The organism is Aquimarina aquimarini, from assembly GCF_900299535.1.
Taxonomy (GTDB): domain Bacteria; phylum Bacteroidota; class Bacteroidia; order Flavobacteriales; family Flavobacteriaceae; genus Aquimarina; species Aquimarina aquimarini.
In genome coordinates this window covers 7,501-65,171 of sequence record NZ_OMKE01000007.1, presented here as the reverse complement: position 1 = coordinate 65,171, position 57,671 = coordinate 7,501, and the positions used below count along the sequence as shown (strand labels likewise).

Annotated in this window: 54 protein-coding genes and 2 tRNA genes (1 of these 56 running past the window's edge); 25 read left to right on the top strand and 31 right to left on the bottom strand. The window is 32.7% G+C overall.

The features are described from left to right. Positions 1-240 precede the first annotated feature (240 nt). The gene (locus tag DG508_RS02580) at positions 241-2,262 is read left to right on the top strand and encodes a M3 family metallopeptidase (protein ID WP_108866649.1); all 2,022 of its coding nucleotides are present in this window, start codon (positions 241-243) and stop codon (positions 2,260-2,262) included. 75 nt (positions 2,263-2,337) lie between these two features. Here the strand turns inward: DG508_RS02580 and DG508_RS02575 are convergent, their stop codons facing one another. After that, positions 2,338-4,446 (bottom strand): M20/M25/M40 family metallo-hydrolase, encoded by a 2,109-nt coding sequence (locus DG508_RS02575; RefSeq protein WP_159090622.1) that lies wholly within the window; start codon positions 4,444-4,446, stop codon positions 2,338-2,340. Between the two features lie 201 nt (positions 4,447-4,647). Here DG508_RS02575 and DG508_RS02570 point away from each other — a divergent pair, with 201 nt between their 5' ends. The 9 genes from DG508_RS02570 (at position 4,648) to DG508_RS02530 (ending at position 9,479) form a co-directional block, all read left to right on the top strand. After that, positions 4,648-5,151: a GbsR/MarR family transcriptional regulator gene (locus tag DG508_RS02570; protein ID WP_108866647.1), complete on the top strand. Its 504-nt coding sequence runs from the start codon at positions 4,648-4,650 to the stop codon at positions 5,149-5,151. A gap of 92 nt (positions 5,152-5,243) precedes the next feature. Beyond that, positions 5,244-5,594 (top strand): hypothetical protein, encoded by a 351-nt coding sequence (locus DG508_RS02565; RefSeq protein ID WP_108866646.1) that lies wholly within the window; start codon positions 5,244-5,246, stop codon positions 5,592-5,594. Beyond that, positions 5,569-5,916, top strand: coding sequence for a hypothetical protein (locus DG508_RS02560; protein WP_108866645.1), 348 nt, complete (start codon positions 5,569-5,571; stop codon positions 5,914-5,916). Before DG508_RS02565 ends, DG508_RS02560 begins: the two co-directional genes overlap by 26 nt. A 14-nt stretch (positions 5,917-5,930) precedes the next feature. Next, complete coding sequence (locus tag DG508_RS02555) at positions 5,931-6,338, top strand: hypothetical protein (protein WP_108866761.1); 408 nt, start codon at positions 5,931-5,933, stop codon at positions 6,336-6,338. Positions 6,339-6,382: 44 nt separating this feature from the next. Next, entirely contained in the window at positions 6,383-7,264 is an 882-nt protein-coding gene (locus tag DG508_RS02550; RefSeq protein WP_108866644.1) for a methyltransferase domain-containing protein, read from the top strand. A gap of 13 nt (positions 7,265-7,277) precedes the next feature. Beyond that, on the top strand, positions 7,278-8,195 hold the full coding sequence (locus tag DG508_RS02545) for a TIGR01777 family oxidoreductase (protein ID WP_108866643.1): 918 nt from the start codon (positions 7,278-7,280) through the stop codon (positions 8,193-8,195). A gap of 171 nt (positions 8,196-8,366) precedes the next feature. Continuing rightward, positions 8,367-8,921, top strand: coding sequence for a sigma-70 family RNA polymerase sigma factor (locus DG508_RS02540; protein ID WP_108866642.1), 555 nt, complete (start codon positions 8,367-8,369; stop codon positions 8,919-8,921). A gap of 2 nt (positions 8,922-8,923) precedes the next feature. Further along, a complete protein-coding gene (locus tag DG508_RS02535) occupies positions 8,924-9,178 on the top strand; it encodes a hypothetical protein (protein WP_108866760.1) in 255 nt (84 codons plus the stop codon). Between the two features lie 46 nt (positions 9,179-9,224). Beyond that, on the top strand, positions 9,225-9,479 hold the full coding sequence (locus tag DG508_RS02530) for a hypothetical protein (RefSeq protein ID WP_108866641.1): 255 nt from the start codon (positions 9,225-9,227) through the stop codon (positions 9,477-9,479). On the opposite strand, the gene DG508_RS20935 is transcribed toward DG508_RS02530, so the two are convergent. After that, positions 9,468-10,298 (bottom strand): UbiA prenyltransferase family protein, encoded by an 831-nt coding sequence (locus tag DG508_RS20935; RefSeq protein WP_159090620.1) that lies wholly within the window; start codon positions 10,296-10,298, stop codon positions 9,468-9,470. The two genes, DG508_RS02530 and DG508_RS20935, sit on opposite strands and share 12 nt — an antisense overlap. A 135-nt stretch (positions 10,299-10,433) precedes the next feature. Here DG508_RS20935 and gcvP point away from each other — a divergent pair, with 135 nt between their 5' ends. The 6 genes from gcvP (at position 10,434) to DG508_RS02495 (ending at position 17,647) form a co-directional block, all read left to right on the top strand. Further along, complete coding sequence (gene gcvP, locus DG508_RS02520; RefSeq protein WP_108866639.1) at positions 10,434-13,289, top strand: aminomethyl-transferring glycine dehydrogenase; 2,856 nt, start codon at positions 10,434-10,436, stop codon at positions 13,287-13,289. A gap of 85 nt (positions 13,290-13,374) precedes the next feature. Next, positions 13,375-13,749, top strand: coding sequence for a group III truncated hemoglobin (locus DG508_RS02515; protein ID WP_108866638.1), 375 nt, complete (start codon positions 13,375-13,377; stop codon positions 13,747-13,749). A 157-nt stretch (positions 13,750-13,906) separates the two neighbouring features. Then, positions 13,907-14,620 (top strand): hypothetical protein, encoded by a 714-nt coding sequence (locus DG508_RS02510; protein WP_108866637.1) that lies wholly within the window; start codon positions 13,907-13,909, stop codon positions 14,618-14,620. 106 nt (positions 14,621-14,726) lie between these two features. Continuing rightward, positions 14,727-15,257: a methyltransferase gene (locus tag DG508_RS02505; RefSeq protein WP_108866636.1), complete on the top strand. Its 531-nt coding sequence runs from the start codon at positions 14,727-14,729 to the stop codon at positions 15,255-15,257. A gap of 33 nt (positions 15,258-15,290) precedes the next feature. Beyond that, the gene (locus tag DG508_RS02500; protein ID WP_108866635.1) at positions 15,291-16,139 is read left to right on the top strand and encodes a glycosyltransferase family 2 protein; all 849 of its coding nucleotides are present in this window, start codon (positions 15,291-15,293) and stop codon (positions 16,137-16,139) included. 104 nt (positions 16,140-16,243) lie between these two features. Continuing rightward, positions 16,244-17,647: a TlpA family protein disulfide reductase gene (locus tag DG508_RS02495; protein WP_108866634.1), complete on the top strand. Its 1,404-nt coding sequence runs from the start codon at positions 16,244-16,246 to the stop codon at positions 17,645-17,647. A gap of 73 nt (positions 17,648-17,720) precedes the next feature. Here DG508_RS02495 and pafA read toward each other — a convergent pair whose 3' ends face one another. Beyond that, complete coding sequence (gene pafA, locus DG508_RS02490) at positions 17,721-19,361, bottom strand: alkaline phosphatase PafA (RefSeq protein ID WP_108866633.1); 1,641 nt, start codon at positions 19,359-19,361, stop codon at positions 17,721-17,723. A 113-nt stretch (positions 19,362-19,474) separates the two neighbouring features. Between pafA and DG508_RS02485 the strand changes: the two genes are divergently transcribed. The 4 genes from DG508_RS02485 to DG508_RS02470 all read left to right on the top strand — a co-directional run bounded on the left by DG508_RS02485 (position 19,475) and on the right by DG508_RS02470 (position 22,922). Then, positions 19,475-20,212, top strand: a complete 738-nt coding sequence (locus DG508_RS02485) for an MlaE family ABC transporter permease (RefSeq protein WP_108866632.1) — start codon at positions 19,475-19,477, stop codon at positions 20,210-20,212. Next, positions 20,212-20,976: an ABC transporter ATP-binding protein gene (locus DG508_RS02480; RefSeq protein ID WP_108866631.1), complete on the top strand. Its 765-nt coding sequence runs from the start codon at positions 20,212-20,214 to the stop codon at positions 20,974-20,976. Before DG508_RS02485 ends, DG508_RS02480 begins: the two co-directional genes overlap by 1 nt. A gap of 299 nt (positions 20,977-21,275) precedes the next feature. Beyond that, positions 21,276-22,388, top strand: coding sequence for a helix-turn-helix domain-containing protein (locus DG508_RS02475; protein ID WP_108866630.1), 1,113 nt, complete (start codon positions 21,276-21,278; stop codon positions 22,386-22,388). Positions 22,389-22,511: 123 nt separating this feature from the next. Next, positions 22,512-22,922, top strand: coding sequence for a lipocalin-like domain-containing protein (locus DG508_RS02470; protein ID WP_108866629.1), 411 nt, complete (start codon positions 22,512-22,514; stop codon positions 22,920-22,922). 1,443 nt (positions 22,923-24,365) lie between these two features. On the opposite strand, the gene DG508_RS02460 is transcribed toward DG508_RS02470, so the two are convergent. The 8 genes from DG508_RS02460 to DG508_RS02425 form a co-directional block, all read right to left on the bottom strand. Next, on the bottom strand, positions 24,366-24,722 hold the full coding sequence (locus DG508_RS02460; RefSeq protein WP_159090618.1) for a hypothetical protein: 357 nt from the start codon (positions 24,720-24,722) through the stop codon (positions 24,366-24,368). Positions 24,723-24,734: 12 nt separating this feature from the next. Further along, positions 24,735-25,511, bottom strand: coding sequence for a hypothetical protein (locus tag DG508_RS02455; protein ID WP_234418159.1), 777 nt, complete (start codon positions 25,509-25,511; stop codon positions 24,735-24,737). Between the two features lie 28 nt (positions 25,512-25,539). Beyond that, a complete protein-coding gene (locus tag DG508_RS02450) occupies positions 25,540-26,376 on the bottom strand; it encodes an alpha/beta hydrolase (RefSeq protein ID WP_108866625.1) in 837 nt (278 codons plus the stop codon). A gap of 147 nt (positions 26,377-26,523) precedes the next feature. After that, complete coding sequence (locus DG508_RS02445) at positions 26,524-27,972, bottom strand: DUF389 domain-containing protein (protein ID WP_108866624.1); 1,449 nt, start codon at positions 27,970-27,972, stop codon at positions 26,524-26,526. Between the two features lie 6 nt (positions 27,973-27,978). Then, on the bottom strand, positions 27,979-29,058 hold the full coding sequence (locus tag DG508_RS02440; RefSeq protein ID WP_108866623.1) for a mannose-1-phosphate guanylyltransferase: 1,080 nt from the start codon (positions 29,056-29,058) through the stop codon (positions 27,979-27,981). A gap of 2 nt (positions 29,059-29,060) precedes the next feature. Further along, complete coding sequence (locus DG508_RS02435) at positions 29,061-29,657, bottom strand: SprT-like domain-containing protein (RefSeq protein ID WP_108866622.1); 597 nt, start codon at positions 29,655-29,657, stop codon at positions 29,061-29,063. Between the two features lie 48 nt (positions 29,658-29,705). After that, positions 29,706-30,590 carry a DUF4349 domain-containing protein gene (locus DG508_RS02430; RefSeq protein ID WP_108866621.1) on the bottom strand — a complete coding sequence of 295 codons (885 nt, stop codon included), beginning with the start codon at positions 30,588-30,590 and terminating at the stop codon, positions 29,706-29,708. Position 30,591: 1 nt separating this feature from the next. After that, positions 30,592-32,133, bottom strand: a complete 1,542-nt coding sequence (locus DG508_RS02425; RefSeq protein ID WP_108866620.1) for a vWA domain-containing protein — start codon at positions 32,131-32,133, stop codon at positions 30,592-30,594. A 256-nt stretch (positions 32,134-32,389) separates the two neighbouring features. On the opposite strand from DG508_RS02425, the gene DG508_RS02420 reads away from it, so the two are divergent. Continuing rightward, positions 32,390-33,175 (top strand): hypothetical protein, encoded by a 786-nt coding sequence (locus tag DG508_RS02420; protein ID WP_108866619.1) that lies wholly within the window; start codon positions 32,390-32,392, stop codon positions 33,173-33,175. Then, entirely contained in the window at positions 33,172-33,621 is a 450-nt protein-coding gene (locus tag DG508_RS02415; protein WP_108866618.1) for a hypothetical protein, read from the top strand. The genes DG508_RS02420 and DG508_RS02415 overlap by 4 nt, the downstream gene beginning before the upstream one ends. A 67-nt stretch (positions 33,622-33,688) precedes the next feature. Here DG508_RS02415 and DG508_RS02410 read toward each other — a convergent pair whose 3' ends face one another. The 6 genes from DG508_RS02410 to porV form a co-directional block, all read right to left on the bottom strand. Then, positions 33,689-34,372 carry an SDR family NAD(P)-dependent oxidoreductase gene (locus DG508_RS02410; RefSeq protein ID WP_108866617.1) on the bottom strand — a complete coding sequence of 228 codons (684 nt, stop codon included), beginning with the start codon at positions 34,370-34,372 and terminating at the stop codon, positions 33,689-33,691. A gap of 16 nt (positions 34,373-34,388) precedes the next feature. Next, on the bottom strand, positions 34,389-35,363 hold the full coding sequence (locus DG508_RS02405; protein ID WP_108866616.1) for a M20/M25/M40 family metallo-hydrolase: 975 nt from the start codon (positions 35,361-35,363) through the stop codon (positions 34,389-34,391). Positions 35,364-35,451: 88 nt separating this feature from the next. Continuing rightward, complete coding sequence (locus DG508_RS02400) at positions 35,452-37,059, bottom strand: pyruvate dehydrogenase complex dihydrolipoamide acetyltransferase (protein ID WP_108866615.1); 1,608 nt, start codon at positions 37,057-37,059, stop codon at positions 35,452-35,454. Between the two features lie 3 nt (positions 37,060-37,062). Continuing rightward, positions 37,063-38,064 carry a pyruvate dehydrogenase (acetyl-transferring) E1 component subunit alpha gene (gene pdhA, locus DG508_RS02395; protein WP_103866550.1) on the bottom strand — a complete coding sequence of 334 codons (1,002 nt, stop codon included), beginning with the start codon at positions 38,062-38,064 and terminating at the stop codon, positions 37,063-37,065. A gap of 166 nt (positions 38,065-38,230) precedes the next feature. Next, positions 38,231-38,713 carry a cytidine deaminase gene (locus tag DG508_RS02390; protein ID WP_108866614.1) on the bottom strand — a complete coding sequence of 161 codons (483 nt, stop codon included), beginning with the start codon at positions 38,711-38,713 and terminating at the stop codon, positions 38,231-38,233. 188 nt (positions 38,714-38,901) lie between these two features. Then, positions 38,902-40,077 (bottom strand): type IX secretion system outer membrane channel protein PorV, encoded by a 1,176-nt coding sequence (gene porV / locus DG508_RS02385; RefSeq protein ID WP_108866613.1) that lies wholly within the window; start codon positions 40,075-40,077, stop codon positions 38,902-38,904. A 474-nt stretch (positions 40,078-40,551) separates the two neighbouring features. Here porV and gldJ point away from each other — a divergent pair, with 474 nt between their 5' ends. Both gldJ and DG508_RS02375 read left to right on the top strand, forming a co-directional pair. Beyond that, positions 40,552-42,228, top strand: coding sequence for a gliding motility lipoprotein GldJ (gldJ, locus tag DG508_RS02380; protein WP_103866547.1), 1,677 nt, complete (start codon positions 40,552-40,554; stop codon positions 42,226-42,228). Positions 42,229-42,305: 77 nt separating this feature from the next. Continuing rightward, on the top strand, positions 42,306-43,586 hold the full coding sequence (locus DG508_RS02375) for a UDP-N-acetylmuramoyl-tripeptide--D-alanyl-D-alanine ligase (protein WP_108866612.1): 1,281 nt from the start codon (positions 42,306-42,308) through the stop codon (positions 43,584-43,586). A 12-nt stretch (positions 43,587-43,598) separates the two neighbouring features. Here the strand turns inward: DG508_RS02375 and DG508_RS02370 are convergent, their stop codons facing one another. From DG508_RS02370 to DG508_RS02325, 10 genes are all read right to left on the bottom strand, one after another. Beyond that, on the bottom strand, positions 43,599-44,669 hold the full coding sequence (locus DG508_RS02370; protein ID WP_108866611.1) for a DUF2652 domain-containing protein: 1,071 nt from the start codon (positions 44,667-44,669) through the stop codon (positions 43,599-43,601). Positions 44,670-44,820: 151 nt separating this feature from the next. Next, on the bottom strand, positions 44,821-45,471 hold the full coding sequence (locus tag DG508_RS02365) for a 4'-phosphopantetheinyl transferase family protein (RefSeq protein ID WP_108866610.1): 651 nt from the start codon (positions 45,469-45,471) through the stop codon (positions 44,821-44,823). Between the two features lie 219 nt (positions 45,472-45,690). Continuing rightward, positions 45,691-45,765, bottom strand: a tRNA-Val gene (locus DG508_RS02360). Between the two features lie 76 nt (positions 45,766-45,841). Continuing rightward, positions 45,842-45,916: transfer RNA gene (locus DG508_RS02355), tRNA-Val, on the bottom strand. Between the two features lie 79 nt (positions 45,917-45,995). Beyond that, complete coding sequence (locus DG508_RS02350; RefSeq protein WP_108866609.1) at positions 45,996-47,213, bottom strand: bifunctional folylpolyglutamate synthase/dihydrofolate synthase; 1,218 nt, start codon at positions 47,211-47,213, stop codon at positions 45,996-45,998. A gap of 9 nt (positions 47,214-47,222) precedes the next feature. Continuing rightward, on the bottom strand, positions 47,223-48,116 hold the full coding sequence (locus DG508_RS02345) for an energy transducer TonB (protein WP_108866608.1): 894 nt from the start codon (positions 48,114-48,116) through the stop codon (positions 47,223-47,225). A 2-nt stretch (positions 48,117-48,118) separates the two neighbouring features. Next, complete coding sequence (locus DG508_RS02340; RefSeq protein ID WP_108866607.1) at positions 48,119-48,511, bottom strand: ExbD/TolR family protein; 393 nt, start codon at positions 48,509-48,511, stop codon at positions 48,119-48,121. Position 48,512: 1 nt separating this feature from the next. After that, on the bottom strand, positions 48,513-49,199 hold the full coding sequence (locus DG508_RS02335) for a MotA/TolQ/ExbB proton channel family protein (RefSeq protein ID WP_108866606.1): 687 nt from the start codon (positions 49,197-49,199) through the stop codon (positions 48,513-48,515). Positions 49,200-49,279: 80 nt separating this feature from the next. After that, complete coding sequence (gene nhaB / locus DG508_RS02330; RefSeq protein ID WP_108866605.1) at positions 49,280-50,749, bottom strand: sodium/proton antiporter NhaB; 1,470 nt, start codon at positions 50,747-50,749, stop codon at positions 49,280-49,282. 28 nt (positions 50,750-50,777) lie between these two features. Beyond that, positions 50,778-52,004 carry a Glu/Leu/Phe/Val dehydrogenase dimerization domain-containing protein gene (locus tag DG508_RS02325; protein WP_108866604.1) on the bottom strand — a complete coding sequence of 409 codons (1,227 nt, stop codon included), beginning with the start codon at positions 52,002-52,004 and terminating at the stop codon, positions 50,778-50,780. Positions 52,005-52,471: 467 nt separating this feature from the next. On the opposite strand from DG508_RS02325, the gene DG508_RS02320 reads away from it, so the two are divergent. Beyond that, positions 52,472-53,614 carry an acyl-CoA dehydrogenase gene (locus DG508_RS02320; protein WP_108866603.1) on the top strand — a complete coding sequence of 381 codons (1,143 nt, stop codon included), beginning with the start codon at positions 52,472-52,474 and terminating at the stop codon, positions 53,612-53,614. A gap of 179 nt (positions 53,615-53,793) precedes the next feature. On the opposite strand, the gene DG508_RS20930 is transcribed toward DG508_RS02320, so the two are convergent. The 4 genes from DG508_RS20930 to DG508_RS02305 form a co-directional block, all read right to left on the bottom strand. After that, a complete protein-coding gene (locus DG508_RS20930; protein ID WP_158250479.1) occupies positions 53,794-53,958 on the bottom strand; it encodes a hypothetical protein in 165 nt (54 codons plus the stop codon). A 133-nt stretch (positions 53,959-54,091) separates the two neighbouring features. Next, positions 54,092-55,735 carry a helix-turn-helix domain-containing protein gene (locus tag DG508_RS02315; RefSeq protein ID WP_159090616.1) on the bottom strand — a complete coding sequence of 548 codons (1,644 nt, stop codon included), beginning with the start codon at positions 55,733-55,735 and terminating at the stop codon, positions 54,092-54,094. A 387-nt stretch (positions 55,736-56,122) separates the two neighbouring features. After that, positions 56,123-56,992: a sugar phosphate nucleotidyltransferase gene (locus DG508_RS02310; protein WP_108866601.1), complete on the bottom strand. Its 870-nt coding sequence runs from the start codon at positions 56,990-56,992 to the stop codon at positions 56,123-56,125. A gap of 12 nt (positions 56,993-57,004) precedes the next feature. Next, positions 57,005-57,671, bottom strand: partial view of a GHMP family kinase ATP-binding protein gene (locus tag DG508_RS02305; protein WP_108866600.1) — the 3' portion only. 407 nt of this gene lie beyond the right edge of the window; the window shows 667 of its 1,074 coding nt (coding positions 408-1,074); its start codon lies beyond the right edge, outside the window; the stop codon is at positions 57,005-57,007.

The following is a 57,671-nucleotide window of genomic DNA, read 5'->3' as shown; positions in this document are numbered from 1 at the left end:
AATGCAGCTCTTTCAATATATTTGGCCTTTGCATTAGAACAATTATTAATATTCATACCCCTAATAATAATAACCTCCTAATTCTAATACCAGACCATACTAATAAACCTAATCAAATCTATTAGTATAAAAATTGGTTTGATTAAAAGTGATGCAATTCAGAGGTGCTTTTTCGATAAAAGGTTATTTTTTTCGATATCAGGGCATAAGTAATAATTAAAAACAAATTATCATACAACAATGAGCAATCCATTATTAAAACCATTTGATACTGCACCGTTCACAAAAATAACGTCAGATCATTTTTTACCCGCTATAAAAAACGGAATTTCAATCGCTAAAAAAGAAATAGATAGTATTGTTTCCAACCCTGAAAAAGCTACTTTTTCAAATACCATAGAAGCTTTAGAATATTCAGGCGAATTATTAGATAGAGTTACTAGCGTGTTTTTTAATTTAAATAGCGCAGAAACTAATGAAGATATTCAACAAATAGCACAAGAAGCCTCCCCGTTACTTTCAGAATTCGGAAATGATATAGCGCTTAATTTGGAACTATTCAAAAAAATAGAAGCCGTATACAATCAAAGAGAGACACTAGAACTAACTCCTGAACAAAACAGGCTTCTGGAAAAAAGATATAAATCTTTCTCTAGAAATGGAGCGAATCTTACCGATGAAAAAAAGGAAGAACTAAGGTCAATAGACAAAGAGCTCTCCTCCTTAAGTTTGAAGTTTGGTGAAAATGTACTTGCAGAAACTAATAGTTTTGAGATGCTACTTACCAATGAAGCCGATGTAAAAGGATTACCCGAAGGAGCAAAAGAGGCAGCCAAAGCAATGGCAACCGCAAAAAATAAAGAAGGATGGCTAATCACTCTAGATTATCCAAGCTATATCCCTTTTGTTACCTATGCTGAAAATCGTGAACTACGTAAAAAGTTATCTGTAGCTTTTGGAGCAAGAGCTTTTAATGATAATGACCAAGACAATCAAAAAAATGTACTCAGAATAACAAATCTCAGGTATCAGCGAGCACAACTCCTAGGATATTCATCTCACGCAGATTATGTATTAGAAGAACGAATGGCTGAAACTCCTGATACAGTATTTACTTTTCTCAATGAGATTCTAGAAAAAGCAAAACCAGCAGCACAAAGAGAATTTGAACAACTAGAATCTTTTGCCAAAGAACTTGATGGTATTGATCAATTACAAAAATGGGATGCCTCTTATTACTCAGAAAAATTAAAACAAAAACTTTTTGACCTAGATGATGAGCAACTAAAGCCTTATTTCAAACTTGAAAATGTCATTAATGGCGTATTTACGATTGCATCTAGACTATTTGACTTAAAATTTACAGAGACTAATGATGTAGATAAATACCATGACGAAGTAAAGACATATCATGTTACTAATTCTGATGGAAACCCTATTGCTTTATTTTATGCTGACTTTCACCCAAGGCCAGGTAAGCGTAATGGTGCATGGATGACTTCATACAAATCTCAAATGAGAAAAGAAGACAAGATCACCAGACCACATGTTTCTATTGTTTGTAATTTTACCAAGCCCACTCCTAGCAAACCGTCTTTATTAACATTTAATGAAGTCACTACTTTATTTCATGAATTTGGCCATGCATTACATGGTATGCTGGCAGATACTACGTACCCTAGTTTATCAGGCACAAATGTTTACTGGGATTTTGTAGAATTGCCTAGTCAGGTATTAGAAAATTGGTGTTATGAAAAAGAAGCTCTTGAGCTATTTGCTAAACATTATGAAACAGAAGAGGTTATCCCTATGGAATTGGTAGAAAAAATTAAAGAATCCTCTACCTTTATGCAAGGTATGGCAACCCTGCGCCAACTCAGCTTTGGATTACTCGATATGTCATGGCATGCTCAAGACCCTAGCGCTATCAAAAATGTAAAAGAGCATGAAACAGAAGTTTTTTCTGAAACCTCTTTATATCCTGATGTTGCAGAAAACTGTATGAGTACTGCTTTTTCTCATATTTTTCAAGGAGGGTATTCTGCAGGATATTACTCCTATAAATGGGCAGAAGTACTAGATGCTGATGCTTTTGAATATTTTAAAGAAAACGGAATCTTTAATAAAGATATCGCAAGTCTATTCAAAGAGCATGTATTATCAAAAGGAGGTACAGAAAACCCAATGATACTATACAAACGTTTCAGAGGTCAGGAACCTAAACCTGAAGCTTTATTAAAACGAGCAGGTTTAATAAAGTAGAAATAAATACCATACTGAGTTTATTAAAGTTGTTTTTTATAAACTCAGTATGGGTTATTTAATTATTGATGACTTTTATTTGATAATCATCTGTTTTGTATAATTTTTTGCCCCTTTAAACAACGTCAAAAAATAAGTTCCTATTGATAATTTTGAAGTATTAATCTGAGCCGTTTTTTGTGTTAGTTTTATCTCTTGCAAGATATTACCTTTTGCATCTACGACGAGAATACTACCTTTTTTCCATAGATCGTTACGCACTGTTACTGTTACAGATTCCCCCTCTACAGGATTAGGGTAAAAATCAAACAACATGTCATCACCTGCCAAAGTAGAAATTGTAGTATTTCTGGCAGTAGCATCACAAGAAGCAATACGTTTCCATCCATTAGCGCTTGTTCTTTCAAATAAACCTCCTTTATGAGTTACAAGATCTCCTGTCTTATAATATACCGATGAATTATATGGAGCAGCATTTTTACATGGAGTAGAATCCACTACACTATTTCTAGCAGAAATAACAACTGTATAATCTTCTACCTCTCCATACTTAAAAGATTCGCAAGCAGTAGGAATACCATTATACTTCATTGCAACCCTCATTCTAGTGTTTCCATTTTTTGCTCCCGATGGCACTGTAAAACTACCACTTACAGGTGTTGTTGTTGAAGGAGTTTTACTCCAAACCAACTCTCCTGCATCAGCAAAATCCTTATCTTGATTATAGTCTATCCATACTGCATACGCTTCATTATATGTGCTTCCTGTCCATTTTGGTGTAATCGTAATAGTATTTGAGCTTCCTTTTGAAAGATTGGTAGATTCAGCTGTAAAATCACTATAACCTCCACTTCCAGCTGTAGACGTCTTATTAATAGTCCCTAGAGCAACCTTACCTATATATTCATCTGAGGTAGTATTACCATTAGAAGCACAATAACTAGAAGGATTACCTCCTCCTGATACTCCATTACCTATCTCGATAAGATATTCTAAGGCTAATTTTGCAAATTTAGCTGCATGGGTAGCATTAGCGGTAGGAAATCTGGATGATGTATCACCAGAAGTATGGATATGAGGGTTACTTTCTCTAAATTTTGCCTCTATAGGAAATGCTGTTTCATATCCCTGTTGTGCAAAACTATGATGATCAGAGCACCCGTAATTACAAGCAGAGTTACCATAAGTAATTCTATGCGCTCCAGACGAATTATAATGATCCATTAGCCTTTTTAGAAAGTTATTTAATGAAGTACTATTATATGAATCTGTAGTAATAAAAACATCTTGTGTAGAACCTTTATAGTTTGTCATATCCAACTGCATATAACTTACTATTTTTACATTACGCCTTTTATAATCTCTTGCAATTTCTTTAGACCCTACTAGTCCTACTTCTTCTGCAGCAAAAGCCATAAACTCCATAGTTCTCTTAGGCTTAAAGTTCATACTAAATAATACTCTTGCAGCCTCAGTTATTGTTGCAATACCAGAAGCATTATCATCTGCCCCTGGGGCATTATTTTGTCCATTTCTAGATGTAGAATCCAGATGCCCACCAATAACCACATATTCATCTGGTTTTTCTGTACCCGTAATAGTCATAACAACAGATGGCATTGATGTATTAGAATGATTTACAAGTCTTACAGACACATCACTTCTACCTCTGGCAAGGTTCTCCCATTTTGTCTTTAGGTCTCTAGAAGCTCTTGTTGCACTACTTTTTGTATGATAGCGAGTTCCATAATTCTCTAGTTCCTTGATATGCCTATCAATGTTTGTGTTATTAACCAACCCTAAACTTTGGTTCACCAATTGATCTTGAGTAATATCAAAAGAAACTGCTTTTATAGAGCTAGATTCGCTCTTTGCCTTCTTGATTGCAATAACTTGCTCTATAGCATGTATTGCATCCTTCTCAGAGTTTTCATAAAAATATCCTGGCCCATGTTTAAGTCCTGTATGATGTAATTCTTCTGCAGAACTTTCATTCAACATTACAGCACTATAATCACCAACTGTTTTAATGATCACCACATCTTTAGGATGATTCTTTTTTAGTTGTAATGCAGAATGGGTATCCATGGTTGCATAAAACATCTCTGATCGTTCTTGCGCCTGTGTACATATCGTCAATGTACTGAATAACGCCCCTAAAATAAATGAATTTAGTTTTTTCATGTTACTTTGATTTGTTGAGTTTGTAATTTGTGTTTGATCCGCTAAAGTACACATTACCAGAATTATAGCGAACATGTTTTTCCATAAAATAACTAAGGTAAATCCTTTAAAATGAATCAAATATCCATCTATCTAAACAAAAAGTCATTCACAAACTTTCAATATTTTTTGAAAGTTCAGAATATTTTATATATTTGTAACATGAATTACGATGAAGCAAAAAACAAATTTATTTCTACCTGGGGGTCACTAGGTACATTATGGGGTATCAATAAAGCCATGGCTCAAATTCATGCCCTGTTATTAATCTCTCCTGAACCTCTTACTATGGAAGATATTATGGAGCAGTTACAAATCTCTCGAGGAAATACAAGCACAAATCTTCGTCAACTAATGGATTGGGGGATTGTTTTTAAAGAAAATAAAATGGGAGAACGAAAAGAGTATTTCACCTCTGAGAAAGATGTTCAGGAACTAGCACGACAAATTGCTAAAGAAAGAAGCAGAAGAGAACTCAAACCAACCATCAAAATACTAAAAGATGTTTCAAACATTGAACAAGATGGCACTCAAAAAACAGAAGAGCTTATAAAACAAACTAAATCATTACATGAAATGGCAGAAACCTTGGATATAATGATGAATAAAGTAATTGGTCAAGACCATAACTGGATTACCAAAGCATTGGTAAAACTAATTAAATAAAAAATACACCTAGACAAAAGAAGGTTTATTCCTTCTTTTATTTTTAAATTATACTTTCAGTTTTTTCTGAAAATTTCAAAACTATAAAAATTATGAAAACGATACATATTATCAATAAATGGAGTTTTATCCTAACCTTGTTATTATACCTTACTATCTATTTAGGATTAATAGCACAAATTTTTCTTGGAGGAATCCAAATAATTCTTGCATCTATATTACTTTTTTACTGGAAAAAATTTGATAAAGAGCAAAAAAAGCACCTTATAACATACTCTTGCTTAGTTATGCTATATGGGTTAATATTTCTAACTAGTGTTGCGATTTCTGATTTTGCACTTCTATATTTAGTCATTGCGCCAATGAGTATAGCTGGATACTTTGTATATGTTACTTATCAAATTAAAAATACAACTTATGAACTTAAACATAATTGCATATAGCATCTATGTATTGGTAACTGGATTTACAATTATCAAAGTAGGGTTCATTTGTTATCAAAACGGAACTATTTTTATGGCCAATATTATTCCTGATGATACAGATTTTTGCTTAAAAGTCAATAATATGCTTTTAATAGGCTATTACCTTTTAAACATTGGTTATGCAATACTCGCTTTATCTGGCTGGTCAACAATATATACATTAACCCAAATGACAGAGGTTATATCCCGTCATATAGCTATCATAATTTGCATCCTCGCAGGCTTGCATTATTTCAATCTATTTTGGATTACAAGATTTCTCAAAAACTTAAAACAATAATTCATTCTAATATTATGGAAAATTCTAAAATTTTTATTGGTTACCTCATCTATCTTCCTATTGCTATTACACTAACTTACTTTGTTTCAAAAACATTATTCAAAAATGGTAAAACTTTTATGATTGATATTTTTAGAAATCAAGAGGATATTGCTTTGGCTACAAATCGATTATTTGAAGTTGGTTTTTACTTACTAAATATTGGTTGGGCTTTACTTATTCTTAAAATTGATTCTCACCATTTTCAAAACACATATCAAAATCTTATCGAAATTTTAAGCTTCAAAGTAGGTGGTTTTTCTATGTATCTAGGTATAATGCTTTTTCTTAATTTATTTCTATTTTTTAGAGGAAGAAAAAAAGCACGTAAAAAATCTATTTCAGAAAAAGTCCCTCCTTTTCACACCCCACAAGCAGGATAATATTTGTTCATCTCTCTAGAAAAGTATAATTTAAAATTAAGAACATGAGTACACTTGCAATATTACACAAGCTAAAACTTAAAAGGTCTTCTACAAAGGAAAAAATCACTCAATTTTATGATGAAGCGACAGAAGATTATGAGTTCTGGAGTAAGGACTTCAACATGCATTTTGGGTATTATATCCCATTTAAGACTAGTATTTTTCAAAGAGATTCTATGCTTAATGAGATGAATCAACAGGTTTTTGATCGTTTGCAAGTTTCAAAACAAAACAGTCTTATTGCAGATCTAGGCTGCGGTATTGGAGGTACAATACAATATGGATTAAGAAAATACCCATTACTGCATATTATTGGAGTAACCTTATCTTCTTTTCAAGTTAATGAAGGAAACAAAAGGTTAGAAGGCAAAAACGGATTGATCTTACAAGAAAATTACTGCCACACCTCATTCGCAAGTAGTAGTCTTGATGGTGCATATGCTATGGAAAGTTTTTGCCATTCTGGCCATAGTAAACAAGCATTGCAAGAGGCTTACAGGATATTAAAACCAAATGCTAAGTTAGTAATAACTGATGCTTTTCTTAAAAAAGATGCAGAACAATTATGTATAGGTAGCAATTACTGTTATGAGCAGCTTTGTGAAGGCTGGAGTCTGAATGGACTAGGAAGTATTAAAAAAGTAGAACACACATTAAAACAAATAGGTTTTAGAGATATTGTAATTAAAGATATATCATATAGAGTAGCTCCTTCTGTTCTTCATGTACCGTTTGCTATTACAAAGTTTATAGCACAGAAACTGTTTAAAAAAAGCCCTATCAAACCTCAAAGTTTAAAAAACCTCAAAGGATCATTATTTGCATTATTGTCAGGCTTACATACAAAAAGCTTTGGATATTACATCATTACCGTAAAAAAATAAACAGTATAATTCTATGAAAAAAATAGTCATTGCAGGAGGTTCAGGATTTCTAGGAGAAACCCTTACTTCGTATTTTAAATCAAAAGTAGAACAAATCGTTATTCTTACTAGAGGAACACCTAGAACTGACACCAACAACGTACAGTTTGTATACTGGGATGCCGAAAACCTTGGCGACTGGGCAAAAGAGATCAATAATGCTGATGCTCTTATTAATCTTACAGGAAAATCAGTAGATTGTAGCTATACCAAAAAAAACAAAGCCCTTATTCTAAACTCTAGAATAGCCTCTACCAAGGTATTGGGAGAAGCCATCAAAACATGTGAAAATTCACCAAAAATATGGCTCAACTCTTCTACAGCTACCATATATCGACATTCTCTAGATAAAAAAATGGACGAATCACATGGGGAGATTGGCAATGGATTCTCTGTAGATGTTGCCAAATCTTGGGAAAAAACATTCTTTGATCAACATACCCCTAATACTAGAAAGGTTGCTTTGCGAACATCGATTGTATTAGGTAAAAAAGGAGGAGCCTTACCTTCTATCCTTAATCTAGTCAAAATTGGAATTGGTGGAAAACAAGGCAAAGGAAATCAGAAAATAAGTTGGATACACGAAATTGATTTTGCAAGAAGTATTGAATTCATTATTAATACTCCACAAATTAGCGGCACCATCAATATCGTATCTCCAGAACCAACCACTAATACTATTTTTATGAAAACTCTAAGAAAGGTAACAAAAACTCCCATAGGAATTCCTTTGCCCGTATTTTTATTAAAATTTGGAGCTAAAATTATTAAAACTGAAACGGAGCTCATCTTAAAAAGCAGAAACGTTATTCCTACCAAATTAAAAAAAAGTGGATTTCAATTTAATTTTCACAGCCTAGATATGGCGCTATCTCACCTAATATCTAAATAAAATCCTTTTTTAATAAAAATTATATTTTTCTGACACAAAATGATTTTAAACCAGTCTTTCACAATATATCTCAACATGATTAATTAATTATAATACATTCATTCCTCATTACAAATAATAAAATTCAACTTTTTATCCTATTTTTGATGAATATAACCATAGAACCGAATAATGTCAACAAACTCCATAGACCCAAACGTATGGGTAGATAAATACAGTGATTACCTATTTAATTACACTATTGTAAGAGTTGATGATAAGGAAATTGCACAGGATCTAGTACAAGAGACATTCTTTGCTGGACTTAAATCTATGAAAAATTTTAAGGGTGAAGCAAGTGAGCGTACTTGGCTTATTTCTATTCTAAAAAGAAAAATCATAGATCATTATCGCAAAATCAATAGTAATAAAGGAAAAGCAGAAGTGAGAATGAATTACTCCTCAGATTCTGAAACCGAAGGTGACTGGCTAGAAGAACGTGTAGCAGATCCTTTTGATGGTAATGCTGATCATGATATCGAAAACGAAGAACTAGGACTAGCTATACACAATTGCTTAGGCAAACTACCTGAGAAACAAGCTCTTATTTTTAAACTAAAAACAATACAAGGCTTCGATACAGAAGCAATTTGTAATGAATTCGATATTACAGCGTCTAACCTATGGGTTATTATCCATAGAGCACGTACAGCAATGGCTGAATGTCTAGAAAAAAATTGGTTTTAGTAATGAGTAAAGGAAAAATATTTTTTGTAAGTTGTCCAGAAGCAAATCATTTTTGCGATAAAAATCAGTATAAGGAAGCTTCCTTTTGGGAAAAGGTAAGATTAAATATACATTTGATTTACTGTAGAGCATGTAGAAAATATACTTCTAAAAACATGAAACTAACCAAATTAGTTAAAAACCCTAAGGTTATTAGCATTAACCAAGCTGATAAGAATGTAATGAAAGAACAACTTAGACAAAAAATGCAAAAATAATGAACAGCTACCCCGCTATTATTAAAAGAATTACTCTATTTATACAATGAAAACTACTAAAAAGCTATTCGTATCCTGTGAAGAAGCACAATCTATTTGTGATAAAAACCAATATGGAGAAGCCTCGATTTTTGAAAAAATCAAGCTTAACATTCGATTACTGTATTGCAAAGTTACCAGAGCTTATTCTAAAAAAAATGCGAAACTTACCAAAACAATGAATGCTTCAAACATTCAAACCATTAGTCCTTCTGAAAAAGAAGCCATGAAGAAAAAAATACAGAAAGAGTTATCCAAATAAGTTTTCTAAACTAAGTAAAACTAGCAACCACATTATAGGAACGCTTTCTACCCAAAAAGAACAGTAATACTCTGATTGCTTTTTTTCTGTTCCCCATAAAAAGAATAAACTTATTATGGTCAATACAATCGTACTCAGAATTTCTGCCGAATACAATATTTCCCCTTTCAGGTAAGTAAGTAATAGAAATACAACTAGTAATATACTACCAAAAACTTTTGTTCTCGTTATTCCTATCTTTTGAGGAACTGTCTCTAAATCTTCTGCATCATATTCTAAATCTCTCACCTCAAAAGGTAACATCATTACCACTACAAATAGAAAACGCTGAATTAGTTCTATCAAAAAATCTAACCCAAAACTTTCTCCTACATACAACAAAGGAACTAAGACTGTGACACCTGCCCAAATAATCCCAATAATAAAAATCTTGGCACCAGCAAGGCTTCTCAAATTTTTCTTATTAGGAAAAACTGGCACTACATACAATACTGTCAATGCAAAAAACGGCATCATATACAACAGAGTAGAAACAGATATCAAAAAGGCAAAACACAGAAATAGCACACTAGACAAAATAGTCAAAACTCGAATCCCAATCATCGATTTGGTTAACCTTCTATGATACAACTTTGAAACTTTTGAATACTTCACAAAATTATAAGCAGTAATCGATCCAAAAAAATTAAACAAAAGAAAGATTTGTTGGTTTGGAATTTCAAACTTCATAAAAGTCACCTGTATCAAAGCACAGATTGCCAATGCTACATGAATACTGCCGTTGATATAGAATCTGAATACACTTTTTAGAATTTTCACTTCTTATTTTTAGGGGTCTATGTTAACAAAACTCGAATTTGGTTAAAAACTTCATTTATTCAGGTTAATTTATTGTGAAAGTTTTAGCAATTAAATATGTATTTTTGGCGTCTCAATTTCAACTGTTTTTTCGCTATGAAAACTGATTCTTTTAAACTTCGTCACATTGGTCCATCAACAAAGGATCTTGGCGACATGTTAAACACAATTAAAGCAGATTCTATAGAGCAATTAATCTATGAAACTGTTCCAGATGATATTTTATTACAAAAACCGCTTAATCTTGCTTCTGCATTAAGTGAACAAGAGTATTCGGCTCACATACAAAAACTTTCTTCAAAAAATAAAGTATTCAAAACCTATATAGGCCTTGGATATCATGAAGCTTGTTTACCTGCCGTTATACAACGCAATATACTAGAAAATCCTGGATGGTATACGGCTTATACTCCGTACCAAGCAGAAATCGCACAAGGTAGACTCGAAGCTTTACTGAATTTCCAGACCATGATCTGTGATCTTACAGGGATGGAGTTGGCCAATGCTTCTTTACTAGACGAGAGTACTGCTGCCGCAGAAGCTATGACTATGTTATTTTCTGTGCGATCAAGAGATCAGAAAAAAAATAATGTAACTAAATTTTTTGTTTCTGAAGAAATACTACCTCAAACATTATCTCTATTACAAACCAGAGCAATCCCTCTTAATATAGAATTGGTCGTAGGGGATCACCAAGAATTTGATTTCTCGGCAGGCTTTTATGGGGCGATCTTACAATACCCTGGTAAATCAGGACAAGTATTTGATTATGCTGATTTTGTAGAAAAAGCACATCAAACAGATATCAAAGTTGCTGTAGCTGCCGATATCTTAAGTTTAGTATCTCTTAAATCTCCTGGAAGTTTTGATGCAGATGTTGTTGTAGGAACTACTCAACGTTTTGGTATTCCTCTTGGATATGGCGGACCTCACGCAGGATTCTTTGCAACTAGAGAGGCGTATAAAAGAAATATTCCTGGAAGAATTATTGGAGTTACTCAAGATCTAAACGGGGATCGTGCCTTACGTATGGCATTACAAACCCGTGAACAACATATCAAAAGAGATAAAGCTACCTCTAATATATGTACAGCTCAAGTACTTCTTGCTGTTATGGCAGGAATGTATAGTGTCTATCATGGGCCAGAAGGACTTACTTATATTGCATCAAAAGTAAATGCATCTGCAGTTACATTGAGTACTACACTAGAAAACCTAGGATTTAAACAACTCAATACAACGTATTTTGATACTATTAGAGTTCAAGGCGACACAAATAAAATAAAAGAAATAGCAGAAGCTCATGAAGTAAACTTTTACTATCCTGATTCAAATACAATATCCATTTCTTTAAACGAAGCTACTTCTATTGAAGATCTGAACACTATTGCATCAATTTTTGCGAAGGTTGCTGATCAAGATTTCACTCCTATCAACCAAATTGATACAACACCCCACATTGGTGAAAACCTAAAACGTACTACAGAATTCTTAACCAACGAAGTATTCAATAAATATCATTCTGAAACAGAATTGATGAGATACATCAAAAAGTTAGAACGTAAAGACTTATCATTAAACCACTCGATGATTCCATTAGGGTCGTGTACAATGAAGCTTAATGCTGCTTCAGAAATGCTACCTCTAAGTGATCCACAATGGGGTAACATTCATCCTTTTGCTCCCGTATCACAAGCTGGAGGATATCAAAAAATACTAAAAAAACTAGAAGATCAACTTACAGAAATTACTGGTTTTGCAGCAACCTCACTACAGCCTAATTCTGGTGCACAAGGAGAGTTTGCTGGACTTATGGTTATTCGTGCTTATCACGAATCTAGAAATGATCACCATCGTAATATTTGCTTAATCCCTTCGTCTGCTCATGGTACTAATCCTGCATCTGCTGTCATGGCAGGAATGAAAGTGGTCGTTACCAAAGCTACAGAAGAAGGTAATATTGATGTAGAAGATCTTAGAGAAAAAGCAATAAAATACAAAGATAATCTTGCTGCTTTGATGGTTACATATCCATCTACACATGGGGTTTATGAATCTGCGATTAAAGAAATCACAAAGATCATACATGATAATGGTGGGCAGGTATATATGGATGGTGCCAATATGAATGCACAAGTTGGCCTAACCAATCCTGGAGTCATCGGGGCAGATGTATGCCACCTTAACTTACATAAAACCTTTGCTATACCTCATGGCGGTGGTGGGCCAGGCGTAGGACCTATTTGTGTAGCAAAACAATTAGTTCCCTTTTTACCTACCAATCCTATCATAGCAACAGGAGGTGACCAAGCAATTACAGCAATATCTGCAGCCCCTTGGGGATCTGCCTTAGCCTGTCTTATATCATATGGTTATATCACTATGCTTGGTGCAAAAGGTCTAAAAGAAGCGACAAATTATGCTATCTTGAATGCTAATTACATCAAAGAGCGTCTCAATGGTCATTATGATGTATTATACTCTGGCGAAAGAGGAAGAGCTGCACACGAAATGATTATCGACTGCAGACCATTTAAAGCAAATGGTATTGAAGTGACAGATATTGCAAAAAGACTTATGGATTATGGTTTCCATGCTCCTACTGTTTCGTTTCCTGTAGCAGGAACAATTATGATCGAACCTACAGAGAGTGAAAGCAAAGAGGAACTCGATCGTTTTTGTGACGCTATGATCTCTATACGTAAAGAAATAGCAGAGGCTACTACAGACAACCCAAATAATCCAATGAAAAATGCTCCGCATACAATGACTATGCTTACAGCTGACACATGGGATTTTCCTTACACGAGAGAACAAGCAGCATATCCATTACCTTATATTATAGATAACAAGTTTTGGCCATCTGTACGTCGTGTAGATGATGCTTATGGAGATAGAAACCTAATTTGCACATGTACTCCCATTGAGGAATATATGGAAGCAGATGCTTAAAAAGCTTACCATTACAAATTATAAGAGAGGCGACTATATAGTTGCCTCTTTTTTTATTACTTTCAGTACATCATAAAAAAAACAAATGAAAGATATTTCTTCTAGAAAAGATATAGAATTCTTAATGAATGCTTTTTACAAAGATGCCTTTGTAGATCCTAAAATCGGTATTTTTTTTACTGAAATAGCAAAAATAGATCTCAAAGAACACATTCCTGAAATTACAGATTTTTGGGAACAACAGTTATTCAGAACAAGGAATTACAGAAAGAATGTAATGCAAATTCATAAAGACCTGAATCTCAAAAAAAAACTAGATAGTACTCACTTTGATACTTGGTTAACATTATTTCATAAGGCAGTGGACACCAACTTCAAAGGAGAGAAAGCTGATTTGATTAAAACTAGAGCATTATCTATCATTACAATGATGCGAATAAAAATAGCAACTTCTCATTAATTTGATTTTCATTTTGACACAAAAAGTAAGAAAAACACTGTAAATAAAAACTTAATTTGTTCTTTTTAGGCACTTTGAGCATCAATCTCACCCCCTATATCTAATAAATAAATTCTATATTTGTCTGCATAATACAAAATTAAAAATTTATTTTTTTATGAAAATCACAAACCAATTACTTACTACCTTAGCTTTATTCACTTGCATTTGCGTTTCAACTCAAGCGCAAAATTTTCTACCTGGATTTAATGGGTTTTCCAAAAAGAAAACATCCTATCTTCATATGAATAATGAAGAAATCACAAAAGGAAATCTCAAGAAATTAAAGTACGAGAAAGGTCTAATCGAAGAGGTTAAAATCAGGGACCTAAATGATAAAAAGGTAAAAATAAAACCTGCAGATATTGCATTTATGTACTTACCTCCAAGCGGTCTTGCCAAATTAGCAAATTTTCAGGATTTTATTACAGATGCAGATCAATGGAACAATGACAAACTAGATCAAAGCCTGTTCAAAAGCGGATATGCATATTTTGAAAAATCAAAAGTGCGAGTAAAGAAAAAAACAAGAACATTAATGGTGCAATTGGTAAACCCTTCTTTTTGTGAAAAAATAAAGGTGTTTAAAGATCCATATTCTAAAGAAACTGCTAGTATTGGTATAGGCCCACTTAAAGCTGGTGGGATCGCCAAGTCTTATTATGTAAAAAAAGGAGATGAAGTAGCTATACGTCTTAAGAAAAAGCATTACGATGAAGAATTCAAAATGTTTTTTGGAGACTGTCCAGCATTAATAGAGAAGTATGGAGCTAAGCCAAAATGGTCTGAGTTTGCAAAACATATTTATGAGTATACCAAAGAATGTAATTAATACATCTTCTTTATAAAGAAAAGGGATACTTAACCGTATCTCTTTTTTTTTTGAAAAAATAATCCAATCTTTAACCCATAAAGATTACCCGTTTAATAAAAAGAATATGTACGAAGGAACTTTCCCTCATAAGCGATATCAAAAAACATTAGAATTTCTTAGAAAACATACCCCTGCCCCAGGAGCTATTCTTGATTTGGGAGTAAGAAATCCGTTTGTAGAGTTCATGGAGAAAGAAGGGTATACTGTATCAAACACTTCTGGTGAAGACCTAGATCTCAACACACAAGCTGTAGAAAACAATGATGCAGAAATTGTTACAGCCTTTGAAATTTTTGAGCACCTCATCTCACCATTTAATATCTTAAAAGAGATCAAAGCAGATAAATTAGTAGCCTCTATACCATTACGGCTATGGTTCTCTCCTGCATACCAAAGTAAAACCGATCCTTGGGATAGACACTATCATGAATTTGAAGATTGGCAATTTGACTGGCTACTCGAAAAAGCTGGATGGCAAATAAAAGCACGAGATAAATGGACTCACCCTATAAAAAAAATAGGATTTCGCCCTTTATTACGATTTTTTACTCCCAGATATTATATTGTATATGCTGAGAGAATTAAAAAATCATAACATTATATCCATAATCAAAACGTACTACCTGTATTGAAAACATACATCGTCATACCTGCACATAATGAAGAGCGTTTTATAGCCAAAACACTCAACTCTCTGGTTTCGCAAACTCTGCTTCCAGAGAAAATAGTTGTAGTAAATGATAACTCTACCGATGATACAGAAAAAATAGTAAATGAGTTTGTAAATAGCTATAATTTTATATCTATTGTAAATACCGATTCTTCTATAGATCACATGCCTGGCAGTAAAGTCATCAATGCTTTTAACCAAGGCGTTAACACACTAGACAACACATATGATATACTTTGTAAATTTGATGCTGATCTTATTTTCCCATTGAATTACATTGAAAAAATGACAGCTCATTTCATAAATGATAAAACTACTGGAATGGTTGGCGGTTTTTGTTACATAGAAAAAAATCAAGAATGGGTATTAGAAAACCTAACTAATAAAGATCATATACGAGGGGCATTAAAGGCATATAGGAAAGCTTGTTTCAACGATATCAATGGTCTTAAACCTGCAATGGGTTGGGACACCATAGATGAATTATTAGCCCAATATAATAACTGGAAAATACAAACAGACACATCATTACAGGTCAAACACCTCAAACCAACAGGTAATACATATAACCAAAAAGCAAAATATAAACAAGGAGAAGCTTTTTATACCATGCGATATGGGTTTATAATTACTCTAATTGCCTCTATAAAATTAGCGTTACTCAAAAAAAAGCCTAGCTTGGTGAAAGATTATTTAATAGGCTATTTTAAAGCGAAAAAACAAAAATCCCCGTTTCTTGTATCTAAAACTGAAGGGCAATTTATTCGTAAACTTAGATGGAATAAAATGAAAAAAAGACTTATTTAAAACCATAAATTCACTGTTTTTTTTTACTATAACTTCATTTTAACGAATTCGTATTATTATATTCTTATCTTCATTCATTAATTGACATTCAAAAAAAATATTTCATGAAAATCAAACAACTTCTTTTGGCTCTATGTTGCGCACTTGTCATAGTCGCTTGTAATAAAGAAAGTAAGAAAGAAAAAGCAGATTATGCACTTTTCTCAGGAAAAATAAAGAATACAACTGCACCAGAAATTATCGTTTTTGGCAACGTTAATAATTTCAAAAAAGCAATCCCAATTAATGAAGATGGTACGTTTTCTGACACCTTAAAAATTGAATCCAAAGGGATTTATAGTTTTATGATAGGTAGAGAACGTTCTAATATGTACCTAGACAAAGGAGATCAATTAGAATTATCTATAGATCCTAATCAATTTGATGAAAGTATCATATACACTGGTAATGCAGCAGATGCTAATAATTATCTGGCTCAAAAAAACTTACTAGAAGAAAGCTTCTTTAACGACCAAAATAGTTATAAAGAACTGTTTAGTAATGAAGCTAACACTTTTAAGAATCTAATTTCTGAGCAAGAACAGGCAAAAAACAACCTCTTGAAGAAATACAAAAATATGGATGCTGAGTTTGCTACTAATCAAGCTAAGGAGAACCATTATCAATATCTTGCTCTTCTTAGTGACTTTAAGATGACTCATGCATATTATACTCAAAAACAAGATTACAAAACACCAGAAGGATTTACAAGTGAATTAAATGATTTTGATCTGGACAATGCAGAGGAATTCAAAAATTCAGAGGAATATCGTAATTTAAGTCTTAGAATATTTGACAATTTATCTAGTGAAAAAGCGAAAAAAGACAGTATTTCTTTTAGTAAAGCGCAAATGGAGAATCTGGCTCAAATTAAAACCAAAGACATAAAAGACGCTTTTATAAAAAATATAGCTACTCAGATATCTCCAAGAAATGATAATGCTGCTGAGTTATACGAATTAGTCATGGCAGCTTCTGATAATGAGGGATTCAAAAAAGAACTTACTAGTAAATTCGAAAAGATCAAACGTTTAACCAAAGGAAAAGTTTCTCCTACTTTTAGCGAATACGAGAATTATAAAGGAGGAAAAACCTCATTAAGTGATCTTAAAGGAAAATATGTATATATCGATGTTTGGGCAACTTGGTGTGGTCCTTGTAAAGCTGAAATCCCACATCTTAAAAAAATAGAAAAAGAATACCATAACAAGAATATAGAATTTGTAAGTATATCTATTGACAAGAAACCACAACATGAAGCATGGAAAAAAATGGTTGAACAAAAAGAATTAGGAGGAATTCAACTGTTTGCTGATAATAACTGGAATTCTCAATTTGTTACTGATTATGGTATCCGAGGAATCCCTAGGTTTATACTTATAGATCCTGACGGAAACATTGTAAGTGCTAGTGCTCCCAGGCCATCAGAACCAAGGCTTAAAGAGATGCTTAATGAATTAAAAATATAATTACCTCATCAATATTTATAAAAAAAGCCTGTTAAACTTAAGTTTAACAGGCTTTTTTACAATATACTTTTATTTACTCTAATACAAAAGACAATACTTTTCCTGTAGCGCCATTAGGAAAAGCAATTCCAAGCAAAGCTGAAATCGTAGGTGCGATATCTGTAATGTAGGTTTCCTGTGTTGTACTACCTTTCTGTATTCCATTACCAAAAAACAACAAAGGTGCATGTGTATCATAAGTTAATCCGCTCCCATGGGTAGAACCTGTTTTTGAATATGATATTGTTGCTGGATCCAACACAACCATCACATCTCCACTTCTTTTCTGATTAAATCCTTTTTGTATCAAAGCACCGATCCCCGAGGTATATTCACCCGTTTCTAATTGATGTCTGGTAAATACCTTATCAATCTGTTTTTCCTGAAGTACAAAATGCGCAATAGTTCTCTGTAATAACTCTGGTGCTATTTTGTTTTCTTTCAACTTCTCATAATTAAAAAACAGCTGATTATTAGACATATTCTTGACTAAACCTCCTACCCCAAACTCTTTTTTCACAAATGCTTTAACCTTGGTCATAAATGCATTTCTATCAAAATAGCCTGCAGGAATTTTAACTGATTTTAAATATGAAGGTACATGAACTGCCCCATGATCTGCTGTAAGAAATACTGTATACTCACCTTTTCCCACTTTATTATCCAGTGTATTAAAAAGACGTTGTAAATCTTTATCTAATCGTAAGTATGTATCTTGAATTTCTTTTGAGTTTACTCCAAAATTATGCCCCACATAATCTGTACTAGAAAAGCTTACAGTAAGAAAATCTGTAATATCATCAGCTCCTAATTGTTCTCCTTGAATTGCTGCAATAGCAAAGTCTGCAGTCAAACTATTACCATATGCTGTTGATTTTATAATATCATATCCAGAATTCTGATCTTTTAATATCGCCAGATCATACGGGAAAGTGGCTGTTTCTTTTCCTTTAAAACCTCTTTCGTATGTATTTTGATCAGTACCACTCTCTACATAAGTATTAATATCATATAGCGTATTCCATTCTTTTAAATAAGATGCTGCCTTACCAGAAGCATTAAACTTTTTTACCCAATCTGGCAATTCATTTCTATAATACGAAGTTGTTATCCATTTTCCTTCATCTCTACCTCTAAACCAATATGCAGCATTTGCTGTATGCCCTGCAGGTAAAATAGCTCCTCTATCTTTGATGGCAACACCAATTGTTTTTCCTTTAAACTGCGTATGCAATCTATTTTGATCTGCCACTGTAGAGGTTTTCATACGACGTGGAGACATACGTTCTGATTGACTATCTGATCCTACGGGGTTCACCAAAGAGTCACTTGCGCAATACACTATTCTTTTACCAAACTTATCATACCAATTGTTTGATATAATCCCATGATTTTGAGGTGTTGTCCCTGTATACACAGAAGCATGGCCTGGCCCTGTATAAGTAGGTACATAATTAAAATGATTGTTTTTGCAATTATAACCTTCACTGATCATACGTTTGAATCCTCCGTTTTCAAAACGATTATAAAAACGAGTAATATAATCGTATCGCATTTGATCAACTACAATACCAACTACTAATTTTGGTGAGCTATTAATTTTAATTTCTTTTTGTGAATTGCATGGTATGCAACACATCACAAGCAATGTGAGCAAGAATATTTTTTTTATCATTCTTTTTTACTTTTGAAGAGCTAAAATACTATTTGTGCAAATGTAAAACTTTAATAGAAGGTTAAATGCTATGGCTATTTTTTTTTCTATTTTAGCCTTTCTAATTATAACAAATGTTTTATCTAGACGATATTGGTCGCTATTTTTTAATGTTGAAAGGAGTTTTTAGTCGAATGACTAAAGGGTCTGTTATACGAAATCTAATTTTTAAAGAAATCGATGATCTTATTATTGGTTCTTTGGGAATTACCGTATTTCTTGCTTTTTTTATTGGGGCAGTTGTAGCCATACAAACGGCACTAAACCTCACAAATCCTCTAATCCCGAAAAAGCTTATTGCTTTTGCTTCTAGACAATCAGTTATACTTGAATTTGCGCCTACTTTTATTTCTGTAATAATGGCTGGTAAAGTGGGCTCATTTATTACATCAAGTATTGGTACAATGAGAGTAACAGAGCAAATTGATGCACTCGAAGTAATGGGAATTAACTCCCTCAATTATTTAGTTTTTCCAAAAATTATAGCAATGCTTACTTATCCTTTTGTAATTGCGATAGCTATGTTTACAGGAGTATTTGGAGCATATGTAGCTGGAGTATATGGTGGTTTTGTATCTACAGATGATTTTTTGGTAGGCCTTAGAGAAGAATTTATTCCTTATCACCTTGTGTATGCTTTTATTAAAACTTTCTTATACTCTTTTTTATTAGCTACTATCCCTTCGTTTCATGGATATTATATGAAAGGTGGCGCACTAGAAGTAGGTAAAGCAAGTACTTCTGCCTTTGTATGGACAACGGTAGTTATCGTTATCTCTAATTATGTTCTCACCCAATTATTACTAAGCTAATGATAGAAGTAAAAAACCTACATAAAGGATTTAACGGAGAAGCGATCTTAAAAGGGGTTACCACTACATTTGATCGAGGAAAAACAAATCTTATTATTGGAACCAGTGGTAGTGGTAAAACGGTCTTTTTAAAATGTTTATTAGGGCTTTTTACTCCTGAACAAGGAACTATTTGCTATGATGGTAGTACATACTCAGACTTGAACGAGCAGGAACAAAGAGATCTGAGGGAACAGATGGGAATGGTTTTTCAGGGTAGTGCCTTGTTTGATTCTATGACTGTAGAAGAAAATGTAATGTTTCCTTTGATGATGTTTACTAAACAGAAAAAAGAAGAAATGTTAGAGAGGGTTCACAAAGTGTTGGATCGGGTAAATCTTGAAAATGCAGAGAAAAAACTTCCTTCTGAAATTAGTGGAGGAATGCAAAAGCGTGTAGCTATTGCTCGTGCGATAGTAACGCAACCAAAATATTTATTCTGTGATGAGCCTAACTCTGGGCTAGATCCCAGAACTGCTATTGTAATCGATAATCTGATTAAAGAAATTACTGAAGAAAATAATATTACCACGGTAATTAATACTCATGATATGAACTCGGTAATGGAGATAGGAGAAAAAATTATTTTCCTTAAAAGTGGTCATCTGGAATGGGAAGGCGATAAGTCACAAATATTCAAAACTGATAATGAAGCAGTCACAGATTTTGTATACTCTTCTAATTTATTCAAAAAAGTACGGGATGCTCAATTAAAAGGGTTGTAACAATTACTTATTTTGTCGTTTAACTTTTCTCAATGCTACTGCTTAAAGTAGAAGAAAATATCCTGAATAAATGATTCTCACTACCACTATCAGAAAATATTAAGAGATAAGAACAAAACCAATTAACTCAAAATTAATCAACTTTGGAGATACGTTGTTGAGAGGGCAATCGGTTTTCTTATTATAGTTCTCTAAAAATTTTCAATATTTTCTCGTAATTTGCTAATAAGCAACATAAAAAAGCTCTTTTAGCCTAAACCAAAACACACAACGAGTTAAATTACTATAAATATTAGATAATGAATATTCAATTTATTGACTTCTTAATTCTTATTGGCGTTGCACAAGGGTTATTCTTTGCGCTTACAATTCTTTTTTCAAGGTTTTTTAAAAGCAACACTAATCTATACCTAGGAATTGGAGTTCTAATTGGAGTTTTAATAAATATTCAATACTGTTTGTTAAAATATAAATGGTATGATAGTTATCCAAATTATAGAATATTTGAAGATATTGAGTTTGTTCTTCTTTTTCCAGTGTGCCTATACATGTATTATGTAAAGTTTTTAAATCCAAAATTAAAACTAAATATCAAACATGTATTCTTATTATTTCCTTTTATTATTTCTTTATTATTAAACCTATATATAGGAGGTCATTTTTACTTTGATTTATACGATATCTATGACAAGCAATGGATTTCTATTTTTTATAAAATTGAGTATTCTTTTTCTATTATCTTTAATTTAATAGTTCTAATAGTTGTAGGCCAAATGCTTTTTAAAAAGAATAGAAGTAATAATTATACTATAAATTATGACTCAAAATGGATTAGAATATTTTATGGACTTCATATTTTAATTGTAATCACTTGGATAATTTTAGAGGTTATTGATTACTATTTTTATGGTGATATTACATTTGTTTTATGGTTGTTTTTGAATTTTATTTTTTATTGGGTTGGGTATGTTGGAATCTATAAATTTAGATTGGCCAGAAACAGATATGAAATAAGAAAAATTGTAGATAACAAAAAGAAAACAACTAATATAAAATCAAGAGAATCAGATGAGAATCCATATTTTCTTAAAATGATATCTCTTCTTGAAGAAGACAAATTATTTAAAAACCCCAAGTTAAGTAGAAATGATATTGCTAAAAGACTTGGAATAAGTATTGGCTATTTTTCTCAAATGATTAATACTGCATCAAAAAAGGGTTTTTCTGATCACTTAAATTTTTATAGAGTAGAAGAAGTTAAGAGAATGCTATTAAACGATGACTTCAAAAACTATACTCTTCTGGCAATTGGTCTTGAGGCTGGTTTTAATTCGAAATCCGCATTTTATATCGGATTCAAGAAAGAAACAGGCTACACTCCTTCTAAATACAAAAAGCTAAATCAAAAATAAATTAGCCTCAATTTGTCTATAATTGTTTACTTCTAACAATTGTAAACCATGATTCTGTTTTGTTAAATTAATTTTGCTTAAAATAATATCAATGGCTTTTTTAAGTCTAATAAACAAAACAAAATGAGTAAAAATTTATTATTGACATTAACACTAATTCTTTTTAGCTTTATGTCTTCGTGTAGTGATGATGATGTTACCGAAACAATAAATGAAACATTTATTATTGGTAAATGGACATTATCAAGTATAACAGAAAATGGATCTAATGTTAACCTAAATGATTGTCAAAAGATGGAATCATTAGAGTTCAATACTTCTAATGAGGTCATCATAAAAACATACAGTTCTAATTCAACTAATAGTTGCAAGATAAACTCTAACAACACATATGACTATTCAGTTGATCATAGTTCAATTACCATACAAGGTATTGGGGATTCTGAAATTTCGACCCTAAAAAACAATAAAACCTTAACCCTTGAATCAATTGAATCCTCAAATACTATTGTTAAAACATTTAATAGAGAATAATAGTCTTCCCAAAATATGATAACTTAAGAAATAACAAAGCAAGAGTATCTTAAACATTTTAGACAACTCTATCCTTTGACATATAAAGTAAAAAATATAGCCTTCCTCTCAAAAAAGAGGAAGGCTATATTTTTCATATTGGTTACTCAAAAAAATCCATTAAAAAGCTAATAGGATAAATTAATTATTAAACTTATTTAAAAGGTATATTTCCCATATTTCCTACCTCTAGTGATACTTGGAATAAACTTTTTTACCATTTGTAAGGCTTTTTTTGATGTCCATAAAAAACATCCAATGATTACACCCAAAACTGCAAAAGCTAAGCTGTAATTATCCAAAGTTTTTGATTCCCTTCAAGTTTATCCAACCCTTTAAGTTTTTTCAATTTTAGTTATTTTAATAGCTTATCATCAATAGATTCTCCTCTTTCTTTTATTTTTTTTTAGATACATTCCAGTCAAATTTAACTGGTATACAACACAACTCATCGTCTGTAAAATTGAATAAGTAATAATCAATACTATCAATCAAACTTTCAACTTGTCCTTCTCATATTTTATGTGCTTCTGGTGTCTATTCTACGACTGAAAATCCTTTTTGAGAACAGAATAATTTCCATCCAATAGATTTATTAATTGAGTTGATATATTATCGTAAAACCTTACCACATCAGAGGACAACAATGTCTTTATTATCTACGGTTAGTCTTTATTTTTTTTTAAGCGCTATCTATCTATATTCAATACCTTCTTTTATCAAAAAATACAATTTAGAGCTAACAAATACATTTTAGCTAAAAGTTTGATATCCCATTTACTCTAAAATGTATATAAGCTCCGATAAAGGGTGAAACATCACCTTTTTACGAAGCCTATATAGCCGTCATCACTCGGGTATTTTAATACTATTAACAAAATCAATAGAGTTTTTCAATCCTGTTACTCTTATTCTTTACATATACTTTATAAGTAAAAAATTCACTCTTCTATTGGTTCAAGTATATATTTTAAATTCAGGCAAAAGCATAGATTAACCTTTCTAAAAAAACAGCCTAATTATTTTTATTTTGCATTACATATTTTTGGCAAACATATGGATACAAGAGAAACAAAAGTCCTCAAATGTAAGAAGTAAACAAATCGGGACATTTTATCAATACCCTCTCCCTCATGTATTCGCAAAAACTAAATATCAACCACACAGAGGCATTGTTAATTCAGACAAGACAGAAAATTCGGAGATAATAATGTTATTAATCTATTTTATTTTGAAGTATGACCAATGGGAAAATAGCCTCAGTAGAGTGTTCCACTTAAGAAGTAATATTAAATCAATAGAAGGATTAATCTTGAGTATGAGAAATATCTCTACTATTTATCTAATAAAATTGAATTTACATTGATTATTGTATTGTTATATTTTAAAATACAACAATACTCTTTACTTAGATTTCAGGAATATTGTATCTATTTTCCAGTGTGTATTTTTTCTAGCAGCTCCTCCATATCTATTAAATGCTTTGATAGTATCTGTAACATACCCTTTTTTGAAGATTAGTTCTTGTACAAATACAGGAGGCGCTTCATTTCCTATAAAGGTTATCTCTCTATATCTTTTTTCGCTTAATTCATAATATCCCCATGCATCTGTATACGATTCTCCTACTTTACACTTCTCAATTGGTTGCTTACTATCTTTAGCATAGATATACCCCGTTAATTTTGGTCTACTTAATCTACTCACCAAACAAGATTGCATCAGCAGCATAATGCCAATCAAGAAAAACACTCGCCTCATCTACTAATTCTTTTATTTTTTAAAGCCCGTTGTAAATAGGTTTCTAGCTCCTTTTATCCCACACTTCTGGTATTTATTATACACTTGAGCTGCTCGCTCATCAATCTGTTTTCCTGATTCATTATTGATCCATCCATCAATAGCTGACTTCAGGGTATATGCTTCTGGTGCCATCAGGTGTGTTGTCCATAAAATTGGATTGGCATTGGCTTTTTTTATTTCGGGAGAGAAGAAATTTCTACTGTAACATGCTAAAACTATCACATCCTTTTGCTTCTTATTCGTTTTTTTATAACCCACATTTACATCAAAATCCATTAACCCATCATGTCCTATATAAGCTAATAAATCAGCATTCCCTCCAAAATTTAAGTCTTTTGAATCTATCTCTATTTTTAACGGGTTTTGAGTATTGGATGCTTTCAAAAAATCTTCTATACATGGTTTTATCTGCTCACCATCATAAGCATCTGCTAAAATATACACTTCTTTTGTAGCATGTTTAAACAGTATTCTATCCAAAATATAAGGGTTTGAAGATTTTAATTGTTTTATAAATTTCCAATCTTTTGTCTTTAGTTTTAAATAAGACTTCACACCATACCCTGCTCCCCAATATAAATTAAGCCTAGGATCCTTGCCGTTTCCTATTTTTTCAGGAACAGGTACGATCCCTTGAAATTTATTATCACACAATGCAACATATACATGAATCGTCTTTGTTTGACCATAACTTTTTGCAGACAAAACCAACATCAAAAACAATAGTAAAACTTTGTTTATTTTCATATTTTCAGAATTAAGTTATGACTCAGCTTTATTCTTGATTATCTAATTTTTTACTTCTCTCAAAAAAATCATTAAAAAATAATAATTGGTATTTTATTGCATTTGCCCAATATTCCCAATTGTGCTCTCCTGGTCTTTCTATATAATCATGAGCTATATTATTCTGCACTAATTTTTGATGCAACCTTTTATTTGCATCAAAAAAGAAATCATCATACCCACAATCAATAATCAGTTTCAAATCTCCGTTTAACAAATGAGTCAAATTAATAACGGTATTTTGCTCCCAAACTTCTTTATTTTCAGCATAACTACCTAATCGTTTACTTATATCCCAATTATTAGGAAAAGGTCTAATATCAACACCACCACTCATACTACCCGCAGCCCCCCAAATATCCTGATGCTTAAAAGCAAGATACAATGCTCCATGCCCTCCCATACTTAAGCCTGTAATTGCTCGACTCTTTCTATGAGAAATAGTTCTATATTTTTTATCTATTTCCCTTACCAATTCTTTTGTTATGTAGGTTTCATATTTCATCTTCTCATCTATAGGACTATCAAAATACCAGCTAGTCACATCGCCCGAGGGGCAAACAATAATAATGTTATGACTGTCTGCATATTTTTTTATGATAGGAGCTTTTGTTACCCAATCCCTATAATCACCATAAGCTCCATGTAGCAAATACAGTACAGGATATTTATTTTGTTGAGTAGTATAACTATCAGGTAAAATCACTACGTTTTTAACACTTCTATTCATAGATACACTTGTAATAGACAAGGTATCTACTTGAGAAGCTATAAGAAATGAGTAGTTACCTAACAAGAATAACAAAAAGAGTTGTAATCGCATCATAGTATATAGTTAATGAATTAATGATAAAACATAACAAAATTGTAATCAAAAATAAATGACAACACACTCAAAAACTACGCTATTGTATTCAAACAATTATATTGAGAGCTACTTTGAAAGAGAAGATAAAAAATCAATTATTAACTCTTATTCTACATATAGTGTATCGGCTTTCATTTCTTTGGTTATCCATTCTTGTAAAGCATGTACTCTTACATTATCCAAGCTATCAGATACTTGAAATTTCCATTTAGGGAAGATTACTTGTACAGTATCTACCTTTAAGAAGTTTGATCGTTGCACCTTACCGTATCCTAATTCTGCTAAATCAGGAAAACGTATCTTGGCATCTTTTGCAATACTAGCGTATGGTATTACTGCTACAGGAACTACTTTATTAGCTTCCTTAAGCTGTGTTTCTAATCCTGTGATTTGTATTTTAAGATCTTCTATCTCATCAAGAAGTTTTTCATTTTCTTTTTCTACTCGATTTAGCTGTACAATAGATCTATCATATGCTTTAGAAATCTGATCAATTCCTCGTGATTTATTACCATTTATAGCTAATGTAAAATCACTAATACTGGTATATTTTTTAATTTCATTTTGAAGATCACTCACGGTAGCTTCATTAATTTCTCCATCAAAATAAAGTTTTATAGATTCATTGTTATAATCATAAAAATCTTTCCTCAGGTATAAGTTTTCATTAGCATCAATTTCATTAGCCTTAAAAGACTTATAATCTCTCTCTGCATTACTCTCATTGAGCGTTACATAAAAAGTATAACTTGCTGGTATCATTACCAATATTGCTAATAAAGAAGCTAATTGTGCTGTACGTTTTCTTTTTACGGAGTTGGCATAGCGCAACATTGGGAAACGCAATAACTTAGACACAATAAATGTAGACAATGCTATAAAAGTAGCATTGATTGAGAATAAGTACAATGCCCCTAGAGCATATCCTAGCTCCCATTCTGCAATACCATACCCTACTGTACATAGAGGAGGCATCAAGGCAGTAGCAATAGCTACTCCGGCAATAGCATTGGCCATTGTTCCTTTTTTGGACTTAGCAACAATCAATGCCAACCCCCCAAAAACAGCTACCATTACATCTAATATTGTCGGTGCCGTTCTGGCTTCTAATTCTGGTGTTAATTCTGTTAAAGGAGAAACCCAGAAATATAGTGTTGCTGCAAGAACACTCAAACCTACCATTACTCCAAGATTAACTAGAGATCTCCTTAATGTATCTATATCATTGATCGCTATTGATAGCCCTATACCTACAATAGGTCCCATTAAAGGAGAAATTAACATGGCTCCAATCACTACTGCTGTAGAACTTACATTAAGACCAATAGAGGCTACAAAGACAGAAAAAATAAGAATCCAAGCATTATGCCCTTTAAAGGGTATATCTTTTTTTACATCTTCTATCGTCTGATCCTTATCGGTTTCAGATCGTATATCCAGAAGTTCTCTAATAAATGTATTTACACTTTCAAAAAGCCCTTTGGCGTCTCTTTTTACCGATTCTGCCATCTCCTCCTTATCAGAAGCAGGTTGTTGATTTGTATTCTCTGTCATTGTTTATTATCCGTATTGTTCTCCGTACTTTTCTTTTACTTTTTGAAGTACCTTTTTTATATCCTGTTCTTTCTGTTTTGGATAGATCAAAAGCACCTCATCTTTATCTATGATAATGTAATCTTCTAATCCATCTACCACCACAATTTTATCATTGGATGTTCTTATCATATTTCCTGATGCATTTTCAGGTAATACTCGTGCATTTACAACCGCATTATTCATTGGTGTTTTATCTAATTTATCATATAAAGAACCCCAGGTTCCTAAATCATTCCAATCAAATGTTGCTGGAAGCACGTATACATTATCTGCTTTTTCCAAAATAGCATAATCAATTGATATATTTTCTGCTAAAGGATAATTTTCTTGTATAAAATCGTTCTCCTGCACAGTATTATAGACGAATGATCCTTTTTTGAATAAAGCTGTCATTGTTTCCTGAAACTGTTCAAAAGCAGACACAATACTATTCACACTCCAAATAAAAATACCAGCATTCCACAAATAATTACCTTCGCTTAAAAACTTTTTGGCAGTATCGTAATTGGGTTTTTCTGTAAACTGAGCAACTTTTTTTCTTGCATCTTTTGTCTCTTTATCATACTGTATATACCCATATCCTGTATTTGGAAATGTAGGCTGAATCCCTAAAGTCATGAGTATATCATTTTCTGCGCATGCCTCAAAACTTTGTTTTAGATTACCAATAAAAGCATCTTCATCTTCTATCCAATGATCGCTGGGTGCAACTACCATCACTGCATCTGGATCATCTTTCTGTATTTTTAACGCTGCATAGAGAATACATGGCGCTGTATTGCGCATTGCTGGTTCTGTAACTACCTGTTCTTGTTTTGCTTCTGGCAATTGCTCTAAAACCAAATCATTATATCGCTCATTGGTAAGAATAAATATATTTTCCTTAGGTATAATTTTAGCTAGACGCGAAAATGTGCGTTGGATTAAGGTTTCTCCAGTTCCCAACATGTCATGAAACTGTTTAGGAAATTCTGTGGTGCTTACTGGCCAAAATCTTGACCCAACTCCACCTGCCATCAATATTGCATAATAATTTTTATCCATAATCAATTCAATAATTCGACTTCTGCGTTTGGGTTAAAAAGGTAAATTTTACCTGTATTGAGTTCTACGCATTCATATCGTTTTACTCTTTTACTACCTTTTTTAAAGATTTTTCCATTATATAACCGGAAGACACTTCCGAGGGGTAATTCAAAGATATAATTTTTATCATTAGCAGGATCAAATTGTTTTAATGCAATTGATAATTTTTCGTCAGTATCACTGCTTGCTCTAGGGTTTTTAAAATGATTTGCTACTACTGGTAATACTTTAGAAGGAAAAACCTCTGGATTAATAAAAGGTAGCATTAATTGCTGAAAAGTTTTTTTCCATTCAATCCCATGTGGTTTTATATAGCGCCCATACTTCTCAAAAGCGACTAAATGTGCTATCTCATGAATCAAGGTTATGAGAAAACGATATTTATTGAGAGATGCATTTACAGTAATTTGATGGCTACCATCAGGCATTTTTCGATAATCTCCATGCCTAGTTACTCTTTCATTTACAATTTTGAGATGTACATTACATTTCTGGATCAGATCAAACGCCAGCTCTAAAGCTCGCTCAGGAATGTATTTTGCCAGTATTTCCTTCATCGTCGCAAAATACAAAATTAAGCGCATCGTACCGATGCGCTTAATTCATTATTTTTTTGCCTTACGTATCCATTTAAAGTATATAAAAATAACAGTTCCTACTATCAAAAATGGCCAAATATAAAACAACAGTAATATCAGATTCTCTATAATAGACCAACCAAAGGACATTCCCTTTTTTGCTTTATTCAAAAAATCTGGCTCATATGTATCTGGTTCCTCTTTTGGAATTATTGTTTCATACAAATCTACTTGAATTGTACTATAGGAGACCTTATTCCTCATATAATTCAATCTACCCTGTGCTGATTCTATTTCTTCTTGAATCTTACTTAATTTTTCTTCTGTTTTTAAAATATCTTCTACTGTTTTTGCTTTGGTTCTCAAAATGGTTTCATATCGCTCTTTTACTTCTTGCTTGGTTTTTAATCGAGTAGTTATATCAATATATTCTTCCGTTACATCTACAGTGGTTATATTCTTATAGTCTACAAATTCTGCCAATCCACAAATACTATCTAAAACAATGTTAAATTCATTTTTAGGAATCCTTATTGTAAAATGATTCTCTTTTGTATAGTTTGTATTTGTAAATCGCTCATCAGATACATATCCAAGATAATCCAACGCTACCTTCCTTGCTAATTTTGTTGCTTTCTCAACATTTTTAACCTTTATCCTACAATTGGCATTTCTAATAATTTTTTGTTCTGTATGAACACCCTTACTTCTTATTTTGGTTTTATCACTATCTAGAGTTGATTCCTCTTCTATTACGGCAGTCGCTAACACAGGAGCTTCCTCTGTATCCTTGAGCATGATATTCTCTGTTTCAAAAACATGATCACTTTCCTTTTGAGAACAAGAATACCCTAATACTATTAATGTTATTAGAATTAATATTCTGCTTATTTTTAAATTATTCTTTTTCATATTATCTAATTCCTTTATAACTATTCATTAATCTTATAAACTCTGCCCTATATCCTTGCTCATCCTTTCCTTTATTGTTTTTGGCTAAATCTACAATGTCCTCCAAATTTTGATATTGTATATATTCAGAACCTCTTAATTTCATCCCAAACCATGCTACAGAAGCAGCAAATTTGAAATCTATTGACTCCTCTTCTTCTTTATCTCCTAGATATACATATTCCAGTTTATTACTTTGATTTTCTTTTGGGTTTTTATATCGTAATTTCACAGTAAACAACTCATCAGAATCTTTTATTACTTTTTTTGTGTATTTCAAATCTGACATTTCTTTATAATATTTACTTTTCACTCCTACTGGTATGATTTCATAGAGAGCTGTAACAGTATGTCCACTCCCTAATTCTCCTGCATCTTTGGTATCATCTATAAAATCTTCATCTTTCAATATTCTATTTTCATACCCTATTAAACGGTATGCTTTAATCTTTTTTGGGTTAAATTCTATCTGAATTTTTACATCTTTGGCAATCGCAAACAATGTCCCTCCAAACTCAAGCCCGAATATTTTTTGAGCTTCTTGCATAGTATCTACATATGCATGATTACCATTACCCAAATCCGCAAGAGTTTCTAATTTACTATCCTTATAATTTCCCATACCGAAACCCATACAGGTTAAAAACACTCCTGTCTCTCTTTTTTCTTTAATTAATTCTCCCATCTCTTTATCACTATTCATACCTATATTAAAATCTCCATCTGTAGCCAAAATCACTCTATTATTACCATTTCTTATAAAGTTGTTTTCAGCAATTTTATATGCTAGTTCTATACCTTCTCCTCCTGCAGTTCCTCCTCCTGCCGTAAGAGTATCAAAAGCACTCATTATTTTTTCTTTATTATCACCACTTGTAGCCTCTAGAACCACTCCTGCTGCTCCTGCATATACTACTATAGATACCTTATCTTCTTTTCTTAATTTTGCTACCAATAGCCCAAATGCTTTTTTAAGCAAGGGCAACTTATTTTGTTGAGACATAGAGCCAGAAACATCTATTAAAAACACCAAATTAGAAGCTAACATATCCTGAGCTGGTATTTCTTTTCCTTTCAACCCTATTTTTATCAATTTAGTTTCTTTGTTCCATGGCGTGCTTCCCTCCTCTGCATGAATGGCTAATGGATGCTCATCAATCGGCAACTTGTAATCATACTTAAAATAATTAATCATTTCTTCGATCTTAACAGCATCTTCAGGCACTCTTTGTCCATTATTGATCATTCTACGAATATTGCTATAAGAAGCTCTATCTACATCTATTGAAAAAGTAGATAATGGAGCCGTATACACCCCCTTAAAACCATTCTCTATAACCTCCTTATAACTTTCATTATCACTTATATCATCTATTTTAGATTCTACTACAATAGTTTCTTGAACATCATAGCGCTTATCATGATATTGATTACATGAACTTACTATTACAAGTAATACCCCCAGTATTAGTATTCTATTTTTTTTCACCATCTTTGTTTTCATTATTTATAGTTTTTATCTTGTTACAATGAAAAACAAACTTAGAGGGAGTCATGCATTATCTTTTGCAAAGCTCTTGTAAAACGTTTGTAAAACATTTTTCAAACCACAAACACCTAACTACCAAAACAATACACCTATAAACTCTGAAGAAAAAATAGCATTCAATCTTCTTAAAAAAGCAATAACCCAACAATTTTTAAAGGGTAATTCTGCTTCGAATAATGATATCGCTAACTGGAAAGGACAAGATATTATATTGTTTCAGGAGGATTTAAAAAAACAAGTAAATTCAAGTATAAGCGAAAAATCTTTTTATAGTTATTTTAAAAACTCCTCAGAAAAATTACCTCGTGTTGACATTCTTAATTTGCTTTCTCAATATTGTGGGCATACCAATTGGAATGATTTTATGAAGAGTACTGCCCAAATAACACCTTCTACAAAAAAGAAATCTTATAACTTATGGCTATGGGTAGCCTGTATCACTCTAGGTTTGTTTGCTACAATATTCTTTCTCCCCCCTACTAACAATACTTTCAGATTTTGTTTTATAGATCAGGATAGGAATCAGGTAATTACTAAAGTACCTATAGATATTATTATACTTAATGACAAAGAATCTCCTTTTTACTCAAAAAGCGATAGTACTGGCTGTTTTGCATGGAAAACAAAAGATGATTATATTCATTTTGTAATACGATCCCCTTATCACAAAACTGACACCATATACAGATTAGCTTCTTCTGATTTTAATGAAGATCTGCAAGTACGAACTGATGACTATGCACTTATACTGCATTATTATGCGAATGGAAAAGTTGAAGATTGGAAAAACAGGAGAAAAGAGTTATCCCAAATGATTGCAAATGATGCTCATATTTTTCAAGTATTACCACAACGACTAGGTATAGAAATGTATACCAAAAAAGATTTCATCAACAAACTTACTACACCAACACAGAGCTTAAAAAATGTAGAAATTATTGAATCTAAACGATTAAATGGACAAATTGTAAAACTTAAATTCAAGATAAAATCATGAGACGATTACTATTCATCATAGCGGTTTTACTCTTGATAGGTTGTGCTAATAATGAGTCAAGAAGAATGAAAATAGAAACAACTGAATCTCTTGATATTCCTGAAGAAACAACTGCTCTCTCAGATAGCGATGCCTATATGATACTTATTAAGCAGAAATTACAGGAACATCTTGACAGGAAAGCTTTAGCTAAATCTAATCCTGATTTTGCTATTGAAACAGACAGAAACACCTCTATTCTTACCACAGAAGGAACTCAAATCAAGCATATTGACTTTATAACCCCTATTAAAACTACTTCTGACTCTATCAAAGAAATACTCATAAAAGTCGTTACAGAACAAAAAACTGACACCATCATGACGATTATCAATACTTCAAAAATTGAAATTGACGGAGAATTATTGACGACTACAAAGGTTTCCTTTGATACTATCAAAAAATAATTCACCTAGTTTATCTTATCAGTCTTATTATTTTCAACTTGTAACTCTTAAACCAGATAAACATCCATCAAGGTGTACTGCTAGATACCTGAAGTACTTTTCCGTTATAATATTTATTCCCTGTAGTAGAAAACTCTTTAATATAGGTAGCCATTTCTATTGCTGTGAGCGGAGCTTCGTATCCAGGAAAAGCCTCTTCTAGCATCTCTGTTTGCACTGCCCCAAGAGCTAGTACATTAAAAGCTATTCCACTTTCTTTATATTCCTCTGCCAATAACTCGCTCAATGTTATTACTGCTCCTTTACTAGAACTATATGCCGCTAGACCAGGAAACTTCATGCTTCCTTGTATCCCTCCCATACTACTTACAGTCACTACATGACTGCCAGATTTCATAAAAGGTAAAACTAATCTTGTAATCTCTGCAACCCCAAAGACATTTACCTTATACACTTCTTCAAACTCTTTTGTAGTTATCTCCCCAAAAGGTTTATTTAATAGTTTCCCTGCATTATTGATTAAAATATCTACTTGTTGCCATGTAGAAGAAACATAATCAACCATCTTTTGCAAATCTTTCTCTTTGCTAATATCAAAAGGGAATGTATGAACATTTTTGTATTGAAGTGCTACAACAGGTTTTTCATTTCTGGATAAAGCCAAAACCTGATGCCCTTCACCTGCAAATAGTTTTACTAATTCATATCCTATTCCTCTACTCGCCCCTGTAATGATAATATTTTTACTCATACTATAAAAAAAAACGCTATTTGGTTAACTTAATTTCTTTATCTGTGGTATTAGCTATTTTGGTTATTACAGGAACACATTGATTAATAAAGGTTGCCATAAATTCAAAATTCATCTCAGATGCTTCATCATCTACATGATGATAATATTCGTAGTTCGTAAAATCAAATGTAGAAATCGTTTGGCACGGCACATTGAATTGCTGGAAAAATGGATAATTATCACTTCTTCTAAATAACTGAAACTCTTCAGCTTTTGGAAGGTATCCTATAAGTTCCTGACCCGAATATTCATTCATCTTTTTAGCCATATTAGACATATTATACCCTGTGATATAAGCTTTATAGGGTTTATCATTCAATGGCACCCCTATCATCTCAAAATTAACCATTGTATATAAATTGATATTTTTCTTCTTTAATACTTCTGCCAAATGTATAGAACCTTGTAATCCTACTTCTTCTGCTCCAAACAATACAAAAAGGATACTACGCTTATTATTTTTTAACTGAGCAAATTGCTTTGCCAAAGAAATCACTGCACAACTTCCTGCTGCATTATCATTAGCTCCATTTGCAATTGTATCTCCATTCACCTCTTTCGCTGTACCTATATGATCAAAATGCGCTCCCAATATAATGGTCTCTTTAGCCAGTTTCTCATCTGTTCCTTTAAGATACCCCACTACATTGTATGTCTTTACTCCTTTTACATCAAAATCATCTCTATAAGTATCAAAATAAGGAACAACCCCATACTTCTTAAATTCATTCTCTATAAACTGTGCTGCCTTCTCTAGCCCTTCACTTCCTGTATCACGCCCACCCAATTCGTCGCTCGCTAAAAAATTGATAATATCTGCAACTTCAGAAACCTTTGTCTTTTCAAGAGCACTGTCATTTACAGATTCTACCTGTGACTGTGCAACTGTCATCTGTTTACAATTGATAAACAGTAGTGTAACCAAAATGATAAAAATATTCTTTTGCATAAAAATGTGTTTTGGTTAAAGATAAAAAAATCCCGCTCCAAATGAAGCAGGATTAATTATGAATTATAAATATCAAACGACAATCTGTCTATGCCAGCATAGTAACTGGGTTTTCTAGATATTGTTTTAATGTTTGTAAAAATTGTGCTCCAGTAGCTCCATCTACCGTTCTGTGATCACAAGCTAGTGTTAATTTCATCGTATTACCAACTACAATCTGACTGTTTTTTACCACAGGTTTTTCTACAATTGCTCCTACCGATAATATTGCTGAGTTAGGTTGATTGATAATAGAAGTAAATTCCTGAATTCCAAACATACCTAAATTTGATACAGTAAATGTACTACCACTCATTTCTTGAGGAGTCAATTTCTTATTACGAGCTTTACCTGCTAGATCTTTTACTTTTGCTCCTATTTGAGTAAGCGACATATGATCCGTAAAAGGCAAAACAGGAACCACTAATCCATCTGGCACTGCTACAGCAACCCCAACATTGATATGCTTAGCATAACGAGTTGTTGCATCTGTCCACTGTGTATTAACTTGTGGATGCTTACGAAGAGCCATTGCACATGCCTTGACTACCATATCATTAAAAGATACTTTTGTATCTGGTAATTCATTAATGTTTTTACGAGAAGCCATTGCATTTTGCATATCAACTTCTATCGTAAGATAATAATGTGGTGCTGTAAATTTTGAAGCTGAAAGACTTTTTGCAATTGCTTTACGCATTTGCGAATTTTTCACTTCTTCAAAACTCTCTTCTCCTGCAGGAGTAAAAGTTTGTACAGCAGGGGTAGCAACTATTTCTTCTTTTACAGATTGTGTTGCAGTATTAACTGTTTCTGATGGAGTATATGATTCTACATCTTTCTTTACTACACGTCCATTCTCACCTGTTCCTTTGATCATAGAGAGATCAATTCCTTTATCGGCCGCTATTTTCTTTGCCAATGGCGAAGCAAATATTCTACCTCCAGAGCTTTCTGATCCTATAGAATTTGTTGCTATAATTTCTGTTTTCTTTTCTTCTTTTACAGGTATTGCTTCTTGAGCTACCGCTGGTACTGCTCCATCCTTAAAACCAGACACATCTGTTCCAGCAGGACCTATAATTGCTAATAAAGCATCTACTTTTGCTGTTTGCCCTTCTTCTATTCCTATATGTAGCAAGGTACCATTATAGAAAGACTCAAACTCCATAGTCGCTTTGTCTGTTTCTATCTCAGCAAGAATATCTCCTTCTTCAACAGTATCTCCTATCTTTTTTAACCAAGTAGCTACTGTTCCCTCTTCCATAGTATCACTAAGGCGTGGCATTGTAATAATCTCAACTCCTTCAGGAATAGCAGTCGTCACATTAGCAACTGTGGCAGATTCTTGTGCTTTCTCTTCTACTACAGCAGGTGCTGATGCAGTATTTCCATTCAGTAAATCAGAGATATCTTCGTTTTCTTCTCCTATAATTGCCAATAACTGATCTACTGGTGCTGTCTCTCCTTCTTCAATCCCAATATGAAGTAATGTTCCTTCATAAAAAGACTCAAATTCCATTGTTGCTTTATCAGTTTCTATTTCTGCAAGAATATCTCCCTCGCTTACTTTATCTCCTTTTTTTACAAGCCACTTCGCAACAACTCCTTCTTCCATAGTGTCGCTCAATCGAGGCATATTAATTACTGTTGCCATAACTTATAGTGGTTTGTGTGGTAAAAATGGGTAGTTATCTTGTTCGTATACCACATCGTACATTACATTTTTATCTGGGAATGGTGATTCTTCTGCAAATTTTTGACACTCTGCTACTCTTTCCTTTACTCTTTTGTCAATTATTGCAATTTCGTCATCTGTAGCATGGTTATTCTCCTTTATAATATCTAAGACTTGAGTTATTGGATCTATCTTTTGATATTCTGCTACTTCTTCTTTGGTACGATATTTTTGAGCATCACTCATAGAATGACCTCTATATCTATATGTTTTTAATTCTAAGAATGTCGGTCCTCCTCCAGTTCTTGCTCTTGTAATAGCCTCATCCATTGCTTCTGCAACTTTTATTGGATTCATGGCATCTACAGGGCCAGAAGGCATCTCATATCCTTGTCCTAATTTCCAGATATCTGTATGGTTTGCCGTTCTTTCTACAGAAGTCCCCATAGCATATCCATTATTTTCTACACAAAACACTACAGGTAATTTCCATAACATTGCTAGATTAAATGTCTCATGTAATGACCCTTGACGGGCAGCACCATCTCCAAAAAACGTAAGTGTTACCGCATCTCTTTTATGATATTTATCAGCAAAAGCCAAACCTGCACCTAAAGGAATTTGCCCTCCTACAATCCCATGTCCACCATAAAACCTATGCTCTTTAGAAAAGATATGCATAGATCCTCCTAATCCTTGTGATGTACCAGTAGCTTTTCCATAAAGTTCAGCCATTACTCGTTTTGGGTCTACCCCCATACCTATTGGCTGTACATGATTACGATATGCTGTAATCATTTTATCTTTAGTAAGGTCCATTGCATGTAATGCCCCTGCTAGAATTGCTTCTTGGCCATTATACAAGTGTAAAAAACCTCTTACTTTTTGCTGAATGTAAACCTGAGCTAATTTGTCTTCAAATTTTCTCCAGAAAAGCATTTCTTCGTACCAATGCAGGTAAACGTCTTTGGTGATCTTTTTCATTTATAAATATACTGATATATGTCTAACTATGTCTAATAAGGCTAGTATCAAAACTAACTATCATTTATTACCCCCTTCAATCATTCATTTTAGAGAATAAAAAAAACAAAAATAAGATATTCGAAATTAAGGGAAAAGGAGTTTGCTCATAAAATCAACGAAAACGTTATAAATATGAATTATCAAAGATTAACGGCAATAAATTAGCCAAAGAAAAAGACTTTACCACCTTGCCAGTTTCTCCCATAAAATAAATAGCAATTGGATGATCTTGCTTAAGCTCATATTCTGCTATTGCTTGCCTACATGCACCACAAGGAGGTGTTGGTGTTATCAATTGGTACTTTAGTGATTTAGCACAAAGCGCCATACTAACAATGGGAATCTCAGGAAAATTAGCTCCTGCATAATATATCGCTGTACGTTCTGCACATAATCCAGATGGATAACATGCATTCTCTTGATTATTTCCCAAAACCACTTTACCATTTTCTAGCAAAAGAGCTGCACCCACCAAAAATTCTGAGTAAGGTGCATACGCTTTATCTCTGATCTCAATAGACTTTTGCATCAGTTCCTGAATATCATTAGGCAACTCATCAAAAGAATCGTACACCTGTAACACAGATTTTATCTCTATTTCTTTCATATGCGTATTTTACTTGTTTTACTTTGATCTACAAATCACAACTATTTTTCAAAATTATTTGTCACCAACTATCTTTAAGATTATTTAATTCTTTTCCTGAGAAAAAGACAAACAATGTACTACAAATAAAAAAAGTATCAAACCTAAAACGGAATGATACTTTTTGAAGTATTTAAATTTTATTATATCTAGTCGTAATATTCGTCTCCAAAATTAAATGAAAGACCAAAACGAAGTGTTGAGTCAAGTGGACTTTTTATTGGGGAAGTTGAAAATAAATACGATATATCTAAATTCACAATGTTATATCTAAACCCTGCCCCTAAAGACAAGAACTTACGTGCCCCTTTTTCTTCTGATTCATTAAAATATCCAGCTCTAAAAGCAAAGACATCACGATACATATACTCAGCTCCTAATGACCAGGTAACCTCTTTTAATTCTTCACTAAATCCATCTGGCGCATCACCAAATGATGAAAATATAGATCCAAATGCACTTTTATTATTGTATTCTGTATTAGCGATTTTTTGATCTTCTGAATCTACATCACCGTCACCATCTCTATCTATTGTATCATCCAATGGTGTTGGAACCAACAATTTACTAAATTCTAACGAAGGAGTAATCCTATTATCTTCATTAAAAATAAAGTCAAAAGCCGCTCCTACTCTAAAATTAGTCGGAATAAAATTTTCCTGACCTGCATCATCATATTTTATTTTTGGTCCAATATTAGAAATAGTAGCACCTGCTCTCCATCTACCATTAAAAGAATTATAAGCGATCTCTTCACCTCGATAGAAACCAGCTATATCTACACCAAAACTTCCTGCAGCACTAGCATCATTATTTGGACCTTGTAATCTAAGGTCAGATCGTAAATATCGTCCTGCTACTGCCATAGAAAACTGTTCACTTAATCTCAATGCATACGAAACATCAAGCGTTAATTCATTTGGCTTCTGCACATTAGGCTCGTCATTTGGCCCTTGTCTAAACTCTATATCCCCTAGACTGAAATACCTAAAACTTGCTGCTACTGCACTACGTTCATTAAGACGATTGTAGTAATTTACATTTCCTAGAAATATATCATTCACCAAACTACTTAAATACGGTGTATAATTAACTCCAACCCCTTGTTTTTTCTTTACAAAGGCATATTTTGCAGGATTCCATTGTTGCGAAAATGCGTCTGCTGAAGTTGCTACCCCTTGATCCGCAAGACCAGCTGCTCTCGCATCGGCTGCAATTAATAAAAAAGGAGTTGCTGTTGTAATAGGCCTAACTTGTTCTTGAGCCTGTACTTTGGAAGTTAAAAATATAACGCACACCAGCCCAATGGTTAATAATCTTTTCATATCCTTTAAAATTGAGTTTGACAAATATATAGTTATTTAGTTAGTAAGAATAATGAGTTCTTAATTTTTTTAAGTTGCTTGTTTATAAACGTTGATTTTGAAAATATCTTATATCTAATATGATTTTTAATCAATAAATCCCCTTAACACACGCCTGAATGAACAAATTGAATTTCTAATTTTTTATTCAAACCCTGTTAATATAAATATTAATAACTCCTATACATATTTTTAACATAACATTCACAAATTCTGTTTTTGATCAAAAATTAAAATTAAGCAACATTTTTACAATGATAAAATTGAAGTTTTTCTTGCTTTCTAAATAATAAACTCCTTAATATTGCGTTAAACCAAAGTCATTATAAATTCGCAAAAAACTGTGAATTAATAATATTTTGAAAAAATTAGGGGAATTTTAACGTTTATTATTTATATTGCAAGCCCTAATTTCTACTTAACGAACTTAAGATTATGAAAAACGCGTTTATTTTTAAGTCGCTAATGGCGCTTTCCGTTAGTGTTCTACTGTTTGGTTGCTCTAAAACCGATTATGGGAGCAGTTCTAGAGCCACTGGTTGGAAATACAATTCCAAAGATGGTGGATTTCAGGTACAAACCAATTACAAAGAGCAAGAAACTGGACCTGGACTTGTCTTTATTGAAGGAGGTACCTTTACCATGGGTCGTGTACAAGATGATGTAATGCACGACTGGAACAATACTCCTACACAACAACATGTTCAATCCTTTTACATGGATGAAACAGAAGTAACCAATGTAATGTATCTAGAATATTTAGATTGGTTAAAAGGCGTATACCCTCCTACAGAACCTAAATACAGAAATATATACTACGGAGCTCTTCCTGATACTTTAGTCTGGAGAAACAGACTTGGTTTTAACGAGATGATGACCAATAACTACCTACGTCACCCAGCATATGCTAATTACCCAGTTGTTGGTGTAAATTGGATTCAGGCAGTAGAATTTAGTAACTGGAGAACAAACCGCGTTAACGAAAGAATTCTTGAGGAAGAAGATGTAATAAAACAAAACGCTCCTTTTGAAGACGTTTCTGCAGAAAGCACTTTTGACACAGACACATATTTAAACGCACCTTCGCAAACTTATGGAGGTAATGATGAAGCCATCAGAGGTGGTAGAGCTTCAGAAAGATACGCAAAAACTAATGATTCTACAGGATTATACATCCAACGAAAAGATGGATTACTTTTACCTAAATATAGACTACCAACCGAAGCTGAGTGGGAATATGCTGCTTTAGGCCTTGTAGAAATCAGAAGTTATAATATTTATAGAGGTAGAAAAAAATATCCTTGGAATGGAAAATACACCAGATCAGGACAAAGAAGAACACGAGGAGACCAATTAGCAAACTTTAAACAAGGTGATGGTGATTATGGTGGAATCGCTGGATGGAGTGATGATGGAGCTGATATTACTGCTCCTGTAAAATCATATAACCCTAATGATTATGGATTATATGATATGGCAGGAAACGTTGCAGAATGGGTTGCTGATGTATACAGACCAATTGTAGATGATGAATATAACGATTTCAACTACTACAGAGGGAATGTATATACCAAAAACGCTATTAATCCTGATGGAACTGTAAAAATAGTAATGACTGACTCTATAGTATATGACACACTTAGTAATGGAAAAATAATTGCTCGTGTATTACCTGGTGGAATTTTACAAGTTCCTATCGATGAGAATGAGACATACATGAGAACTAACTTTACTGATAGTGACAATAGAAACTATAGAGATGGTGACAAAAGCTCATCTAGATATTACGAAGGATATCAGGAAGAAAATACTCCTAACAGAAGAATGTACAACGCTCCTATTCACCATGTAGGTCCAGATGCAGAAGATAGCACCAAAATGGATCGACGATACGATGAGTCTAGCAAGAGAACTACAATCGTAGATGATAAGGTACGTGTATACAAGGGTGGCTCTTGGAAAGACAGAGCATACTGGTTAGATCCTGCACAAAGAAGGTTTATGCCTCAAGATATGGCAACCGACTATATTGGTTTCAGAAATGCAATGTCTCGTGTAGGTACTAAAGCAAGAAAGAAAAAGACACCAAGACACCAGAAACCAAAAAGATAAGATTATAAATCAAAGTTCGTTATAAATACCAAAGCCCTGCACAATCTTGTCAGGGCTTTTTTAACATCATCTAATTAATGACTATCCACCAAATACATCAATTGTTTATATCCAGCAATGGCGTGTGCACTGATACTCGAAAAATTAAACAGAACAGTGTGTTTTTTGCTCTAAAAGGAGAAAATTTTAACGGTAACACCTACGCACAAAAAGCGCTAGAGCTTGGAGCATCATATGTTATTATAGATGAAGCAACCTACAAAACCTCAGAAAAATACATTCTTGTAAATGATACCCTCAAAACATTACAAGATCTAGCTTCTTTTCATCGTGACTACCTCAATATCCCCATTATAGCATTAACTGGTAGTAATGGCAAAACAACCACAAAAGAGCTTATCAACAGTGTTCTCTCTTCAAGCTTTCAAACAACAGCTACCATAGGGAATTTAAATAATCATATTGGCGTTCCCCTCACCTTGTTATCCATGACAAAAGAAACACAAATTGGGATTATAGAAATGGGAGCTAATCATCTGGAGGAGATTAAATCATTGTGTGAAATCACAAAACCTGATTACGGATACATCACAAACATAGGAAAAGCTCACCTAGAAGGTTTCGGAAGTATAGAAGGAGTTCTAAAAGGAAAAACCGAGCTTTATGATTACCTAAAAAAGCACAACAAACTCGTTTTTCTAAACCTTGATGACAAAAAACTAACCATCGCTTCTTCTGGAATGAATATTTACAGCTTTGCCACCTCTTCTAGCGAGAGTGATGTTAACATCTCTATCACAAACAGCACACCAAATGTAGCTGTTTATTACAATGACACAACAATTTCTAGCCATCTAATTGGCGAATATAATTTCACGAATATTGCAGCAGCTATTACTATCGGAAGTTATTTTAAAATTAGCGCACCTATTATCAAAAAAGCGATCGCATCTTACATTCCAACCAATAATCGTTCACAGATTATAAAAGAAAAAGAGCACACAATTATCCTTGATGCATATAATGCCAATCCAACAAGTATGGAGGCCGCTATTACTAATTTCACCAAACAACCTGATAAAAACAAAATTGTTTTTTTAGGAGACATGTTCGAATTAGGCAAAGAATCCTTATTAGAGCATCAAAAAATAGTAGATCAAATAAGCAACACAGAGATTGATAAAATATACCTAATCGGAAATATATTCTTTGAAACCACAAATACCGATAGTCGCATTGAGAAATATACTTCATATGAGGATTTAAAAAACAACTGGAATCTAAATAGTAAAAAAAACACTATTCTCATCAAAGGCTCTCGAGGAATGAAGCTTGAAAGAATCTTAGACCTTCTTTAATCAACATCTGCATTATCCTCTAACATACTCAATTAAATTATCTATAGAAGTCCTGACAGACTTTTTAATAGCTCTTTTGATAAATAGAAATAATATTACCTTACTTAACAAAGACCTTGTCTCTGGATACACTTCTATTGTCAATAAACATTTTTTATCAGATATTGGTTTTATAATAAAAAACTGACATAGACCTTCTAAAGGAACATCTGTTGTTCGCTCTCCATATATAATTTCATCAGGATTCCCCTTTTTAGTAATTGTAGTAAATTTTAACCGCTTACCATCAATAACACATACATGCTCTGTACCAGACCGAGTAACCTCGTCAGGGTTGTACTCAATTTTATCAACACCTTTCACCCAATAATGACGATAACCATAATTTGTTATATACTCCAACAACTGCGTTGCTTTCACATCAAACTCTTTAGTTAAAACTACTGATGGGGAATGATCTAACACTACCTCCTCTGGAACTGCAAATGAATTAAGTTTTAGCTTTGCATTATCTATAGTAGAAAACAAATAACCAATCTCCTTACCATCATACAGATCTTTTCCTTTTACAAAATCATACAACTTACTCCTATAGTTTTCTCGAAGACCAACAATTGCAGACACCTTATCACTTATCAAAACATAATTATCACTCGCTATTGAATTTTTAAGCAATCTATGAGCCTCTATAACCGATTCTCCAAAAGGCTTATGCTTATTCTGCACTGTAATAAATTGCAATTCCCCACAATGAACCACAATCTTTAATTCTAAATTTGGCGCTGTTGCACATGCATTACAAGGACAAATACGATTTTTCTCTAAAAGCTTGAGGTGACTATAAAATGCGGTAAACATGGTTTCAACCTGAGCTAATAACTTTTCTTGAGAAGGAACCTCTTTTTCTTTATAAAAAAATAATGCATCCCCCTCTACTTCAGCTAATTTCAAATCTTGAGTATTAGCCTCAATAAGCACCTCTAACAATTCAGAAATAACATGCTGGCTATGAGCAATCTCTGTGTTCTGAACAAAATGCGTAAACCCTGAGATATCAGGTATAAAAAGCAACGAACTTACCATACAACTCTATTCAAATAATTAGATAGACACAATGACGATTATCTTTTCTATTCTAAATAGTCGTTATATTCTTTAAAAATAACACCAAAACAAATAACAAACCAGCAAGAAGCTTGTTTCCTTTTATTCTCTCTACAAAGAGTCTGAAAATTTAATACTTATCAACATTAATCATATTATACCGCATACCTAACATTGCCTCCTGATCATCAAAAGCTAAATAACACCTATAACCATCATCGATATTAATCTCTTTTGTAAAAAAATCTATCCCTTCTATATTTGTTTGATTATTGTCTATCTCAAAAGATTTTAAAGGAATCGATAGTCCCATTCCATGTGCTTTTATAACCGCTTCTTTTTGTGTCCAATACTCAAAAAACGAATTCCTACTATCCTGAGAAGAAATTATCTTTTGCCATTCTAATGTTGTCATCTGTGATTTAAAATCATGAATATCTATGTCTCGAACCACTTCTATATCCACTCCTACCTCACAGCCTTCTGTCACAACACAAACAACCATATTTCCAGAATGAGAAATATTAAACTTCACCCCTCCTTCTTCTACATATGGTTTTCCATACGCTGTATACTGTATTTTTTCTTGGTTGATTTTTCTATTTATATTTCTACAACCTTTATCCAAGAGCACTCTACCCAATAATGACAACTGTGCATCCTGCCATCTTCTATATCTTAAAATTTTTTTATAAAATTTAACTGGAAAATCAAGCGCTATATTTTGTAGCAAGTACTCATGATTTTCTTTATGTATATACGAATAAAGTATTTGAGTCATTCTTCTATTTGAATTAAAAAGGAAAAAGTAAGTTTCTACATCAAAATCACTTTTCTTTTAAATACACATAATTCATTCAAAAATATATTGATCATGATAACAAACAAACTAGAACACCTACATAAGCATAGGTCTAACACTTGATCTCTGAAAATTACAAATTAAGAATAGTATAAAAGCAAAAAATCCACACAAAATTGTGTGGATTTTTTATTTCTGTGGGCGCTAAGGGATTCGAACCCCTGACCCCTTGGGTGTAAACCAAGTGCTCTGAACCAACTGAGCTAAGCGCCCTAAAACAATATTATTATTAAAATGACTTTATCAACTCATCATTTAAAACACAATTCACATTATCTGTAAATTGTAGTGGGCGCTAAGGGATTCGAACCCCTGACCCCTTGGGTGTAAACCAAGTGCTCTGAACCAACTGAGCTAAGCGCCCTAAAAGCGCAATCCGTATTGTGATTGCGGATGCAAATATAACATAGTTTTATTGTCTACCAAAAGTTTTTTTGCAAAAATCAGAGTATTTCTGCCACTACAAATGTACTCCCTCCAACATACACCACATCATTACTTGTAGCTTGCTGTAATGCAGATTCATACGCATCTGTAACCGAGTCATATTTTTTTCCTACTAAATTAAACTCTACTGCTTTTTTCTTCAGTTTTTCTGCATCTAGCCCCCTCAAAATATCTGGTTTTACAAAATAGTATTGCGCATGCATTGGAAATAAAGGCAAAATCGTATCCAAATCCTTATCATCAACAACTCCTAAAACAATATGAAGACGATCGTATTTCTCATCAGACAGTTGCTTCATAACAAACAATAACCCATCTTCATTATGAGCAGTATCACAAATTACTTTTGGTTCTTCTTGTAATATATGCCATCTACCTAATAAATGAGTATTTTTTCTCACTTGTAGTAAACCTTCTTTTATAGACTTATCAGATATTTCCCAGCCTACAGATTTCATCACGTCTACTGTCTGCAAAACTGTCTTTATATTTTCCTTCTGATAATCCCCTTTTAGATCAGAAGTATATGTTTCTCCTTCAAAATCCTCTGCAATGTACAACCTACTATGAAGCTTTCTTGATGTCTCTATAAAAACTTCTTCTGCATCTTTTATGGTCTTACCCACAACAACAGGTATATTTTTTTTGATAATCCCAGCTTTTTCTTTGGCTATTTTTGATATAGTATCTCCCAAAAAGCGAGTATGATCCAATCCAATATTGGTAATCACAGATATTTCTGGAGTAATAATATTAGTAGAATCCAATCTGCCACCTAGTCCAACCTCTATGATTGCTATATCTACTTCTGATGTAGCAAAATATTGAAATGCCATTCCTACTGTCATTTCAAAAAATGACAACTGATTGGTTTCAAAATAACGCTGATGACTTGCTATAAAATCTACTACATATGCTTTGGGCACCTTCTCTCCATTCACCCGAATACGTTCTCTAAAATCCTTGAGATGCGGAGAAGTATACAGCCCAACTTTATATCCTGCTTCCTGCATTACAGAAGCCAGCATATGGCTCACAGAACCCTTACCATTTGTCCCTCCTACATGAATACTTTTAAACGCGTTCTCTGGGTTTTTGAGATATGCGGCTAGCTGAATAGTATTTTGAAGATCTATTTTATACGCACTAGCTCCCTGACGTTGATACATCGGTAATTGGGCAAACATCCAATTCAGGGTCTCCCTATAATTCATACACTATAATTATTCTGAAATTTGAAACTGATAAATAATGGTTCCTACTTGCTTCACAGGAGCTTTAGAATCACTGTTAAATTTGGTAGCCATAGCCGCTTTTTTTGCAGGATTCATTAGACAAGAAGCACTATTGGTTGTCCCTTTGACACCAGGAGTTGCTTTTACCACCTTACCACTTTGGTTTACCTCTATCCGCACCACAACAATTCCTGATTCGTTACAATCAGGCAAAAGCTTTTTTTTATTAAGTGCTTTTCTTCCTCCTAATCTATAATTACCATCACCATCCAGTCCTTTCCCTGTTCCATAATATGCTTTGGCATTAGGGTCTCCATCACGACTTCCTTTGTCACCAGGAGAATTATCATCTCCTTCTCCTCCTTTAGCTTTTCCATCATTTTTCGGTCCGTTGGAAAAACTATTTAAAATATCCAATGTAGATTTATCTGGCTTCGGATCAGGTTTTTTCTCCTCTTTTTTTTCTGTAAGCTTATTCTCTACTTTATTTTTTGAAGTTTCCTTGCGATTATCCTTAGATGTTTCTTTTGTTTTCTCAACCTTCTTTTTAGGTTGTTTTTTTGGTTTTTTCTCAATTACAGGTGCATCTTCTATATCTTGAGTTATCACCTTATCTTTAATCTCAGGAGACTCTTCTTGTGGTTCTGGAGTAGAAGAAGACACCTCTGGGCTTGTCTGCTTTGGGGTTGACTTAATAGGTTTATCAGGCTGAACTTTTCCTGACCCAGTCATTGTAGTTCCAAAATTTACAGCAATACCACTTTCTTCTTCTACATCTATATAATTCAAAATCAGATAAAACAGTAAGAAAACAATCCCTAAATGCACTAGTACTGTAAGTATAAATGATTTTCTTTTATGTTTTGTATCTAGTTTTATCATTATCACTCTGGCCTAACAGCCAATATTACTTTAAATTTATTTCGATTCGCAATATCCATTACTCCAACTGCCTTCTCTATAGGAACTCCTTCTTCTGCTCTAAGAATAATTGTCGGTTCATTTTTTCCTTCTAATCTAGATAGCAAAGTTGATTCTAAACTGCTTTGACTTATACGCTCATCATCTATATAGTATTGCAGTTTATTAGTAATACTTACAGATATATTCTGCACATTAGAACTTTTTCCTTTTGCTTTAGGCAATATTAAATCTAGAGCTTCTGGAGTAATCGCAGGAGATGTTAGTAAAAAAAATACTAGTAACAGAAATACAATATCTGTCATAGAAGACATACTAAACTCTGGACTTACCTTGTTTCTTCCTCTCAAATTCATATTATGCAGGTTCGTTTAACAAGTCTAAGAAATCAACAGCGTTAGCCTCCATACTATGAATCACTTTGTCTGTTCTTACTACCAAATGGTTATACCCTATATAGGCAACAATACCAACTACCAATCCTCCTACAGTTGTTGTCATAGCAGTATAAATACCTTCTGCCAAAACACCCATATCTGCAGTTCCTGAACTTGATGCCAAATTATGGAATGCTAAAATCATACCAATTACTGTTCCTAAGAAACCAATCATAGGAGCAGCCCCTGCTACGGTAGCTAAAATACTTACATTTTTCTCTAGCTTATACACCTCAAGTCTACCTGCATTTTCTATTGCTTTGTTTATATCTTCTAAGGAATGACCTATTCTAGAAATCCCTTTTTCTGTTAATCTAGCAATAGGATTGTTTGTTTGGGCACAAAGTATTTTTGCAGCCTCTATCTTACCATTTACTACACTATCTCTAATCTTATCCATAAAGCCTTCATCATATTTTGAAGCTGCTTTAATCGCAAATATTCTTTCAAAATAAATATAAACTGCTACAAACAGTAGTACAAAAAGGATTCCTATAATAACTATCGCTCCTGTTCCTCCGCTAAGCAAAAGATCCATGATCGATAGTGAATTGTCTTCTACTGGTGTCTCAATTTCTGGGGTATTCTGGGCCAAAGCGCCAAGCATTGATAAATATGTCATTTTGATTTCGTTAATTTAGTGGTTAGTATACTAACGTTAATTCTGTAGGTTAAGTATGTTTAATTTTATAGTATATATATTATCCCTAATAAACCAATACCTCCAAGAACTATTGTATAAGGGAAAGCCATTTTTACCATTTTGGTATATGACAATCCAATCAATGGTGCCAAAGAGGAGGTCAACAAGAATAAAAACGCTGCTTGACCATTTGGTGTTGCAACACTTGGTAAATTTGTACCTGTATTAATCGCAATAGCTAGTTTCTCAAACTGCTCTCTTGATATCACTCCATTATCAAATGCCTGTTTTACTTCTCCTATATAAACTGTTGCTACAAAGACATTATCACTGATCATTGATAATACTCCATTTGCCACATAAAACATTGAAGGTTGCTGGCCTGGATCTAAAGATAGCGCCCAATCAATAATTGGTTTAAAAAGGTGCTGATCATGTATCATTGCAACAATAACAAAGAAAACAACGATCAATCCAGTAAACGGTAGCGCTTCTTCAAAAGCTTTTCCTAGTTGGTGCTCTTCGGTAATTCCCATAAAAGCAGTTTGCACTATAATTAGCGCTAAACCTATTAATCCAACTGGTGCCAAATGCAATGCTAGACCTGCAATTAATAGTAATGCTGATACTGCCTGAACGATTAATCCATATTTGGATTTTTCTGATCGGTTAGCATCTTCTTCTTCTGTATAATTTTCGATAATTTTTCTAGCTACTTCTGGTAATTTCGCTCCAAAACCAAATGATTTTGTGCTTTCTAAAATTACTGTTGTAATCATTCCTGCCCCAAAAACTGGCAATGAGATTGGTGCCATTTTGAGAAAGAATTGTATAAAATCCCACCCCATTCGCTCACCTATCAGTAAGTTTTGAGGTTCTCCTACCAAGGTACACACACCTCCTAGTGCTGTACCCACAACTCCATGCATCACTAAGCTTCGCAAGAAGCTTCTGAATTGCTCTAGAGTCTCTCCACTCAATTCTTTTTTATCCAGCACACCACTCTCATTATAATCTCCTGATCCTGAATGAATCTTATGATACACACCATAAAACCCTACTGCAACACTTATCAATACAGCAGTTACAGTCAATGCATCTAAAAATGCAGAAAGTACTGCCGCTAGAAATACAAATAATAGCGACAATACCACTTTAGATTTTATTTTTGTAAAAACTTTACTAAAGATATACATCAGTAAAGGTTTCATAAAATATATTCCTGCTACCATAAAAACCAATAGTAAAACTACTTCTAGGTTCTGATCAACTTCATGGTATGCGTTTTTTGATGTAGTAAGATTTAATGCTAAGATTTGAATAGCTAATAATCCTCCCGATTGTAATGGGTAACACTTAAGCGCCATTGCCAGCGTAAATATAAACTCTCCTATAAACAACCAGGACGTTATTGTTGGCCCTAAAAAGAAATAAGAAAATACATTAAAAATCAAAAATCCTACCATTACGGCCTTAAACCATTTTGGACTGCTCCCTAAAAAATACTTGAACATAGTTTTACTTGGTTAATACAATTAATATTTAGACTAGCTGTTTGAGGGCTATCTCAAATGCTGTCTTACTTATATTGGTTTTTGTTTGTTTATTATTATAAAGATCCTGAATTGCTTTCTTTATCGTTTCTGAGGTATCTTTAAAAATAGCTTCATCTGTCATTTGCACTTTTCTTTCCATAAAATATGCAAAGACTCTTGCCATTCCACAATTAGAAATAAAATCAGGTATCAAACTTACTTTCTCATCAGTATACTCCATAATAGGTCCAAAGAATATTTCACTATCTGCAAAAGGAACATTCGCTCCACATGAGATAACTTCTAATCCAGAGTCAATCATTTTTGTTATCTGGTCTTTGGTAATCAATCTAGATGCCGCGCAAGGTGCAAAAATCTCTGTTGGCAGTGACCACACTCTTTCATTCATTTCTTCAAAAGGAATGAGTTGTTCACTATATAATTTGTTTCCTTTTTTATTTAAGTACAATTCCTTAATTTCTTCAAAAGAGAAACCTTCTTCTTTGATCAATCCACCAGCATGATCAATAATTCCCACAACTTTTGCTCCCATCTCTGAAAGATAATAAGCTGCTGCCGAGCCTACATTACCAAAACCTTGCACTACAGCTCTCTTTCCTTTTACTTCGCCGCCATAGATAGTGTAATAGTGTCTTACTGCTTCTGCAACTCCATATCCTGTAATCATATCTGCTACAGTATATTTTTTATCTACATCGGGAGAGAACATAGTATTTTCCAGCACCTTGATTACTCCTTGGCGCAACTGTCCTATTCTATTAATCTTATCTGCTTCTGTAGGTTGAAAATGGCCATTAAATACACCTTCCTGAGGGTGCCACACACCACATTCTTCGGTAATAGGGATCACCTCATGTATCTCATCTACATTAAGGTCCCCTCCAGTTCCATAATAGCTTTTTAATAATGGAGAGACTGCTTTATACCATCGTTTAAGTACTCCTTTTTTGCGTGGATCATCAGGGTCGAAATTAATACCTGATTTTGCACCTCCTATTGTAGGGCCAGATACTGTGAACTTAACCTCCATAGTTTTTGCCAAAGAAAGAACCTCATTCATATCCAATCCTTTACGCATTCTTGTACCTCCTCCAGCTGCTCCTCCTCTAAGAGAATTTATAACAGTCCAGCCTTCGGCTTCGGTTTCAGAATCCTTCCAATTAAAAACTATTTCAGGTGTTTTATTTTCGTATTTACTTAATAACTCTTTCATTTTTAAAATTTCAATTTATTGAATAACCAATTGTATTTTCAAAAACATATTTCAAAAAACAACATATTTACTATCGTACTTTTAAATTAAAAATAATCCTCCTTACGGAGGTTAGAGTTGAGTCATATTTCTTGATATTACAATAAATCGAATTACAATCAAATGTGATTTCACAAATATAAAAAACTAAATACGGTAAAACCTGAAATAAAAATAAAATTATAGTAAATTAAGGGAGATCTTTTTCACAGGAGAAAAACAACTTAGATGCTTTATCAAAGAATATATAAAAATTCCCCGACATATATGGCTAAAAGTGATTTTCTCAAAAAATCAAAAAAACAGTAAAACTATCATATTATAGCTTATATTTGTAGAATTACTAAAAAAAAGGGGGGTATCTCATTTTTTTTTCATTAAAAAGTACGAATTTCGTGTTATGCACGCATAGTAAATTATAAAGAAATATGGACTTCAAATTATCAGAAGAGCAGTTAATGATCCGAGACGCAGCTCGTGATTTTGCCAAATCAGAATTATTACCCGGTGTAATCGAACGCGACAACAAGCAAGAATTTCCCACAGAACAAGTAAAAAGAATGGGAGAACTTGGCTTTCTTGGTATGATGGCTTCTCCTGAATATGGTGGAGGTGGAATGGATACAATTTCTTACGTTCTTGCAATGGAAGAATTATCTAAAATTGATGCCTCTTGCTCTGTTATTGTTTCTGTAAATAATTCTCTGGTATGCTGGGGGCTTGATACCTATGGAAATGCTGAGCAAAAAGAAAAATACTTAACCAAGCTTACTACAGGAGAATCAATAGGAGCTTTCTGCCTATCAGAACCAGAAGCAGGTAGTGATGCTACTTCTCAAAAAACAACGGCTATAGATAAAGGAGATCATTATATCCTTAATGGTACAAAAAACTGGATTACCAATGGTAACTCTGCAGATTACTATTTGGTTATTGCCCAAACGGATAGAGAGAAAAAACATAAAGGCATCAATGCTTTTATAGTTGAAAAGGGATGGGAAGGGTTTGAAATTGGCCCAAAAGAAGATAAACTTGGAATAAGAGGTAGTGACACCCACTCTCTTATATTTAATGATGTAAAAGTTCCTAAAGAAAATCGAATTGGAGAAGATGGTTTTGGATTCAAATTCGCTATGAAAACACTAGCTGGTGGCCGAATTGGTATTGCAGCACAAGCTTTAGGAATTGCTGCAGGAGCTTATGAATTGGCAAAAGAATATTCTAAAGTACGTAAAGCTTTTGGAACAGAAATAATGAATCATCAAGCTATCGCTTTTAAACTTGCTGACATGCACACCAAAATTGAGGCTGCAAGAATGCTTGTATACAAAGCGGCAAAAGATAAAGACAATCATGAGAATTATGATCTTTCTGGTGCAATGGCAAAATTATATGCTTCTGAGGTAGCAATGGATGTTGCTGTTGAAGCTGTACAGGTGCATGGAGGGAATGGTTTTGTTAAAGAGTACCATGTAGAACGCTTAATGAGAGATGCAAAAATAACTCAGATATACGAAGGAACTTCTGAAATACAGAGAATCGTAATTTCGAGAAGTATTCTTAGAGATTAATTAAAAATTCTTTAATAAAAAGCCCAGTTTGTGTCTTACAAACTGGGCTTTTTTATTTTAGATATTCTATCTATATTTTCTCCAAAACGTAAACTCACCCCTATCTGAACTGAATTTTAAATTAAACAAAACACATCAAGAATTGCACCTCTATATTCTATAATTACATACATGACTTCTTATTCATCAGCTACATCAATTATCGATTGACAAGGGGGTTGTGAAACACAACCAGCACTATTAGTTTTCCCAAAATCATCTCCTCCCTTAATTCGAAATTTCATTGAATCATCTAATTTTGCAATTTTAATTTTTTGAAGCTTGATTTTATTTTTTCCTTTCATTGTATTTTAATTTGATTCTTTTAGATTTTAAAAATAAGAAGTTAATCTTTATTGAGATCGTTTAATCTTACATTAAAACTTAAATTTTATAAATATTCACCTATTTTCTTAAAGATAAAAAAATCACGACTAACTAGCCCGCAACTCTTTTTACATATTCTACTGGATTACACCCTTTATTCTTAAAAAAAGCTTTTGCAAAAGATTGTATATTATTAAAACCGACCTCCTTTGCAATTGACTTGATAGAATATTGTCTAAACTTTTCATTAGTTTCTATTTGACTTACACAATATTCTATTCTTAAATCATTAATATAATTTGCAAAATTCTTTTGCTTTTCCATATTGATCACTTTAGATAAATAGGTAGAATTTGTTTTTATTTTTTTTGAAACCTTAATTAGAGTAAGGTCGTTTTTTAAATATCCTTGATTACATTCAAAATCATTCAACTTCTCAAGTATTTCCTTAATCAATTTGGCAGAAAGATCCTTATTTGATTTCACAACCTTTACCTTCTTATCCTCTATAGCTTTAACCTTCTCTAGTTCCTTATTTAATTGAATTTTATATTTATTTTTCCTTTTCTTAGAAAAATAAATGTAAAAAGAACTCACTGATATGATCAAAAAAACACTAAAAGATATTGATGTATAAGTCAAAAACTTATTGTCATTTCTAATTTCACTTATCAATTGATCTTTATCTTTGATCAATTGTGGGATATCATACTTTTTTACAATGGAGTTATTTAATCGATTATATTTTATATTAGAAATGCTTTCATACCGTAGCATTTTTTCCATTATTTCTAACTGATTATGTTGATCTTTATTCTTTTTATAATAATCCAGTAATAATGTAAACGTCTCTCCTATTTCTAATCTGTAGTTTGATTCATTAGTTATCTCATCTACTTTTTTTAAATAGTATAGTGCTTTCCCTTCTTCTTTTAGATGTAAATAGATTTTTCCTAAATACAAATACCCTTTTCTTACATTTATATCATTCACATCTTCTTTGGATAAAACCAATGCTTTTCTCAAACTATCAATAGCGGATTGATACTCCTCTCTGTGGTAGCTATTGATTCCATAAATAAATAAAAAATTCGGGTAATAAAACTTATACTTATTAGACAGACTAGCTTTAATACCTTTTTTTAAATAAAAATATGCAGAATCATAGCGTTTAATTCCATTATAACTATCCGATAATTTATATAACGTAGCTATATAAATTTGACTATTTTTTATAGCACTACCTTGTTTTTCTAAAGAGTTATAATTTTGTCTATACACTTGCAAAGCTTCTTTCTCTTTTCCTAAAGTAGTTTTCAACAATGCTATATTGTGTTTTAAACCAATCAATTGTTGTGCATTATTATTCCTTTCTGCATATTGTTTAGCAATCAAATATGCTTTTAATGCTTCATCATATTGTTCTATTGCGCTTAATATATTTCCTTTCATCGTATATCCTGTAGAAGGATAATGATTATTTTTCAACTCTTTAGTTACTCCTATAATAGAGTCTACATATTGTAATGATATATGAGAATCTTTTTTATAGATAGAAAGAAACATTTGATATCCATCGGCTATCTTTTCTTTATCCATTATTTTTTTGGCCTTAAAAAGATATGTACTGGCAATTTTATTTCTAAGAACTGAACCTTTATTTTCATTCTTCCAAAACAACAGTTCCAGTTCTACCAATAATTTTTGTTGTAATGAATCTGAAGAAATAGAATCTACCACTTTCTGCTTTTGCATAGAATACAAAGTAGGCATAAAACACATTAACACAACAAACAAGCAGATAGCTTTCATACGCATTCTAATAAGGGACAAGAATCAACCTTAAACCTAATTCCAAACAAACATACAAAGAATATTAAACTTCAAAAAGGTAATTATACTAGTAAAAAAAAGAATTTAAATATAAAAAAAAGATAAAGTGAAATTTATAACTTCTCATCAAATTACCTTAAAAAATGCAAGCTCTATTTATATATTAGTTTCAATTAAGTTCAATAAAAAAACAATATAAGATTAGTTGTCATTTTCTGAAATATTTCAAGAATTAGAATTCAAGAATAATAGTCTTTTTAATAAATTCATAAAAATACATGCATCAAAATTAATTTGCCCCCTATTACCTTAATCCCAATTCATATCTACATATTCTTTTTCTATATATTTTTTTAAAATAGCAATATCTTCTTTTGACGTTAAATCTGGCACATGTTCTGAAATTGGAATACCTATAACAGACTGTTTATTTTCTTTTACCATGTTTAATAAAGCTGTGGGTAATTCTTTTTCGTTTCGTTTTTCGTTTATAGGACAATTATCAATATAATCCTGAAACATTGCTCCATTAAATTTGAATACATTCATACTTACTCTAAGCTTACCTTCTTTATCCTTATATCGCTGACTATCTATCACTGATGGTTTCTCGATTATATTTTCTAAAAAACCTTCATTATCCAAAGACACCAATGCAAATTGAGCTATACGCTCTATTGGGAACTGCAATGCATCTCTATCATAACTCATAAATGCATTAGGGTGATTTATTTCTCGTAATGCTTGTAATGCTTCTATTGAATATAAATTATCACTATTACATACTGTATAGCTATCATTTCTTAATTGTGGATATTGAATAATTGCTTGACAAAGTGCATCTGCTGTACCAAAAGGTTTGACTCTATTTTTTGGTATGTATTGTACCGCATAATTAATCGTTAATCCATGAAAGTCATTTCCTTTATCCTCTGCTCCATAAAACTCCTTCATCAACCCTCCATTCTCTCCTATAACAATAAAAATTTTGGTGTACCCAGCTTTTTTGGCATTATACAATAGGTAATCCATAACAGGTCTTCCTGCTGCATCAATACTAATAAGAGATTTTGTTCTTGTATTTGCTTGTACTGTTAACTCACTACTAAGTCCTGTTGTTGTTTCTTTTTTCATTCTAGAAGAAGCTCCTCCTGCCAGAATAATTAAATTTTCATACATATTCCTTATTTTTTAAATAACTCTAGCCCCTGCATCTACATTAACAACATATGCAGCTTTACCTTCTTTTTGAATTGCTTCGATAACAGCCTGTTCTTTGTTTTTTGGAGCTAGCGCAACAATACTTCCACCACCACCAGACCCCACGATCTTTACTCCATATGCACCTGCTTCTATAGCTTTTGCTACCATATTATCTATTATAGGTACTGTTATTTTAAGAATATTTTTGAGCACAAGATGATGTTCATTCATTAGATTCCCAATATACTCCATATTGGGGCATTCTTTTTTTAGTTCCTCTAGCGCTTTCAAAGTGATTGAATGATTTTTTAGCGCTGCAAAAAAATAAGGTTTCAATTCTGTTGGAACGTATTTCTCATAGTCATCATATTCCTCTAATTTTGTTCTTTTCAAGTCAAAATCAGGAACTTTATCAGCGATATACTTAATCGCTTTTAATGCTTTTTCTTTTCTATCTCCCAAAGTACCTATGGTTTCTTTTTTTACCCCAGATTCTCCAACAATTAATCCTGGAATATCATTCTTAATAGTATCATAAGATGCTTCTTTACTTGTATCAATAAACAAAACATTGCCTATGCCAATTGAATATTGATCCATCAACCCTCCTGGTTCATTATGTTCTAAAACTTCTGCTTCATATGCAATTCTAGCA

What these genes read in the sequence shown, in the direction of transcription:
- DG508_RS02580 (WP_108866649.1), top strand. Translation starts at nt 241, where the DNA reads ATGAGCAATCCATTATTAAAACCATTTGATACTGCACCGTTCACAAAA.
- DG508_RS02575 (WP_159090622.1), bottom strand. Translation starts at nt 4,446, where the DNA reads ATGAAAAAACTAAATTCATTTATTTTAGGGGCGTTATTCAGTACATTG.
- DG508_RS02570 (WP_108866647.1), top strand. Translation starts at nt 4,648, where the DNA reads ATGAATTACGATGAAGCAAAAAACAAATTTATTTCTACCTGGGGGTCA.
- DG508_RS02565 (WP_108866646.1), top strand. Translation starts at nt 5,244, where the DNA reads ATGAAAACGATACATATTATCAATAAATGGAGTTTTATCCTAACCTTG.
- DG508_RS02560 (WP_108866645.1), top strand. Translation starts at nt 5,569, where the DNA reads ATGAACTTAAACATAATTGCATATAGCATCTATGTATTGGTAACTGGA.
- DG508_RS02555 (WP_108866761.1), top strand. Translation starts at nt 5,931, where the DNA reads ATGGAAAATTCTAAAATTTTTATTGGTTACCTCATCTATCTTCCTATT.
- DG508_RS02550 (WP_108866644.1), top strand. Translation starts at nt 6,383, where the DNA reads ATGAGTACACTTGCAATATTACACAAGCTAAAACTTAAAAGGTCTTCT.
- DG508_RS02545 (WP_108866643.1), top strand. Translation starts at nt 7,278, where the DNA reads ATGAAAAAAATAGTCATTGCAGGAGGTTCAGGATTTCTAGGAGAAACC.
- DG508_RS02540 (WP_108866642.1), top strand. Translation starts at nt 8,367, where the DNA reads ATGTCAACAAACTCCATAGACCCAAACGTATGGGTAGATAAATACAGT.
- DG508_RS02535 (WP_108866760.1), top strand. Translation starts at nt 8,924, where the DNA reads ATGAGTAAAGGAAAAATATTTTTTGTAAGTTGTCCAGAAGCAAATCAT.
- DG508_RS02530 (WP_108866641.1), top strand. Translation starts at nt 9,225, where the DNA reads ATGAAAACTACTAAAAAGCTATTCGTATCCTGTGAAGAAGCACAATCT.
- gcvP (WP_108866639.1), top strand. Translation starts at nt 10,434, where the DNA reads ATGAAAACTGATTCTTTTAAACTTCGTCACATTGGTCCATCAACAAAG.
- DG508_RS02515 (WP_108866638.1), top strand. Translation starts at nt 13,375, where the DNA reads ATGAAAGATATTTCTTCTAGAAAAGATATAGAATTCTTAATGAATGCT.
- DG508_RS02510 (WP_108866637.1), top strand. Translation starts at nt 13,907, where the DNA reads ATGAAAATCACAAACCAATTACTTACTACCTTAGCTTTATTCACTTGC.
- DG508_RS02505 (WP_108866636.1), top strand. Translation starts at nt 14,727, where the DNA reads ATGTACGAAGGAACTTTCCCTCATAAGCGATATCAAAAAACATTAGAA.
- DG508_RS02495 (WP_108866634.1), top strand. Translation starts at nt 16,244, where the DNA reads ATGAAAATCAAACAACTTCTTTTGGCTCTATGTTGCGCACTTGTCATA.
- pafA (WP_108866633.1), bottom strand. Translation starts at nt 19,361, where the DNA reads ATGATAAAAAAAATATTCTTGCTCACATTGCTTGTGATGTGTTGCATA.
- DG508_RS02485 (WP_108866632.1), top strand. Translation starts at nt 19,475, where the DNA reads ATGTTTTATCTAGACGATATTGGTCGCTATTTTTTAATGTTGAAAGGA.
- DG508_RS02480 (WP_108866631.1), top strand. Translation starts at nt 20,212, where the DNA reads ATGATAGAAGTAAAAAACCTACATAAAGGATTTAACGGAGAAGCGATC.
- DG508_RS02475 (WP_108866630.1), top strand. Translation starts at nt 21,276, where the DNA reads ATGAATATTCAATTTATTGACTTCTTAATTCTTATTGGCGTTGCACAA.
- DG508_RS02470 (WP_108866629.1), top strand. Translation starts at nt 22,512, where the DNA reads ATGAGTAAAAATTTATTATTGACATTAACACTAATTCTTTTTAGCTTT.
- DG508_RS02460 (WP_159090618.1), bottom strand. Translation starts at nt 24,722, where the DNA reads ATGAGGCGAGTGTTTTTCTTGATTGGCATTATGCTGCTGATGCAATCT.
- DG508_RS02455 (WP_234418159.1), bottom strand. Translation starts at nt 25,511, where the DNA reads ATGAAAATAAACAAAGTTTTACTATTGTTTTTGATGTTGGTTTTGTCT.
- DG508_RS02450 (WP_108866625.1), bottom strand. Translation starts at nt 26,376, where the DNA reads ATGATGCGATTACAACTCTTTTTGTTATTCTTGTTAGGTAACTACTCA.
- DG508_RS02445 (WP_108866624.1), bottom strand. Translation starts at nt 27,972, where the DNA reads ATGACAGAGAATACAAATCAACAACCTGCTTCTGATAAGGAGGAGATG.
- DG508_RS02440 (WP_108866623.1), bottom strand. Translation starts at nt 29,058, where the DNA reads ATGGATAAAAATTATTATGCAATATTGATGGCAGGTGGAGTTGGGTCA.
- DG508_RS02435 (WP_108866622.1), bottom strand. Translation starts at nt 29,657, where the DNA reads ATGAAGGAAATACTGGCAAAATACATTCCTGAGCGAGCTTTAGAGCTG.
- DG508_RS02430 (WP_108866621.1), bottom strand. Translation starts at nt 30,590, where the DNA reads ATGAAAAAGAATAATTTAAAAATAAGCAGAATATTAATTCTAATAACA.
- DG508_RS02425 (WP_108866620.1), bottom strand. Translation starts at nt 32,133, where the DNA reads ATGAAAACAAAGATGGTGAAAAAAAATAGAATACTAATACTGGGGGTA.
- DG508_RS02415 (WP_108866618.1), top strand. Translation starts at nt 33,172, where the DNA reads ATGAGACGATTACTATTCATCATAGCGGTTTTACTCTTGATAGGTTGT.
- DG508_RS02410 (WP_108866617.1), bottom strand. Translation starts at nt 34,372, where the DNA reads ATGAGTAAAAATATTATCATTACAGGGGCGAGTAGAGGAATAGGATAT.
- DG508_RS02405 (WP_108866616.1), bottom strand. Translation starts at nt 35,363, where the DNA reads ATGCAAAAGAATATTTTTATCATTTTGGTTACACTACTGTTTATCAAT.
- DG508_RS02400 (WP_108866615.1), bottom strand. Translation starts at nt 37,059, where the DNA reads ATGGCAACAGTAATTAATATGCCTCGATTGAGCGACACTATGGAAGAA.
- pdhA (WP_103866550.1), bottom strand. Translation starts at nt 38,064, where the DNA reads ATGAAAAAGATCACCAAAGACGTTTACCTGCATTGGTACGAAGAAATG.
- DG508_RS02390 (WP_108866614.1), bottom strand. Translation starts at nt 38,713, where the DNA reads ATGAAAGAAATAGAGATAAAATCTGTGTTACAGGTGTACGATTCTTTT.
- porV (WP_108866613.1), bottom strand. Translation starts at nt 40,077, where the DNA reads ATGAAAAGATTATTAACCATTGGGCTGGTGTGCGTTATATTTTTAACT.
- gldJ (WP_103866547.1), top strand. Translation starts at nt 40,552, where the DNA reads ATGAAAAACGCGTTTATTTTTAAGTCGCTAATGGCGCTTTCCGTTAGT.
- DG508_RS02375 (WP_108866612.1), top strand. Translation starts at nt 42,306, where the DNA reads ATGACTATCCACCAAATACATCAATTGTTTATATCCAGCAATGGCGTG.
- DG508_RS02370 (WP_108866611.1), bottom strand. Translation starts at nt 44,669, where the DNA reads ATGGTAAGTTCGTTGCTTTTTATACCTGATATCTCAGGGTTTACGCAT.
- DG508_RS02365 (WP_108866610.1), bottom strand. Translation starts at nt 45,471, where the DNA reads ATGACTCAAATACTTTATTCGTATATACATAAAGAAAATCATGAGTAC.
- DG508_RS02350 (WP_108866609.1), bottom strand. Translation starts at nt 47,213, where the DNA reads ATGAATTATAGGGAGACCCTGAATTGGATGTTTGCCCAATTACCGATG.
- DG508_RS02345 (WP_108866608.1), bottom strand. Translation starts at nt 48,116, where the DNA reads ATGATAAAACTAGATACAAAACATAAAAGAAAATCATTTATACTTACA.
- DG508_RS02340 (WP_108866607.1), bottom strand. Translation starts at nt 48,511, where the DNA reads ATGAATTTGAGAGGAAGAAACAAGGTAAGTCCAGAGTTTAGTATGTCT.
- DG508_RS02335 (WP_108866606.1), bottom strand. Translation starts at nt 49,199, where the DNA reads ATGCTTGGCGCTTTGGCCCAGAATACCCCAGAAATTGAGACACCAGTA.
- nhaB (WP_108866605.1), bottom strand. Translation starts at nt 50,749, where the DNA reads ATGTTCAAGTATTTTTTAGGGAGCAGTCCAAAATGGTTTAAGGCCGTA.
- DG508_RS02325 (WP_108866604.1), bottom strand. Translation starts at nt 52,004, where the DNA reads ATGAAAGAGTTATTAAGTAAATACGAAAATAAAACACCTGAAATAGTT.
- DG508_RS02320 (WP_108866603.1), top strand. Translation starts at nt 52,472, where the DNA reads ATGGACTTCAAATTATCAGAAGAGCAGTTAATGATCCGAGACGCAGCT.
- DG508_RS20930 (WP_158250479.1), bottom strand. Translation starts at nt 53,958, where the DNA reads ATGAAAGGAAAAAATAAAATCAAGCTTCAAAAAATTAAAATTGCAAAA.
- DG508_RS02315 (WP_159090616.1), bottom strand. Translation starts at nt 55,735, where the DNA reads ATGCAAAAGCAGAAAGTGGTAGATTCTATTTCTTCAGATTCATTACAA.
- DG508_RS02310 (WP_108866601.1), bottom strand. Translation starts at nt 56,992, where the DNA reads ATGTATGAAAATTTAATTATTCTGGCAGGAGGAGCTTCTTCTAGAATG.